The organism is Bradyrhizobium iriomotense (genome assembly GCF_018130765.1).
GTDB lineage: Bacteria > Pseudomonadota > Alphaproteobacteria > Rhizobiales > Xanthobacteraceae > Bradyrhizobium > Bradyrhizobium iriomotense_A.
On sequence record NZ_JAFCJZ010000018.1, the window covers coordinates 1 to 56,408 of the forward strand.

Genomic DNA, 56,408 nt, shown 5'->3' on the forward strand with positions numbered 1-56,408 from the left:
GCGCTGGCGTTCTGCTGGCCGACCTTGTCGAGCTGCTGGATCGCCTGGTTGATCTGCGCCGAACCGACGTCCTGCTCGCGGCAGGCCGCCGTGATTTCCTCGACCAGCTCCGCGGTCTTCTTGATGTCAGGAACGAGCTTGGCGAGCATGGCGCCGGCCTCCTGCGCCACCTTGACGGTGTCGGCTGAGAGCGTGCCGATCTCGGCCGCAGCCGCCTGGCTGCGCTCGGCCAGCTTGCGCACTTCGGACGCGACGACCGCAAAGCCCTTGCCGTGCTCGCCGGCGCGCGCGGCCTCGACTGCCGCGTTGAGCGCGAGCAAATCGGTCTGGCGCGCGATCTCCTGCACGATCGTGATCTTCTCGGCGATGGTCTGCATCGCATTCACGGCGCGTCCGACGGCTGCGCCGCTGGCCTCGGCGTCCTTCGCGGACTGTGCGGCGATCTTCTCGGTCTGGTTGGCGTTGTCGGCGTTCTGCTTCACGTTGGAGGCCATCTCCTCCATCGAGGACGAGGCCTCCTCGGCGGACGAGGCCTGCTCGGTCGCGCCTTGCGAGAGCTGCTCGGCGCTGGCGGAGAGCTCTTGGCTGCCGGCCGAGACGTTCTGCGCTGCGGTCAGCGCTTCCGACACGATCTGGCGGAGCTTCTCAACCATGCGCTCGAGCGCGAGGCCCAGCGTGTCCTTGTCCGACAGCGGCTTGGCTTCGACCGTCAGATTGCCCTGCGCGATCTCGTTGGCGACCGCTGCGGTGGCATTCAGGTTCACCGTCATCGCATTCAGCGACTTGATGAGGTCGCCGAGCTCGTCGTTGCTCACGACGTCGATCTTCCGACTGAGGTCGCCAATAGCGACGGCATCGGCGAGGTCAACGGCGCGCGACAGCGCGCGACTGATGTTCAGCGCAATCCAGGTGGCGGCAGCGACGGCAATCAGCAGGGATGCGAGCACCAGGCTCATCAGCACGATCACCGCGCGGTTTCCCTCGATCCTGGCGGCCTCGCTCTCTTCGGCCATCTGCTTCTTGACATAGTTGATGTATTCGCTCGCCGCTTCGAGTGCCGGTGTCGAGGCCTTCACGCCATCGATCATCGAGCGCTCGGCGGCCTTGGCCTTGTCCTGCTTCGCCAGCTTGAGCGTTTGATCCTGCACCACGCTCCAACTGGAGTAGGCGGCCGCGAACACATCGATCATCTTCTTGCCGTTCTCGCTCGCGCCCTTGTAGGCCTCGTCCTTGGTCCTCATCGCGCGTTCCCGCAATTGAGCGATCTGGCCGATGAACTTGTCCTGGTCGGCATCAGGCGCCAGAATGGCGTTCTTTTCGGCGCGGACCTGAAGCAGGACACTTTCCTGAAGCTCTGCCACCTTCGCCAACCGACCAGCCCGTGCGGACAGGTGTTCGGTCGTACCTACCATCTCATTCAATTTGAGATAGGCGACACCACCGGCGATCATGGAAAGCAGGATGACGACGCCGAAGGCGCTCGCAAGCTTGGCTTTGACAGTGAATCTCATGTCAGTCTCATTTGGTTCGAATTGGGGTTGGTGTGCGCACGCTCAACCACGCATACTTTTGCAAACTCAGGCGGCACGGGATGCATCCGCGGCCGCATCGCGTCCTTCCGGAATCCTGTCATTCGCCATCAGCTTGGCGAGGTCGAAGATGACGACGAACTTTTCGCCCTTGCGACCGATGCCGGCGGCGTAGTCGGACTGCCACGTCCCACCGACCTCGGGGATCGGCTCGATCGCCTGCTCGTCAATGTCGGTAACCTCGAACACGCAGTCGGCGACGAAGCCGACACCGACCAGGCGGTCCTTCATCGGCACGTCGAGGATGATGATGCGGGTCGCCTCGGTCGCCGCGACGCTGGGCAGACCGAGCTTGGTCCGGAGGTCGACGATCGGATAGCCGCTGCCGCGCACGTCGATCATACCGAGCAGGAAATTCGGCGCGTGCGGCAGCCGCGAGATCGGCCGCATGTCCAGGATTTCGCGGACGTTGCGGATGCTGATGCCGAACGTCTCGCCGGCGAGCCCGAGCGTCAGATATTGCGAGGTTGCGGCCATGATGCAGTCCAGGGGTCCGAAGGTTCTAAAAACGGGCACGGTCCGGCGTGAGCCGGACCGGTTGATCAGCGTTGGAATTCGGCGTCGCGGTCGTCTTCGCCGTCATGCATGTCGAACGCGAAGCCGCCGCCCCCGGCGACCTTCATCGCACGTGCCGGCTTGCGGACGGGCACGGGTTTCTTTGCGCCGCGATCTGCTGCCGCCATGTGCGCCGCCTTGGCGCGAAGCTGGGTGACGGCGCGATCGATCGGCGCGGATGCGGCGCTCTCGCTGCGTCCGGCATGCTCGATCCGGAAGAACGAGATGGTCGACTGAAGCTGCTCGGCCTGCGAAGCGAGCTCCTCCGAGGTCGAGGACACCTGCTCGGACGCGCTGGCGTTCTGCTGGCCGACCTTGTCGAGCTGCTGGATCGCCTGGTTGATCTGCGCCGAACCGACGTCCTGCTCGCGGCAGGCCGCGGTAATTTCCTGGACCAGTGCGGCGGTCTTCTTGATGTCGGGCACGAGCTTAGACAGCATGTGGCCTGCTTCCTGCGCGACCTTCACGCTTTCCGTCGACAGCGTGCCGATGTCGGCAGCGGCGGCCTGGCTGCGCTCGGCGAGCTTGCGCACTTCGGAAGCAACCACCGCAAATCCCTTGCCGTGCTCGCCGGCGCGCGCGGCCTCGACCGCCGCGTTGAGCGCGAGCAGGTCGGTCTGGCGGGCGATTTCCTGCACGATGGTGATCTTCTCGGCGATGGTCTGCATCGCCTCGACGGCGCGGCCGACGGCGACGCCGCTGGCCTCGGCGTCCCTGGCCGACTGTGCCGCGATCTTCTCGGTCTGGTTGGCGTTGTCCGCGTTCTGCTTCACGTTCGAAGCCATCTCCTCCATCGAGGAGGAGGCTTCCTCGGCCGACGAGGCCTGCTCGGTCGCGCCCTGCGAGAGCTGCTCGGCGCTGGCGGACAGCTCCTGGCTGCCGGCGGAGACATTTTGCGCCGCGGTCAGGGCTTCCTCGACGACCTGGCGAAGCCTTTCGACCATCGTGTTCAGCGATTTGGTGAGATCGCCGATCTCATCGTTGCTGGCGGAAGGAATGGTTCGATTGAGGTCACCGGCAGCTACCGCACCGGCGAGGCCGACCGCGCGGCCGAGCGAGCGGCTGATCGAAATCGAGATCCACAAGGCCGCGGCGATCGCAACCATCAGGGAGACGCCGAGCAGCGTCATCAGCATGAACTGTGCCTGATGCCCCTCCTCCTTCGACTGGATGGCCTGCTCGGTCATCTGCTTCTTGGTGTTCTCGACGTAGGCGCTCATCGACTCCAGGGCGTCGGCAACGACCTTGCGACCGTCGTTCATCGAGCGTTCGGTTGCTTTTGCCTTGTCGGTCTTTGCCAACCGGATCGTCTCTTCCTGGTAGGCATTCATCTTGGCGTAGGTGCCGGCGAAGGCGTCGAGCAGCTTCCTGCCGGCTTCGCTCGCCAGCGCGTAGACTTCATCCCGGGTCTTCATCGCCTGCTCCCGACGCTTGGCAGCGTCGGCGGCGAACTGTTCAGCATCGGCTTCGCTCGCCAGAATGGCATTCTTCTCTGCCCGGAGCTGAAGCAGGATATCCTTCTCGATCTGGGTGGCCTTTTCCATGCGCTTGGCGCGCAGGACCATGCTGTCGGCCGTCGCCATCATGTCGCCGAGCTTCATGTAAGCGACGCCGCCTGCGACCATGGACAGGACGATGACCAGGCCGAATGCGCTGGCCAGCTTCGCTTTGACCGTAAATCTCATCTTCAGCCCCTACCCCAGTCTCGCCCGAGACCTCGTTTCAATTCAGGATGCGTTCCATGTTGGGAACGATGACGAACTCTTCGCGCCATTTAGCGATGAAGCGAATGAACTCCGGCTTCCAGTGCATGCCGACGCGCGGCGTCTGCTGAACGTCGGTCCGCGATATCTCCGTGACCTCGTAGACCTTGTCCGCGGTCACTCCGACCAGCACCGGCTCGCCGTCGAGATTGAGCTCGATGACGACGACGCGCGTATCGGCCGAGTTGTCGAGCTGCGGCATACCGAAGCGGATGCGCAAATCCGCGAGCGGAATGACGTTGCCGCGCACGTTGATCACGCTGGGAACGAAAGCCCGCGCGCCGGCGACCTTGGTCACCGGCACGGGATCGATGATCTCGCGCACGAGGCCGGCGTCGAGCGCGAACTTCTCCTCGCCGAGGCCGATCATCACGACCTGCATCGCGCCTGTCTGATGCTCTGCGACCAAGCTATCGTTCATCACGCCGCCTCGCTGATATGCTGCTTCTCGACCTTCGACTGCGCCAGCGTGACGAGCTGGGCGACGTCGAGGATCAGCGCCGCCGTGCCGTCACCGAGAATCGTCGCGCCGGAGAAGATCGTGACGTCGGAATGCAGTTTGGAGAGCGACTTGATCACGGTCTGGTGGTTGCCGATGATCTGGTCGGCGACGAGGCCGACGCGGGTCTCGCCGGTCGAGATGATGATCGTCTTCTGGTGCTTGTCGGGCGAACCGGAGGCCGTCAGAAGCTCGCGCAGGCGCAGGAACGGCACGAGGTTGCCGCGTACGTTGAGGAAGTTGCGGCCGCGCGAGCGCTCGTCCTCGGCCGTCAGCTCGACGCATTCCTCCACCGCTGACAGCGGGATGATGTACCGGCCTTCGCCGACGCGGATCAGGAGGCCTTCGATGATCGCAAGCGTCAGCGGCAGACGCAGCGTCACCGTGGTGCCCTGGCCCGGCCTAGTCGACAGGTCGATCGAGCCACGCATGTTCTCGATGGTGCGCTTGACCACGTCCATGCCGACGCCCCGGCCCGACAGCGCCGAGATGGTCTGCGCGGTCGAGAAGCCCGGGTGGAACAGGAACTGGTGGATTTCGTGGTCGGTGAGCACGGCGCCGGCCGCGATCAGCCCCTGCTCTTCCGCCTTGGCACGAATGCGCGCGGTGTTGAGGCCACCGCCATTGTCCTTCACGGTGACGAGCACCTGCGCCCCGGAGTGAACGGCGGCCAGCTCGATCCGGCCCTGCTCGGTCTTGCCGTTGGCAGCGCGCGTTGCGGTGTCCTCGATGCCGTGGTCGATGGCGTTGCGGATCAGATGGACCAAGGGATCCGCCAGGCACTCGATCATGGTCTTGTCGAGCTCGGTATCCTCACCCGAGGTGACGAATTCGACCGGCTTCGACAGATCGCGCGACAGATCGTGCACCAGGCGGCGGAAGCGACCGAACAGCGAGCCGATCGGCACCATGCGGGCACCCATCGTGGTGTCGCGCAAAGAGGACGCGAGGCGCTCGATCTCCTCGGCGATCATCTTGATCGAGAGATCGGAGCCGGAGGCGGCGAGTTGGCTGAGCCGCGCCTGGGCAATGACAAGCTCGCCGACCCGGTCCATCAGTTCGTCGAGGCGCTCGGCCTGGACGCGAACGGTGGCGATGCCGCGCTCTTCGCGCTTGGTCTCGGCCTTCGGCTCCGGCTTGGCTTCGGATTTCAGCTCCGCCTTCGCGACAGGCTGCTCGGCGACCGGCGCGACAACAGCCTCCACCACCGGCTCGGCCGCAGGCACCGGCTCCTCGTCGAGCAGCTGGAACAGCGGCGCCGGGGCAGGCGCTTCGACCCGCGCGAGCGGCGCGAGCGTCAGCTTCATCTCGTCCGAGACGAACATGAAGACGTCGTCGATCGCGTCCTTGTCGCAGGCCGCGTGCAGCTTGACGTCCCACTTCAGGTAGCAGTCTTCCGGTTCCATCTCGTCGAGGAACGGAATGCCGTCAGTGACCGGCACGACGAAGCAGGGGCCGAGCTTGCAGAGATCTTCCAGCAGATCGAGCGGATTGGAGCCGTTGCGCAGGATGTGCGATTCGAATTCCAGATAAAGGTGCCAGCCGGCCTGCTTGCTCTCGGCTGGCGCCAGCGGCGGCGCTTCCACGATCGCGGCGACTGGAGCTGCGGGCTGGTCCGCCGACACGAAACGCCTGAGGTCGTCGAGGATGGCTTCGCCGATGATGTCGTCGGTCGACTGGGGATCCTCGATTAGCGCGCGGATGTAATCCTTGGCGGCGAGCGCGACCGAGATCAGCTCCTGCGTCGGCTTGATCTCGCCCTTGCGGACGCGATCGAAGGCGGTCTCGAATTCGTGGGTGAAGGAGGCGACCTTGTCGAAGCCGAACATGGCGCCCGAACCCTTGATCGTATGCAGGGCGCGGAAGGCGGAATCGACCAGCTCGCGGTCGTCGGGACGCTGGCCGAGATCGAGCAGGGCCCCTTCCAGGACCTCGAACAGCTCGCTGGCTTCCTGGCGGAAGACCTCGGTCGGGTCCATCGCGCTCATGCGCGCACCAGCTTGCCGACGACGGCGAGCAACTGCTCCGGCTTGAATGGCTTCGTGATCCAGCCGGTAGCGCCGGCGCTCTTGGCTTCCTGCTTCACCGCATCGTTGGATTCGGTGGTCAGGAACACGATGGGCATACCGACCGCGCTTGGCAGCTTGCGCAGCGCCCGGATCAGCTCCAGCCCGTTCATAACGGGCATGTTGAGGTCGGTGATGACGAGGTCGAGCTTGCCGGCCTGGGCCTTGGCGAGCCCTTGCGCGCCGTCACCGGCCTCGATCACGTTGTGACCGGCCGGCTCGAGCACGACCTTGATCATCTGCCGGATACTGGGAGAATCGTCGACCGTGAGAATCGTGGCCATTAGGTGCCATCTTTCTTTTGCGGGAAATGCTGATCGATCATCGCATCACTGGCGAAGCCGGCGCGGCGAAGGGTGTTGCGCAGAGACTGGGAGAATGAGGTGAGCACCACCGGGCGGCCCTGGGCCTCGCCCGTCTTGGCGGTCGAGAGCAGAAGCTGGATCGAGGTCACGTCAGCCTTGTCGACGCTGGAACAATCGATCTCAATCCGGTCCTGCCGGCCGAAAGCCTCGCGGATCAGGTCATAGACACTGCGGATCGCAGCGATACTGCAGTCTGCAGGCAGCCGTAGGGACCACTTCGGCTCAGTGACATCAGACGACATTCGTCCCCCAAAATTTCCGGGGACTCACTGCACGCATGGCGCGAATCCCGCGCGCCGACTATTCGGTATGGAGAGTGTGCAAACCCCTAATGGATACCTCCGTACAACTACGGGTCACAATTCGAAGAACTTCGCGCGTGCACGCAGGCGTGCATGGCTCGCTCAAATCTCATGCGCCGCGCGCAGTCAGGAGGCAGCTTGCCGCCGGTGAAACGTTTGCTTCGCGTTAAATCGCAAAGGCTAGTTGTTGAGGTCACGCCTCGCCATCCGAACAAGTCCGGCCGCCGATGCTGACCCAAGCGCTTCTGGTTGACGACAGCCGCTCCGTCCTCAACTTCCTGAAACGGCACATCGAGGCCGAAGGTCTGGTCGAGGCCACCACTTTCCTCGATCCCTTGGAAGCGCTGGCGTGCGCGCGCGAGCGCGCCTTCGACCTCGTGCTGGTCGATTACGAGATGCCGCACATGGACGGCATCAGCTTCATCCGCACGCTCCGCGCTCTTCCCGGGTGCGCCGACATCCCGATCGCGATGATCACGTCCCGGCAGACCGACGACGTGAAGATGGAAGCGCTGCAGGCGGGTGCAACCGATTTCCTGCCTAAGGCGCCGCAGAGCGTCGAGATGACAGTGCGCCTGCGGAATTTGATTCAACCTGGTGCAGCCGTGCGCAAGCTCAACGATCGCGCCGCGCATCTGGCCAGCGAAGTCGCGGCCGCGACACGAAAGCTCGGCGAACGCGAGGAGGAGATCATCCTGCGGCTCGCGCTCGCGGTCGAATACCGCGACAACGACACCGGCGAGCATACGCTGCGGGTCGCCCGCTACAGCCGCATCATCGCCGAGCAGCTCGGCCTCTCGGCCCGGCTCTGCCGCGACATCTATCTCGCCGCGCCTCTGCACGACGTCGGCAAGGTCGCCATTCCCGACAACATCCTGCTCAAGCCCGGCAAGCTGACCGACGAGGAGATGGCGGTGATCCGCACCCATGCCAGAATCGGCGAACGGATCCTGGCGGACTCCAGCTGCGAACTGATCCAGCTCGGCGCGCAAATTGCCGCTGGCCATCACGAACGCTGGGACGGCGCGGGCTATCCCAACGGCCTCAAGGCGGACGAGATCCCGGTTGCCGCGCGCGTGGTCGCGGTCGCCGACGTGTTCGACGCGCTGACGACGCGGCGACCGTACAAAGAGCCGATGCCGCTCGAGATGGCGCGCAATTACCTGATCGAGAACGCGGAACGGCAATTCGATCCCACCTGCGTCGAGGCGTTTCTGTCGCGCTGGGAGGAGGTCGTGGCCATCGCTGCCGGGCAGCAGGCGACGCCGTTTCAGAAGACCGAGGCCACGCTCGCTCCCTATATAGAGAGTGCGGTGGAATGCCGTTCGGCCGGGGACCGATCACCCGGGGCCGCGTCGGCCACCTGACATTATCCATTCGGCCAACAGCTTGTCGCGGCTCTGTTTTCTCCGGTCGCCGGGTTGAACCTGTTCCTGCTAAAGTGGCACCAAGAATAAAGAGTGATTCTGGTCACACTTGCCTGGGCGCGCCGCTGCTAAGCATCGGGCCAGGACGGAGACCGGCAATACATCGGTCGAATTGGATGAGAATTCCCATGAGAAGCCTGATCGGCGCCGCTATCGGCGCGTTCTGTGTTGCGGCCCCCGCCTTGGCGGAGACCCCGGCTGCGATCGTCGAGGATGTCCAGGGCAAGGTCGACGGCATCGCGTTCATGGACTATGTGGCGCCGGGCAAGATCATCAAGCTCGGGCCCAAGGCGAGCATCACCCTCAGCTACCTCAAGTCCTGCCAGCGCGAGACCATCAGCGAAGGCGTCGTGCTGGTCGGCGCCGAGCAGAGCACCGTGCAGCTCGGCGAGGTCAAGCGGGAAAAGGTGCCCTGCGACACCAATGCGGCAAAGCTGTCCGAGCGCGAGGCCAACCAGAGCGCCGCGACCACCTTCCGCACGATGCGCTCGGATGGCAAGGCCGCCCCGGCCAAGCTGCCGACGCTCTACGGCACAGCCCCGCTGGTGCAGGCCAAGATCGGAAGCACGCTCGTAATCGAGCGCACCGACGGCAAGGAACCCACGATCACCGTGCCGCTGAAGAACGAGGTCATGATCGGCGGCAAGTTCTATGACTTCGCCAAGGCCGGGAAGTCGCTGACCCCGGGCGGCAGCTATCTCGCCATTCTCGGCGCCAAGCGCTACGCCTTCCAGGTCGACGCCAGCGCCACGTCGTCGCCGACGCCCATCGTCGGCCGCCTGCTGCGGCTCGAATAGGCGGCTCCGCGACGACGCGATGCGGCGGATCGGCAGGCGGGACATCGTTGCGGCACTACTGATCGCGCTCCTTGCGGGCGCGGTCTTCACGTCACCACCGCTTCAGACCCTGCAAGGTCTCTCCCTCGACATCCTCACGGCGCTGCGCGGCAAGATCATTGGCGATCGCCGTGATCCCGCGACGTCGCCGGTCGTCGTGGTGGCGATCGACGGGGAGACCTACGACACCCCGCCCTTCAAGGGATCGCCGACGCAGACCTGGACGCGCGAGATCGGCCGCGTGCTCAGGAGCATCAGTGACGGCGGCGCCAAGGTGATCGGGTTCGACGTCATCTTCAAGAGCTCGATCGAGCAGTCGGAGATTCCCTTTGGCGATGCGTCGTTCGGCAGCCGTGTAAGGGGATTTGACCGGGACTATCTGATTGCGCTCAGGCAGCTCTCCGACAGCGGCAAGCTCGTGCTCGGCGAAATTCTGAGCAACGACCATCCGGACAGGCCCGATCGCGCGCAGCAAGTGGCAGTGAAATCCAATATCCGAGCCCTCAACGTCCACACCGACAGTGACGACGTGATTCGGCGGATGCCGTTGAGCTTTTCCGTCGAGGGCCAACCGGTACCTGCAATGGCCGTCGAACTCGCCGCGCGCGCACTCGGCGCCAAGCCCGAGACCGGACCGGCTGGCGTGACGAACTTATTCGGCTACGCGATCCCGAGCGCGGCCCCCAACACGCTCACGCTCAATTTCCGCGGCATGGGCCGCGACGTCCCTACCTATTCCTTCGCGGATTTGCGTGCCTGTGTCGAGAAGGGAGACACCGACTTCTTCCGCCGCGCCTTCGACGGCAAGATCGTGCTGCTCGGCAGCATCCTAACCTTCGACGATCGCAAGCTCACCTCAATGCGCCTGGCTGCCGGGCATGATGGAACACCCGGGCCACGATGCGCCCTCTCCGCGCCTGCGAGCACCGCGCAACAAGCCCGCAGCGCGGTCGCCGGCGTCTTCGTCCACGCCACAGTCGTGCGGAATCTGCTCGAGCATGATGCCGTCACCGAGCTCGCCTCTCCGTGGCGACCGATCCTCACAATTCTGTTCGCCGCTATCGTTGCTGGTGCCGCCTGTCTGCTTGCTCCGACGGGTGCAGCGATCACCTGGCTTTCGCTCACCATCGCCTACGCCATTGTCGCCGTCAGCACATTTGCGCATGCCATCGCGCTTCCCCTGACCGAACCCGTGCTCGCCGGTCTCGCAGCGCTCGCCATGATGATCGGCTATCGCTTCGTGCTGGCCGATCGCGACGAGCGTTTCCTGCGCAAGAGTTTTGCCCTCTATCTCGCGCCCGAGGTGATCGAGACCATGGTGGCCTCCGGCAAGATGCCGGCGCTCGGCGGCGAGATGCGCAACGTCACCATGTTCTTCTCCGACCTCAGCGGTTTCTCCTCGATCGCGGAGACCATGACGCCGGGCGAGCTGGTCACGCTGATGAACGAATATCTCTCCGCCATGACCGACATCATCGAGGGCCATGGCGGCTACGTCGACAAATATATCGGCGATTCCATCGTCGCCATGTTCGGCGCACCCGCCAACGATCCCGCCCATGCGCGCAACGCCGTCCGCGCGGCGCTGAAATGTCATGAGAAGCTGGCGGAGCTCAATGCCGGCAATCCCGCCTTCGCCGGTCACGGCCTGTCGCACCGCATCGGGCTCAACAGCGGCGAAGCCGTAGTCGGCAATATCGGCTCCCGCCGCCGTTTCAATTACACGGTGATGAGCGACACCGTGAACGTCGCCTCGCGGCTCGAAGGCGCCAACAAATATTACGGCACCGCGATCATGGCATCGGAAGCAACGGTCGCGCAGACCGGCGACACCTTCGCCTGGCGCGAGCTGGACGCAATCAGGGTGATGGGGCGCGGCGAGGCGATCAGGGTGTTCGAGCCGCTGGCGGAGAGGGGCGCGGAGAGCGCGGAGCAGGCGAAGGTCGCGGCGGCGTATGCTGAGGGACTGGCCTGCTGGCGGGCAAGGGATTTTGCGAAGGCGACTGATGCGTTTGGGCACACGGCGGAGAACGATCCGGCGTCGGCGCTGTTCGCAAAACGCGCAAAAGTGCTAACGGAGAATCCGCCGCCGCCGGACTGGACGCCGGTCAATACGCTGGAAGGAAAGTAGTGTAGCCAGCCAAGGGCTCCGACTTCCCCTCTCCCCTTGTGGGAGAGGGTGGCTCGCCGCGTAGCGGCGAGACGGGTGAGGGGTCTCTCTCCGCGCGCGACTGTCTTGCAGTGATGCTCGTGGAGAGAGACCCCTCATCCGGCGCTTCGCGCCACCTTCTCCCACAAGGGGAGAAGGGAAGGCAGCATCGCGCGCGGCGAGATCATGCCCTAAAACGGCAGGCCCACATAATTCTCCGCAAGCAACCGCTGCGCCGTCTCCGACGAGAGCAGATAGTCCAGCTCCGTCTGTTGCAGCCGATCCTCATATTCGATCCGGTCGGGGAAACGATGCAGCATCATCGTCATCCACCAGGAGAAGCGCTGCGCCTTCCAGATCCGCGCCAGTGCCTTGGCGGAGTAGCCCTTGAGCCCGGAATCGTCACCGCGCTGATAGTGCGCGAGCATGGCGTGGTAGAGGTAATAGATGTCCGAGGCGGCGCTGTTCAGTCCACGTGCGCCGGTCGGCGGCACGATGTGGGCGGCATCTCCGGCGAGGAACAGGCGGCCATAGCTCATCGGTTCGGCGACGAAGCTGCGCAATGGCGCGATGCTCTTCTCGATCGACGGCCCCGTGATCAGGCGACCTGCGACGTCGTCCGGCAGGCGGCGCTTCAGCTCGGCCCAGAACGCATCGTCGCTCCAGTCCTCCACCTTGTCGGTCAGCGGCACCTGGATGTAGTACCGGCTCAATACCTGCGAGCGCAGGGAGCAGAGCGCAAAGCCGCGCTCGTGCTTCACATAGATCAGCTCGGGCGACACGGGCTTCGTGCGCGACAGCACCCCGAGCCAGCCGAACGGATAAACCTTCTCGTATTCGCGCAGGACATCCTTCGGGATCGACTTGCGGCTGACACCGTGAAAGCCGTCGGCACCGACGACGTAGTCGCAATCGACGCGGACGGTCTCGCCGTTCGATCGGTAGGTCACGTAGGGCCGGTCCGAGGTCAGCTCGTGCGGCGTCACGTCCTCGGCATTGTGCACGACCTTGCCGCCAAAGCGGTCGCGCGCCTCGTAGAGATCGCGCGTGAGCTCGGTCTGGCCGTAGACCAGCACCGAATTGCCGCCGGAATGCTTGTGCAGGTCGATATGGGACAGCATGCCGTCATGGGCGATCTCGAACCCGTTGTGGATCTCGCCCTCGCGGTCCATCCGCTCGCCGCATTGCGCCTCGCGCATCAGCTTTGCAAAACCGTGCTCGAGCACGCCGGCGCGGATGCGGGCGAGCACATGATCGCGGCTGTATTTCTCCAGCACGATCGTGTCGATGCCCTTGAGATGCAGGAGCTGGGACAGCAGCAGCCCGGACGGCCCACCGCCAATGATACAGACCTGAACTTTCATTTTTGCGTCCTCCCGTCGGCACTTTTTTGCAGATTTGACGCCTCAACCCGATGGAGGGTTTCGCCATTATCTTGTACTATTCGAACATGAGAAGCGCGGCCCCCGCCCCGGCGATCCGGGTCTACAATCTGTTCGGCGAATCCGGCGATCTGCCCGACGTCGTGCATTGCGAAACGATCGCGTCCCGCTCGGTGCTGCATGATTGGACCCTGGCGGTGCATCGCCATGCCCGGCTGCACCAGGTGCTGCTGATCGAGCGCGGCGGCGGCGAGGCGACGCTCGACGGGCGCGTGGTGCCCTTGAAGCCGATGCAGATCGTCAACGTGCCGGTCGGACACGTCCACGGCTTCCGCTTCGAGCCGGATACCCAGGGCTGGGTCTTGACCATCGCCGCCGAGATCCTGGACGAGGCGCTGCTCGCGGCCGAAGGCCTGCGCGGCGCGCTATCGCAGTCGGCCGTGGTGCGCGGCACGCCGCAGATCCGGGCCACCATGAAGCAGATCTTCGCCGAGCACGCCGCGCGCGACTTCGGCCGCGCCCACGTGCTGCGCGCGTTGTCCGCAGCCATGATCGGTCTCGTCGCGCGCGCGCTCACCAGCGGGAGCGGCGGCAACGGCACGGCGGAAAGCGGCCTGTTCCGCCGCTTTGAGGCGCTGCTCGAACAGCACCATCTGGAGCGCTGGAGCGTGGCCGACTACGCGGGCGCGCTGTCGATCACGCCGACCCATCTCAATCGCGTGACGCGGGCGGCAACGGGCGACACCGCCTCGCACCTGATCCTCAACCGGCTGATCCGCGAGGCGCGACGCAACCTCGTCTACACCAACCTGCCGGTCTCGACGATCGCCTACGCGCTCGGCTTCGAGGACCCCGCCTATTTCAGCCGGGTCTATGCGGCCGCCACAGGACTGTCGCCGCGCGCCTTTCGCGCGCAGCTGCATGACAGCGAAGGGTGACCATCGGACGTTGCCGGCGCGACCCACTTACCTTCGTATATGGGGTCCTATCCTTTGGATAGAGACCCTTTACCTCCGTACAATTGAGCAGAAAATGCGCACGCCTTAGCGTGGCTGCATTCGGCGCGCTGGCGCAGGTGGCATGGAACTCCCCCGACCTCGGCGCAAGGCGACCCCCTTCCTCCAGTCGCCTGCGTCGCTTTTTCAGCAAGCCATCGGCGCCGCCGGTATTTTCCCGCCGACACACCGCGCCCTGGCGGCTGAACAGGCTGGTTTCGCGCGGAACTGGAGATTTGTGCAGAATGTCTTCAATTGGGAAGATCGCACTCTTTATCGATGGCTCCAATCTCTACGCCACCTCCAAGGCGCTCGGCTTCGACATCGATTACAGGCGTCTGCTCAGCGAATTTCAAAGCCGGGGTACGCTGTTGCGCGCCTTCTACTACACGACCGTCATCGAGGATCAGGAGTTCTCGTCAATTCGTCCGTTGATCGATTGGCTCGACTACAACGGATACACGGTCGTCACCAAGCTCACCAAGGAGTTCGTCGACACCACCACCGGCCGCCGCAAGGTGAAGGGCAGCATGGATGTCGATCTCGCCGTGAATGCGATGGAGCTTGCCGAACATGTCGATCAGATCGTGCTGTTCTCGGGCGATGGGGATTTCCGTCCGCTGGTGGAAACCCTGCAACGCCACGGTGTCCGCGTGACGGTCGTCTCCACACTCTCCACACAGCCTCCCATGATCGCCGACGACCTGCGCCGGCAGGCGGACGTCTTCATCGATTTGATCGAACTGAAACCAAAAGTGGGACGTGATCCGGTCGACCGGCCGGCATCGCGCGAGGTGCGGCAGCCACCGCAGTTCCTCGCGCGCGGAACGATCAAGCGCGACGACCGGGTCGAGTGACCCTGCGGGGCGACCGCCGGATACTCACACGTCGAAGAACACCGTCTCCTCCGGCCCCTGCAGATTGATCGTGAAGGAATACACGACCTTGCCGGCGCGCTCGCTGCGTGTTGCGATCAGCGTCTTGCGGCGGACCGGCTGCTCGATCAGGTTGAGCACGGGATCGGCGGCATTGGCGGCCTCTTCGTCCGAGAAATAGAGCCGCGTGTTGAGGCCGATATTGATGCCGCGCGCGACGATCCAGACATTGACGTGCGGCGCGCATTTGCGCCCCGTCTTGTCCGTGATCGCGCCCGGCTTGATGGTCTCGAAGGTGACGAGGCCGCTCTCGAAGTCGGAGCCGGCGCGGCCCCAACCACGAAACTCCTCCTCCACCGCGCCGGCCGATCGGTCGGCGGGATGGTTGTAGCGGCCGGCCGCATTGGCCTGCCAGATCTCCAGCAACACGTCGCGCAGCGGCGTACCGCTGCCGTCGAGCACCCTGCCTTCCAGCGTGATGCGCTCGCCCTTGGTGTTCGGCGTCACCAGCACGTTGGAGAAGTTCTTCTCGAAGATGTCGAAGCCGGCCATGGCCGGGATCAGGCCGATATGGACGTAGGGTCCGGCCGTCTGCGAGGCGGTTTCCTTGAGGTAGTTGAGCGGCTGCGGCATGGACTTAGTTCCCCGCGGTGCGATTTTCGAAATAGGTGGAGCGCTGGCCGCGCAGGACGATGTCGAAGCGGTAGGCGAGCGAGTCGAACGGCGTCGAGGCGTTGAGGTCGAGCGGCGCGACCAGGCGGTCGAGCGCGTCCTTGTCCGGAATCGTCGTCAGGATCGGGCAGACCGGGATCAGGGGATCGCCCTCGAAATACATCTGAGTGATCAGGCGCTGCGCAAAGCCCGAGCCGAACACCGAGAAGTGGATGTGGGCGGGACGCCAGCTGTTGACGTAGTTGCGCCAGGGATAAGGGCCCGGCTTCACGGTGCGGAAATAGTAGTAGCCGGTGTCGTCGGTCAGCGCGCGGCCGCAGCCGCCGAAATTGGGATCGATCGGCGCGAGGTACGTGTCCTTCTTGTGCCGGTAGCGGCCGCCGGCATTGGCCTGCCAGAACTCGACCAGCGTGTTCGGAACACCGCGGCCGGTCTCGTCCATCACGCGGCCGTGGACGATGATGCGTTCGCCGACGGGGTCGCCGTCCTTGGCGTAGTTGCGGATCAGGTCGTTGTCGAGCGGGCCGAGATCGTTGTGGCCGAACACCGGCCCGGTGATCTCCGAGACCGAGTTCTCCAGCGACAGCAGCGACTGGCGCGGCGAGCGCAGCACCGAGGATTTGTAGCCGGGGGCATGGGCCGGCGGATGGATGGAGCGGTCGCGCTGGAAGAAGCCGCCGTCGCCGAGCGGCGGCGTGAACGGCTCGGGGCGGTTGAGGCGGGGATCCTGCAAGGCTGTCGCCTGGGCATTCATCGGCGTTGTCTCTCCCTTGGGCGTCCCGGGGTCCGGGTGCGCGGCTTATTGAACGATAATGCCGCCACCTATTCTCAAGATAAATAGATCGATTATAATGAATTACATGAAAGAAATCGATCATTTGGCCCTCGACGGCCACGCCCTCGAACTGTTCCTGGCAGTGCTGGAGGAAGGTTCGGTGACAGCGGCGGCAACGCGGCTCGGCCTGACGCAGTCCGCGGTCAGCCACGGATTGAACAAGCTGCGGCGGATCGCCGGCGATCCGCTGTTCGCCAAGTCCGGCCGCGGCATCGTCGCCACCGCGCACGCTCAGGCCCTCGCGGCGAAAGCGCGCGCGCTGATCGACGAGATGCGGAGCTTTGCCGGCGGCATCAGCTTCGATCCAGCGCGGGCGCAGCTTTCGCTGACGATCGCCGCCAACGACTTCCAGCGCGATCTGCTGCTGCCGCGCTTCTTCGATCATGTCGCGGGCCAGGTGAAGAGCCTGAACCTGCGCGTCATCCCCTCGCAATCCCCCTCGCCCGCGATGCTGCGCGAAAACCGCTGCGATCTCCTGATCACGCCGCTGCCGCCGTCCGGCGTCGACATCGTGCAGAAGCGACTGCTCAGCGATCACTACGTCTGTTACTACGATCCCAAGGCGCGCGCGGCGCCCGCCGGCCGCAGCGCCTATCTCGCGGCGCGCCATATCACCGTCGTCTACACCGATAACGAGCGGCTCGACTTCGACCGCCGCCTCGCCGGCAATGGTTTCCACCGCGACATCGCAATCTCCGTGCCGAGCTTTTCCGGTGTGCCGTCCTTCCTGCGCGGCTCGCAGATGCTGGCGAGCATGCCGAGCCTGCTGGCGGACGGCGTGATGGGTGGCTTTGCGCATGTGCAAATTCCGCTGGCCTCGCGGACACGGACACTCGCCGAGCTGCCGATGTTCATGGTCTGGCACCAGCGCTACCAGAAGGACCCGGCGCATCGCTGGATTCGAAGCCAGCTCGAGACCGTCGCGACGACGGCAGCCGGCGACTGAGCCCCGCTCCAATGTCGCGGAGGCCAGCCCCCTCGCCAAACCCACTGGTTGGGCGGGGGACACCACGCTAGAATTGCCCTATGACAGTGACCGATATTGCGAGCCGGACCTACAATCACAGCTGGCGGCTGGATCCCATCATCCGCAGCCTGCTTGATACCGACTTCTACAAGCTATTGATGTTGCAGATGATTCGGGAGGACTACCCGGATCAGCAGGTGACCTTCTCGGTCATCAACCGCTCGCGCCATGCGCGGCTCGCCGAGATCATCGACGAGGGCGAGCTGCGCGCCCAGCTCGATCACGCCCGCACCATCCGCTTCACCAAGAAGGAGCTGATCTGGCTGGCCGGTAACACGTTCTACGGCAAGACCCACATGTTCTCCGCGGATTTCATCCGCTGGCTCGCCGAATTCCGCCTTCCCGAATACGAGTTGCGCAAGGTCGAAGGCCAGTACGAATTGCACTTCCACGGACCGTGGACCCACACCTCGATGTGGGAGATCCCGGCGCTCGCGATCCTGAACGAGCTGCGCTCGCGCGCGGCGGCGAAGGGCCGCGGCCGCTTCGAGCTCGACGTTCTCTACGCCCGCGCCAAGGCCAAGCTGTGGACCAAGGTCGAGCGGCTGCGCAAGCTGGAGAACTTGCGGCTCTCCGACTTCGGCACCCGCCGCCGCCACGGCTTCCTGTGGCAGCGCTGGTGCGTCGAGGCGGTGAAGGAAGGCCTCGGCTCCTCCTTCATCGGCACGTCCAATGTGCTGCTCGCGATGGATAACGATCTCGAAGCCATCGGCACCAACGCCCATGAGCTGCCGATGGTCGCGGCTGCGCTCGCCGAGGACGACGAGGAGTTGCGCTGGGCGCCCTATCGCATCCTCGACCAGTGGCGGCAGACCTATGGCGGCAACCTCCTGATCGCACTGCCCGATGCCTTCGGCACCAAGGCTTTCCTGCGCGATGCGCCGGAATGGGTCGCCGACTGGACCGGCTTCCGTCCCGACAGCGCGCCGCCAATCCAGGCCGGCGAGGAGATCATCGCCTGGTGGGAGAAGAAGGGCCGCAATCCCAGGGACAAGCTGCTCGTGTTCTCCGACGCGATGGATGTCGGGTCGATCGAGGAGACCTATCACCATTTCACCGGACGGGTGCGGCTGTCGTTCGGCTGGGGCACCAACCTCACAAATGATTTCGTCGGCTGCCCGCCGGACGGCTCGTTCAATCTCGATCCGATCTCGCTGGTCTGCAAGGTGTCGTCGGTCGACGGCCATCCGGCCGTCAAGCTCTCCGACAATCCGGAAAAGGCAACCGGCCTGCCCTCGGAGATAGAGCGGTACTTGCGCGTCTTCGGCGACGTCGGCCGCGTGCGCAAGCCGGTGCTGGTCTAGCAATTCTCTCGATCGGGTAAACCGCACACCACGAATGCGCGGCATTGGTTCGCCGATACCGCGCCAGTTCCGCTTTCTCGGTATTTGAAGCGATCTGCGGCCATCCGTTTCATGACGCCTTCACCCTGCGACGCGGTCCTGCGCTGTTTTCAGCCCGGGTTAAGCAACCATCTCCTCTACTTGGCGTTGCAGGCGCAACGCTCCGCTGGGGTCGTTGAGCGATTTGGGGAACGCAGGGTGTTTCGCAGAACAGCGTCGTCGACGAAGGGACGCAGCTTCCTTCACGTCATCAAGCTCGTCTCGCCTTTCGTGACGGTCGTCGTGCTCCAGGCGACGATTGCGGGATTCAGCCTCGAGGTGATGTCGTCGGTCCGCGCCTATGTCGCGGGCGAAGCGCTATGGTCGCGCTCGCAGAAGAACGCGGTCTATTTCCTCAACCTCTATCTGCATTCGGGCGAGCCGAGCCAGTTCGCGCACTATCAGGCCTCGCTCGCCGTTCCCATCGGCGACGAGTTCGCACGCTGGGCGCTCGAGCGCGATCCGGTCGACGTCGAGGCCGCCCGCATCGGCTTCCTGCAAGGTGGCAACCATCCCGATGACATTCCGGGATTGATCTGGCTGTTTCGCTACTTCAATGGCGTCAGCTTCCTTCAGGAAGCGATCCGCGAGTGGGCCGCCACCGATCCCATGCTGCTGGAGCTGAGCGTCTTCGGCGAGGTCATCCGGTCCGAGCTGGCGAAGGGCCCCGTTCAGGACAACGGCCGCCTGCAATTCCTGTCGGCGCGGCTCTCGGAGCTCAACACCCAGTTCACGGTGCATGCCAAGCGCTTCTCCACCGTCCTCGGCGAAGGCTCCCGCGCCATCAAGCTGACGCTCACCTGCATCAACATCGTCACCGCCGTGACGTTGATCCTGCTCCTGATCTGGCACACGCGGCGACTGGTGCTGCAACGACAGGCATTTGAAGACGCGCTTTATGCCGAGAAGGAGCGCCTCGCCTGGCAGGCATCGCACGACTGGCTGACGGGCCTTGCCAATCGCCGCGCCTTCGAGGCGCGCCTGCAAGGCGAGCTGGACAATGTCGCGGCGGGTCCGCTGGGACTGATCCTGCTCGACCTCGACCAGTTCAAGAACGTCAACGACAGCTGCGGCCATCTCGCGGGCGACCGCCTGCTCTGCCAGGTCTCGAGCCTCCTGCAACAGGACCGGCGGCCGCATGATCTGGTGGCCCGGCTCGGCGGCGACGAGTTCGGCCTGATCCTGCCGCAGTGCTCGCCGTCGAACACCGTCGATATCGCCGAACGGCTGCGACGATCGCTCGAGCTGTTCAGCTTCGCCTGGGACGATCGCTGCTTCGCGGTGACCGCCAGCGTCGGCGTCACCTGCATCGCCGACCGCGATACCACGCTCGAGGAGGCGATGCGTCGCGCGGATGCCGCCTGCTATCGCGCCAAGGAAAAGGGACGCAACCGGGTTCAGGTCGACAACGTGCGGCCCGATGTCGTTCTCGTTGCGACACGGCCGCGCGAAGCCGCGCGCGCGTGACGCTGCAAGCCCGTTATCTGAGGGGCTGAATTCCGAGACCGGCAAGATGCGTGTCGATGAACTGTTCGAGCTGCTGGCGCAGCATCTGCGGCGGCACGGCCACCATGCGCTCCTCGAGGCCGAGCGAGATGATACCGTGCACCGCGGAGAACAGGGTGCGCGACAGCAGCGCGATCTTCACGTCATCCGCATCCGGTAGCACCCGCACCAAAGGCGGGTTCATCAGCGCGAAGGCGTCCATCACCATCTGAAGGATGTCGTCCGGATAGGGACGGTCGTCCTCCATCCGGTGCTCGAACAGCGAGCGCAGCAGATTGGCGTGCTCCGCAAAGAATTCGAGATAGGTCTCGGCGAGCCCGTAGAGTTGGCGAACGGGATCTTCGCCCGGAACCCCGCGCAAGCGCACCGTGAGCGCCTGAACGGTCTCCCGGTTAACGGTCAGGATGACCCCGTCGAAGTCGCCAAACTCGTTATAGACGCTGCCGACCGAGCAGCCGGCGGCCTCCGCGACATCCCGAACCTTAAGTGATCTCAAGCCCTTAGTGGCAATGATGCCGCGGGCTATGTCCAGAATCTGGACCCGGCGCCGATTTTTTTTCTGGTCTCGCAGCGATTCTTCTTGAACATTGTTCATTTTCAAGCTACTCATGTGAACATTGTTCAATTTAACCCGGAGACCTGCAAAATGCAAACCCTCGCTGTTGATATCGCCACGACCTTCATCGATGACGCCGCAGCCCTCGTGACCGGCCTCGGCCGGGCCCTGCTCAAGTTCGCGATGGCCCCGATCGATCGCATCGCCAATGCCTGCGACATTGCGGGCGTGCTCGCCGAGCGCCGCGCGACCTTCCAGATGTGGCGGGCCAACCGTGGCAGCGTCCGTCGCGATGGCCGCCGGTTCAGCCTGCTTGGTCGCCTCTCGCCCTTTCGCCACCTCGCCCATCTCACCTGAGACGCGCGCCGCGAAACGCTCGAATGCAAGGAAAGGCCGCAATGAAGGACTTACCATTTGCCGACATTCGCAGCCGATCTCGTGGGCCTTACGAGATGCGGTTCAGTTTTTGCTCACGGCCCGTCGCGTATCCGGGTCAGCACGGCCCTTCCGCCCAAAGCCGACGCGGCCGCGCCGGGAAATTTGCGAACCTAACGAGACCATTTGGAGACCAACAGGATCAGAGGGACCAGGGGGACAGAGCAGGCCGACGACAACGTCACTCTGCAATCGTTCGTCCCTTGCCCTTCCGGTCGTGACACTTTCACCGCCAAAGCAACAACCTCAGGCTGCCTTTCCAAAACAGGACTAGTCATGATCAGGGAATTGATGTCGTCACGCCGCTTCGCGCCGCTGTTCTGGGCGCAATTCTTTTCGGCGCTCAATGACAACGTGCTCAAGAACGCACTCGTCATCATCCTGCTTTACAGCGCCGCGACCGGTCACGGCGATGCCTTGGTGACGGTCGCAGGCGCCGTCTTCATCTTCCCCTATTTCATCCTGTCCGGGCTCGGCGGCCAGCTCGCCGACAAATACGTCAAATCCGTCGTCGCACGGCGATTGAAGTTCGCCGAGATCTTCGCCGCGGGCTTTGCTGCCGCCGGCTTCTTCCTGCATTCGGTGCCGCTGCTGTTCGCAGCGCTCGCGCTGTTCGGCACCATCGCCGCACTGTTCGGCCCCGTGAAATACGCGATGCTGCCGGATCAGCTCGAGCTCGGCGAGCTCGCGACCGGCAACGCGCTGGTCGAAGGCGCGACCTTCATGGCCATCCTGCTCGGCACCGTCGTCGGCGGCCAGTTCGTGGCCGGCTCCGCGCATATGGGCTGGGTCGCCTCGGCCGTGGTCGTGCTGGCCCTGCTGTCCTGGGCTTTCGCCTCCCGCATTCCGCAGACAACGCCCTCCGCGCCTGACCTCCCCGTCGATGCCAATCCCTGGACCTCGACCCTCGGCCTGCTGAAGACGCTCTACGCCGACCACCGGCTGTGGGACGGCACCGTGATCGTGTCCTGGTTCTGGCTGGTCGGCGCCATCGTGCTGTCGCTGCTGCCGGCGCTGGTCAAGGAGGTGGTCGGCGGCACCGAGGGCGTGGTGACGCTGTGTCTTGCGATCTTCGCGATCGGCATTGCGATCGGCTCGCTGTTCGCTGCAAGCCTGAGCCACGTTCGCCCCAACCTCGCGCTGGTACCGATCGGCGCCATCATCATGGGCTTTGCCGGCCTTGATCTCGCCTGGGCCATCGGTGTGACCACCAAGGGGCAGGACATCACCGCGGTCGATTTTGCGACCTCGTTCGCGGGGCTGCGCATGCTGGCCGACTTCGTCGCCTTCGCATTCGGCGGCGGCTTGTTCGTGGTCCCGTCCTTCGCCGCGGTCCAGGCCTGGTCGGTCCCCTCCGAGCGCGCCCGCATCATCGCCGCCGGCAACGTGCTGCAGGCTGCCTTCATGGTTGTCGGCTCGCTGTTCGTCGCGTTGCTGCAGGCCGCAGGCCTCCATGTCGGCTGGATCTTCTTCGGCCTCGGCGTCGCCAGCTTCGGCGCGGTGTGGTTCGTGCTGACGAAATGGGGCAAGGAAGGCGTGCGCGATGCCGGCGGCCTGTTGTTCCGCGCCCTCTTCCGCACCGAGGTTCGTGGCCTCGAAAACCTGCCGCCTCCCGGCACGCGCATGCTGATTGCGCCGAACCATGTCAGCCTGATCGACGGTCCGCTGCTGCACGCGGTGCTGCCGATCGATGCGAGCTTCGCGGTCGATACCGGCATCGCCAAGGCCTGGTGGGCCAAGCCGTTCCTGCGCGTGGTCAAGCACTACACCATGGACCCGACCAAGCCGCTGGCCGCCCGCGACCTGATCAAGCTCGTCGCCGCGGGCGAGCCCGTTGTCATCTTCCCGGAGGGGCGCATCACCGTCTCCGGCTCGCTGATGAAGGTCTATGACGGCACCGCGATGATCGCGGACAAGGCCGACGCGGTGGTCGTGCCGGTCCGCATCGAAGGCGCGCAGCGCTCGCATCTAAGCTACCTCAACTCCAGCCAGATCAAGCGTTCCTGGTTTCCGCGAGTGACGGTCACGATCCTGCCGCCGATCAAGCTTCCGGTCGATGCATCGCTGAAGGGCAAGGCGCGCCGCAATGCTGCCGGCGCCGCGCTCCAGGACGTGATGATCGACGCCCTGGTGAAGAACGCCATGCTCGATCACTCGTTGTTCGAGGCGCTCGGCCACGCCTATCGCGACCGCGACACCGGCAAGGTCATCATCGAGGACGCGCTCGGCACCAAGCTGACCTATCGCAAGCTGATCCTCGGCGCGCAGGTGTTGAGCCGGAAGCTGGAAGACGGCACCGCCGTCGGCGAGAATGTCGGCGTGCTGCTGCCGAACTCCGCGGGCGTCGCCGTCGTCTTCATGGCCTTGCAAAACATCGGCCGCGTGCCGGCGATGCTCAACTTCTCGGCCGGCCCGGTCAATGTCCTCGCCGCCATGAAGGCCGCGCAGGTCAAGACCGTGCTGACCTCGAAGGCCTTCATCGAGAAGGGCAAGCTCGACAAGCTGATGGCCGCGATCTCCGCGGAGGCGCGCGTCGTTTACCTTGAGGACGTCCGTGCCTCGATTGGCCTCGCCGACAAGATCAAGGGCCTGCTGGCCGGCACCACACCGCGCGTCGTCCGCCAGGCGAACGATCCGGCCGTCGTGCTGTTCACCTCGGGCTCAGAAGGCACGCCCAAGGGCGTGGTGCTGTCCCACCGCAACATCCTCGCCAACGCGGCACAGGCGCTGGCGCGGGTTGACGCCAACGCCAATGACAAGGTGTTCAACGTGCTGCCGGTGTTCCACTCCTTCGGGCTAACCGGCGGAATGATGATGCCGATGCTCGCGGGCATTCCGATCTACATGTACCCCTCCCCGCTGCACTATAGGATCGTGCCCGAGTTGATCTACCAGACCGGCGCCACCATCCTGTTCGGCACCGACACGTTCCTCACCGGCTACGCCCGCTCGGCGCACGCCTATGACTTCCGCACGCTGCGTCTGGTGATCGCCGGCGCCGAGGCAGTCAAGGACCGCACCCGGCAGGTGTTCATGGAGCGCTACGGCATCCGCATTCTCGAAGGCTACGGCGTCACCGAGACGGCGCCGGTGCTGGCGATGAACACGCCGATGGCCAACCGTCCCGGCACTGTCGGCCGTCTCTCGCCGCTGATGGAAAGCCGCCTCGATCCGGTTCCCGGCATCGAGGAAGGCGGACGCCTCTCGGTGCGCGGCCCGAACGTGATGCTCGGCTACCTCAGGGCCGAAAATCCCGGCGTGCTCGAAAAGCTCCCCGAGGGCTGGCACGACACCGGCGACATCGTGGCGATCGACTCCGCCGGTTTCATCACCATCAAGGGCCGCGCCAAGCGCTTTGCCAAGATTGCGGGCGAAATGGTTTCGCTGTCGGCAGTCGAAGCCATCGCGACGGCGCTGTGGCCGCAGGCCGGCTCGGTCGCGGTGTCGATCCCGGACCAGCGCAAGGGCGAGCGCATCGTGCTGCTGACGACGGAAAAGAGTGCCGAGCGCAGCGCGATGCAGGCCCAGGCGAAGACGATCGGCGCCTCCGAGCTGACCGTTCCCGCAACGATCATGGTGGTCGACAAGGTGCCGCTGCTCGGCACCGGCAAGACCGACTATGTCACGGCAACGACGATGGCCCGCGAGCAGGCGTCCTCGCCGGAGCGCGAGGTCGCGTAAGCGAGATGCGCGAGGCGCCTCAATCAGGCGACGCGCGATGCCCTGGAGTGGTTCTGCTTCACGGCATCGCGCGAACCTCCGCATCCCTGAGGAAGCTGGAACGGGCGCTCCAGGCGAGCGGGTTCAGGACGCTCAATGTCGACTATCCCAGCCGCAGCAAGCCGATCGCGGCGATCGCAGACGACATCCATCCGGCGATTGCCCGTTTCGCCGAACGTGACGCGCCGCTGCATTTCGTCGCGCATTCCATGGGCGGCCTCGTCGCGCGCGCTTACATCGCAAGACACCGCCCGGCCCGGCTCGGCCGTGTCGTGATGCTGGGCACGCCGAACAGCGGCAGCGAGGTCGCCGATCTCCTGCAGGGGTTTCGGCCCTACCGCGCATTCTACGGGCCAGCCGGCCTCGAGCTCACCACCACGCCTGCGACCGCGCCGAATGCGCTCCCCGCCATCGACTATCCGGTCGGCGTGATCGCCGGAAACCGCTTCATCGATCCCGTCGCCGGACTCTTGGTTCTGCCGAAGCCGAATGACGGACGGGTGTCGGTACAAAGTACGATGCTGGCCGGCATGACCGACCATGTCGTCGTGAAGGCATCCCATACCGGGCTTCCGCGTTACGCCGCCACGATCGAACAGACGATCGCCTTCCTGCGCGACGGCCGTTTCCGTGCCGTCTCTGTCACCTGAGCAGGAGATAGCGCACCGGGTTGTCGTCGCACTGCCCCGCCCCGCACTCCAGCACGGTGGACAGGAGATTTGCCGCGACCAGCAATGCGAAGATTGCGAAGACCGAGTTCGATGCGAACCCGGTCATGGGCGCATCCCCCTCTCGCTTGCCGGTCGCATCTTTCCAGACAAAGATCAGCGCGACATAACACACCACACCTACGGCCGCGATGAGCGCCCAGGTGTAGAAGTGCAAGCCCCACAACGCCGAGCCGTATCCGGGATCGCCGGGCGCAAGATGCAGCGACACCTGCCGCATCGAGATGAACCCGGTGACGAGGCTGGCCATGAGGATCATCGCATAGTGCGACGGACGCTCTCCGAGGCGCAGGTTGAACAGGAAACCCATGCCGATCGCGATGAACCCGGCGCGTTGCAGCAGGCAGAGCGGGCAAGGCAACTCGCCGAGCGCAAGCTGATAGAAGAAGGCGACCGTCAGGACCAGCGAGATCCCGAGCAGTCCAAGCAAGTTCAGGATCGCTCCGATCGATCGTTGCTCGCTCATCCCTGTCGTGCCCATCTCGACGCCGTCAGAACGACAATTTCAGCGGATCGGTCGCGTGGTGAAAGAACCATGCGATCGTGACGACGACCGTCGCACTCCAGAGCGCATAGCTCAGTCCCCGGCGCGACCACCAGACGCAGCCCGCGAGCGCCAGCAGGAAGGGCAGGAACATATACATGAGCGCGGACTCCCAAGGCGATTCGCGCGTTGCGCGAACGGAGCCAAGAGATACGTCAGCCCCGCAGGCCCCTCAAGAGCCGGCTTCGCTGCGCCGCTCCTGCGCATAACGCACCAGCGCCACGAAGCGGTAGATGCCGTGCACGAACTTGCCGTAGGGCATGGTGACGAACAGTGCGAACACCGCACCGAGATGCAGCGCCAGCAGCGGGCCCATCGCGGCGGTCTCGCGCAGGATCAGAAGCAACATGCCGGTGAGCCCGGTCAGGAACAGCATGGCGATGAAGCCGACATCCATGCCGTAGCGATTCTCGTCGAGCAGTTCAGGCGCCCGCCGCGATTTCGCGACGAACAACCCAACTGGACCGACGATGAGGCCTATGCCACCCAGCGTGCCGAGCACGACCGGCAGGTCCCACAGAGGATACGGCGCCTCGCGCCCCAGCAGATAGTGATAGAGCGTCGCGACCGAGGTCGCGGCAAAGCAGAGCAGGAAGCCGTAGAAGGTCAGGTGGTGATAGAGCTTGCGCCGGTCTGTCGGCCGGTCGTCCTCGTTGTAGCAGCCGACACCGCCGCCGTGGAGATAGCGCAGCTCGCCGGCATCGCGGATCGCCTGGAACATCGAACCGCCGTCAGCGCGGCCGCCGATGGCTGGACCGATGTCGCGCCAGAAGGCGCGTACGCTCATGACGAGGGCCAGGATGGCGTAGAGGAATGCGGCGCTGAACAGCGCAGCCATCGCATTGTGCGGCATCAATTTGTAGAACGCACCCGGACCAGTGTGGATACCGAACAGCACGCTGCGGTCGTTGAGCGCGGCAAAGCCGAGGATGAAGGCTGCCATGCTGAGCGCGGCAATGATGCTGATGATCAGACCGTTGCGCGCGAAGGCGCCGGACAGCGCCTGCGGCCAAGCATAGGCCGCATAGGACTCGGCGCGCGCAACCGCAAGCGTCTTGGGAACGTTGACGTTGAACTCGTGCGGCGGCGAGAATTGGCAATCGACATAGCAGGCGCCGCAGGAATGGCAGAGATTGGCGAGATAGTTGAGGTCGCCGTCGGAGAAGGCACGCCGCATCTCCATCGCCGGAAATACCGCACACAACCCCTCGCAGTAGCGGCAGGAATTGCAGACCGTCATCAGACGGTCGGCCTCATCCAAGATTCTGGTTCCGTGCATGGCTCTACTTCGTCAGGCCCTTTGCCTTGAGCCATTTCTGGATCAGGCCCGCGACCTCGAGGTTGTTCTTGTCCATCATCACCAGGTGCGAATTGCCGTTGATGCCGGCCTTGGGGAGGTCGACGACGTCGACGCTGCCGCCGGCCGCCTTGATGGCGTCCGCAAAGGCGACACCGTTGGCGCGGATCTTGGGCCAGCGCGCATCGCGCTCGATATAGTCGCCGTAGATGATAAGGGTCGGAATGTTCTTCAGCACATCCGCCTTGGCGGGGTCGCCGATGCCGGCCGGCTCGATCGCGATCAGCGCCTTGACCTTGTCGGGCCGGGCTTGCGCAACCTTGAAGCCGAAGCTGCCGGCCTGGCTGTGGAACAGGATCACCGAGGGGCCGATGCGGTCGATCTCGGCGATATAGGCAGCGACGGTCGCATCATCCGTCGTGGTCCAACGCGGGACGTTCTGCTTGACGAAGTTCTCGTAGCCCTCGACCGGAAACTGGTTGCCCGGCAGCACCTTCCGCTTAGCCGGATCGGGATCATAGGAACTTGGCCCATCGCCGATGCGAAAACGCTCGAACGGATTGGACGTGGTGAGAAAAACCGGCTCGCTCTTGAAGATGTCGGGATATTGCGCCCAGCCTGCGCGTCCGCGCTCCACCGCGTCGGAATTATAGACCGCCCACCCCTTGCGCAGAAAGTAGTTCAGCCAGCCTTCGCGTCCGTCGGGCGTGGTCTCGTAGGTGACGCCGGTCAGTCCGCCCCCATGCCACATCAGCAGCGGATAGGCCCCCTTCTCGTTGGCCGGGAGGAAATACTGCACGTACATCTGCTCGACCTGATAGGTGCCGTTGGGATCGACCTTGGCAGGCACGCCGCCGGGCGTGAACGTGACCTCCTTCACCGGCTTGCCGGAGATCTCGACGAGACGCCCACCGACATGGAACGACCCCATGTCGCGCAGGTTGATCGGCTCAGCGGCATGAGCGTGGCCGGCGATTAGCAGCGCCGCAATCGAGGCAATGGCAATGCGCGACATGGTTTCTCCCTATGTCTTTTCTTGATCCTAGTTCTTCGCGTGGCGGGCCGCTTCCCGCCCCGCGATCCGTCCGAACACGCTGCCGATGGTCATGCCCATGCCGGCCGCATAGCCCTTGCCGAGCACATTGCCCGCCATGATCTCGCCCGCCGCGAACATGTTGGCGGACGGCTTGCCGTCAGCCATCAGGATGCGCGCCTCCTTGTTCACGCGCGTGCCGAGATAGGTGAAGGTGATGCCGGGCCGGACCGGATAGGCGAGATAAGGCGGCGTCTCGATTTTCCGCGCCCAGTGCGTCTTGGGTGGCGTGATGCCTTCGGTCACGCAGTCATCCAGAATGGTGTGGTCGAAGGTGCCGGGGCGCACCGCCGCGTTGAATTCGGTGATGGTCTTTTCCAGCGCTGCCGGATCGAGCTCGAGCTTGCCGGCAAGCTCGGCAATCGTCTGCCCGGCAATCGGCGGAAACAGCGTCGGCATGAAGCTCGTCACGACGGTGGAGTCGAAGATGATGTAGGCGATCTGATCGGGCTGCGCCGCGACCAGGCGGCCCCAGATCGCGTAGCGCTTCGGCCAGATGTCCTCGCCCTCGTCGTAGAAGCGCTGCGCGTGCTTGTTGACGACGATGCCGAACACGACGGAGTCGTGGCGCGTGATGATGCCGCCGTCGAACTTCGGCGCGCGGGCGTCGATCGCGACCGCATGACACTGCGTGGGATCGCCGACCTCCTGCACACCCTTGTCCAGCAGCATCTTCAGGATCGAGCCGCGATTATAGGGCGTGCCGCGGATCAGGAAATTGTCGGCGGCCTCGCCCCAATATTGCTTCAGCCATTCGATGTTGGCCTCGAACCCGCCGGCTGCCGCGACCAGCGAGGTCGCGCGGATCTCGGTCTCGCCCCTGATCGGCCGCTTGAGGCGCGCGGCGAGGAACATGCCGTCCTCGATCACGAGGTCGGTGACCTCGGCGTCGTATTCGACATCGACGCCGAGCCGCTCCGCGGTCAGATACAACGCATTCAGCATCGCGCGTCCGCCGCCGAGAAAGAAGGAGTTGGTGCGGCCGAGGCTCAGCGTGCCACCGAGCGAGGGCTGCCAGCGCACGCCCTGCTCCACAATCCAGTTCAGGATGTCCTTGGACTCCCGGATCATGTGGCGCGCGAGTTCCTCGTCGGTCTGCCCGCCGGTGACCAGCAGAAGATCCTTCCAGAACTCCTCCTCGGTGTAGGGGCCGGTGAGGATTTCGGTCGCGGCGTCGTGGGCGCAGCGCATGTTGCGGGTGTGGCGGGTGTTGCCGCCCCGATAGAACTTCGGCGCCCCCTCGAGCACCAGCACGGACGCACCGCCGCGCCGGGCGCTGATCGCCGCGCACAGCGCCGCGTTGCCCCCGCCGATCACCAGCACGTCGTATTTGCTGCTCATGCCGTCTGCCCGATGCGACGAAGTTAGAGACATTCTGCCGCCGGCCGTCGCGGATCAACCGCGCCCGCCATTGCGTACTTTTGTATACAAAGATATACAGAAAGCGCGCAAGCGGTATCTCTGCATGGGCAGGATGCGCCTCGCGCGCCGAGAGGAACATGGCCAGACGCCCGACAAAGACAGGCGGATCAATCGGACGCGGCGGCGGCGTGGCGCTCGGGGAAGCCGTATTCCGCTCGCTGTGCGAGGCGCTGCAGGCCGGCAACTACCGCGCGGGCGACCGGCTGCGCGAGGAGGAGGTCGCGCAGCGGCTCAAGGTCAGCCGCACGCCGGTGCGGGAAGCGCTGGGCCGGCTCGCGGCGCGCGGCTTCGTCGAGCCCGCCGGCGGCCGCGGCCTGATCGTGCGCAACCTCGACATCTCGGAGGTGCTCGAGCTCTACGCCATGCGCGAGATCATGGAGGGTGCCGCCGCGCGCCTTGCCGCGGAGCATGCCTCGGCGACGGAGATCGACGCGCTCAGGGATATCGAGCAGGCCTTTGTCGAGGCGTCCGCGACCGACGCCGCCGAGATGGCGAAGCTCAACCGCGCCTTCCACGAGGCGATCTGCCGTGCCGCGCGCAACCGCTATCTCGACAACGCTTCGCGGGAGTTGCAGGACTGGATCGCCCTGCTCGGCCCGACCACCTTCACCGTGACCGGTCGTCCCTCGACCAGCCACGGCGAGCATCAGGCGATCATCGACGCGATCGCCGCGCGCGACGGCGACAAGGCCGAACAGCTGGCGCGCGCGCATATCCGGGAAGCGCTGCGCTGCCGACTTAAATTGTTGCAGAAGCAGTAGGCGAGGCGCTCACGCCAGCACGTCCGCGACGACCGCTTTCAAGACATCCCTGACGTCGCCGGGCTTCAGCCGCACCTGCAAGCCGCGCTGACCGCCATTGAGATAGACGAGGTCATGCACGAGTGCGCTCTCCTCGATCACGGTGCGCACGGGCTTGCGCTGCCCGAACGGGCTGATGCCGCCGACCTTGAAGCCGGTGACACGCTCGGCTTCCGGCGGCTTCATCATCTGCGCCGACTTACCGCTCGCCGCCGCCGCGAGCTTCTTCATCGAGACCTCCTGGTCTGACGGAACGACCACGCAGACCGGCTTGCCGTCCACCAGCGCCATCAGCGTCTTCAGGACACGCCCCGGGTTCTCACCAAGCGCGGCCGCGGCCTGAAGGCCGATGCTCTCGGCGTCGGGATCGTAGTCGTAGGTGTGTACGGTGAAGGCAACGCGGGCGGCCGTGAGCGCGCGTGTGGCTGGGGTGACTTTGGACATGGGTGATGTCTAGCACTGTCGCTGCGGGGCGCGAAGGGACGAACACACTCAGTCGTCGTCCCGGCCTAGTGCGCAATTGCGCACTAGGCCGGGACGACACTGAGTATTTGGAAACCTCGTGCCGCCAAACGACGGTCGCCCCTACTCCGCCGCGTCCCGCATCTCCGCGCGCTCGGCCCGTGCCGCGCAGAACTTGAACTCCGGGATCTTGCCGAACGGATCGAGCGCCGGGTTGGTGAGCAGGTTCGCCGCCGCCTCCGCGTAGCAGAACGGCATGAACACCATGTTCTCGGGAACGTCGCGGTCGGAGCGGACCTTGACCTCGACGGCGCCGCGGCGGGTCTCCAGGCGAATGAAATCGCCCGGCGCGAGCTTCTTCCTGCGCATGTCCTTCGGGCTCATGAAGGCAACCGCCTCCGGCTCGATCTGGTCGAGCACCTGCGCGCGGCGCGTCATCGAGCCGGTGTGCCAATGCTCCAGCACGCGGCCGGTCGACAGCACCATCGGGTATTCGGCGTCGGGCAACTCGTCCGGCGGGATGACCTTGGCCGGCACGATCTTGCCGCGGCCGCTCGCGGTCGGGAAGCCCGTGGTGAAGATGATCTCGTTGCCGGGTTTGTTCGGATCGTCGGCGGGATAGGTCACCGCGCCTTCGCGCACCAGCCGCTCCCAGCTGATGTTCTTCAGCGACGGCATCAGCTCCGCCATCTCGGTGTAGACGTCGCCGGGGCCGGCATAATTCCAGGGCAGGCCCATGCGCTTGCCGATCTCCTGGATGATCCAGAGGTCCTGCCGCGCATCGCCCGGCGGCTTGATCACCTGGCGCGCGAGCTGCACACGGCGGTCGGTGTTGGTGAAGGAGCCGTCCTTCTCCGCAAAGGCCGAGGCCGGCAGGATGACGTCGGCGTGGAAAGCGGTCTCGGTGACGAAGAGATCCTGCACCACGAGATGATCGAGCATGGCCAGCGCATGGCGCGCATGCTGGAGGTCGGGATCGGACATCGCGGGATTCTCGCCCTCGATATACATGCCCTTGATCTCGCCGGCATGGATCGCGTTCATGATCTCGACCACGGTCAGGCCGCGCACGGGATCCAGATCCTGCTGCCACAGCTTCTCGAAGGCGCCGCGCAAGTCGTCGCGGCCGACCGGCTGGTAGTCCGGCAGGAACATCGGGATCAGGCCGGCGTCGGAGGCACCCTGCACGTTGTTCTGGCCGCGCAACGGATGCAGGCCGGTGCCGGGACGGCCGACCTGGCCGGTGATCAGCGCCAGCGCGATCAGGCAGCGCGCATTGTCGGTGCCGTGGACGTGCTGGCTGATGCCCATGCCCCAGAAGATGATCGACGATTTCGCCCGCGCATAGGTGCGCGCGACCTCGCGCAAGGTCTGCGCCGGGATGCCGCAGATCGCCTCCATCTTCTCCGGCGTGAATTCCTTGATCTTCTCCTTGAGGTCCTCAAAACCCTCGGTGTAGCCGGCGATGTACTGGTCGTCGGTCAGGCCTTCGGTGATGATCGTGTTGATCATCGCGTTCAGCATCGCGACGTCGGAGCCGGGCTTGAACTGCAGATGCCTGGTCGCATGGCGCGACAGCGACTGCCGGCGCGGATCCATCACGAACAGTTTTGCGCCATTCTGCTTGACCGCGTTCTTGATGAAGGTCGCGGCGACCGGATGGTTCACGGTCGGATTGGCGCCGATCACGATGATGACTTCGGCATCCATCGCGGCGGAGAACGGCGCCGACACCGCACCGGAGCTCAGGCCTTCGAACAGCGCCGCCACCGACGAGGCGTGGCACAGGCGGGTGCAGTGATCGACATTGTTGGAGCCGAAGCCGGTGCGCACCAGCTTCTGGAACAGATAGGCTTCTTCGTTCGAGCCCTTGGCCGAGCCGAAGCCGGCCAGCGCCTTCACGCCCTTCTCGTCGCGGATCTTGACGAGACCCTTGGCGGCGATGTCGAGCGCTTCTTCCCAGCTCGCTTCACGGAAATGCGTGAACGGATTGGCCGGATCGACCTGGTCGTTGGCATCCTTCTTCGCATTCGGCAGCCGCACCAGCGGTTTGGTCAGGCGATGCGGATGATGGATGTAGTCGAAGCCGAAACGGCCCTTCACACAAAGGCGATTATGGTTGGCGGGGCCGTCACGGCCCTCGGCATAAATCACCTTCTCGTCCTTGACCTCGTAGGTCACCTGACAGCCGACGCCGCAGAACGGGCACAGCGAATCGACCTTCTTGTCCGCGTAAGTCACGCGGGTCTGCTTGTCGTCGAGCATCACGGCCGGCATCAAGGCGCCGGTCGGACAGGCCTGCACGCATTCGCCGCAGGCGACGCAGGTGGACTCGCCCATGGGATCGTCGAAGTCGAACACGATCTTCGAGCCATGGTTACGATAGGCCATGCCGATGACGTCGTTGACCTGGACTTCGCGGCAGGCGCGCACGCACAAGCCGCACTGGATGCAGGCATCGAGATTGACGCGCATCGCCGGATGGCTGGCGTCGGTCTTCCAGCGCTCGGCGGCGGGGAAACGGCTCTCGGTGACGCCCGTGGCCTCGGCCCAGTGCCAGAACTTCGAATCCGGATCGTGCGAGGTCTCGCGCGCCGGCTGGTCGGCGACGAGCAGCTCCATCACCATTTTTTGCGCCGACACCGCACGCGCGGATTCCGTCTTGACCTTCATGCCGACCGACGGCGTGCGCTTGCACGATGCCGCCAGCACGCGCTCGCCCTCGATCTCGACCATGCAGGCGCGGCAATTGCCGTCGGGACGATAGTCGGGCGCCGGCGAGTAACAGAGATGCGGGATGTCGCGGCCCTGGCGTTTGGCGACCTGCCAGATCGTCTCGCCGGGTTTGGCTTCGACCTGCTTGCCGTCGAGCTCGAACGTAATCTTCGTCATTCGGCCGCTTCCTTGAACTCGTCAGGGAAATATTTGATCACGGAGGACAACGGATTCGATGCCGCCTGTCCGAGCCCGCAGATCGAGGCATCGCGCATCGCCTGGCTCAATTCTTCCAGAAGTGCGCGGTTCCAGACCGGCTTCTGCATCAGCAGCGCCGCCTTCTGGGTTCCGACGCGGCACGGCGTGCACTGGCCGCAGCTCTCGTCCTCGAAGAACTTCATCAGGTTCACTGCAGCCGCGCGCACGCTGTCCTTCTGCGACAGGATCACGATCGCGGCCGAGCCAATGAAGCAGCCGTATTTCTCCAGCGTGCCGAAATCGAGCGGGATGTCGTCCATCGACGCCGGCAGGATGCCGCCGGAGGCACCGCCAGGCAGGTAGGCGTAGAACTGATGGCTGTCGGCCATGCCGCCGCAATATTCATCGATCAGCTCGCGCACGGTGATGCCCGCAGGCGCCAGCTTCATGCCGGGATTCTTGACGCGGCCCGAGACCGAGAAGCTGCGCAGGCCATGACGCTCGTGGCGGCCGTGGCTCTTCCACCAATCCGCGCCCTTCTCGACGATGTCACGCACCCACCACAGCGTCTCGACGTTGTTGATGAGCGTCGGCAGACCGAACAGGCCGACCTGGAACGGATAAGGCGGCTTGTGCCGGGGAAGGCCGCGCTTGCCCTCGATGCTTTCAAGCAGCGATGATTCCTCGCCGCAGATATAGGCACCGGCGCCGCGGCGCATATGCAGCGTCGGACCGCCGGCGGGCAATTTCGCGATCTCGCGCTCCAAAATCTCGCGCGAGGCCGGATATTCGTCGCGCAGATAGATGTAGACGTCGGAGGCCTGCACCACATGCGCGCCGATCAGCATGCCCTCGATGAAGCGGTGCGGATCGCTTTCGAGATAGACGCGGTCCTTGAACGTGCCGGGCTCGCCCTCGTCACCGTTGATCGCCATCAGCCGCGGGCCGGGCTCGCCCAACACCGCACGCCATTTGCGTCCCGTCGGGAAGCCCGCGCCGCCGAGGCCGCGCAGCGAAGCATCGTCGAGCGACTTCAGAAGATCGTCCTTCGACAGCTCGCCCGAGCGCAGGCGATTGAGCAGCTTGTAGCCGCCGCCGGCGACATAGGCGTCGTAGTCGATATAATCAGGCAGATGCGCGTGGGTGTCGCGGGCCTTAGCGGCTGCCATCACGTTGGAGACGGTCGCATGGTCGACGAAGTTGTGGCCGACTTCGGCGGCAGGCGCGGTATCGCAGCGGCCGACGCAGGGCGCGCGGACGACGCGGATGCCGGGACCGGACGCACTCTGCAGATCCTCGAGCAGCTTCTCAGCCCCGAGCATGGCGCAGGTCAGCGAATCGCAGACGCGGATCGTCAGCGGGGCGATATCCGGCTCGCCTTCCTTCACCACGTCGAAATGCGCGTAGAAGGTCGCAGTCTCGAACACCTCGGCAAAGGCGAGCTTCATCTCGTCGGCAAGCGCGGCGAGGTGCGCGGCCGAGATCTGATGATAGTTGTCCTGGATCAGGTGCAGATATTCGATCAGGAGGTCGCGCCGCCGCGGGCGGTCGCCGAGCAGCTGCTCGATCTCGTGCGCGGCGGTGGGATCGACCTGCCGCCCCTTGGGCGTGGCCTTGGCTCGCTTCCGTCCCTCGCCCGGATGTTCGAACGAGCGGACCTCATGCACGTCGTGGCTCATCGATTCGTCTCGATCTCGTCTTTTAGAACGGCTCCAGTTTTAGCTTCTGGCATGCCAGATGCCAAGCAAATTATCATGCTCACGGAAGCAGTTAAGCGCGGCCCAAGGGCAACCCTGGATCGCTGCCCGGACACGACCTTGCGTTCGCCCAACGCGCCAACTGATAGAACGAAGCCTGAATTGGTCTGGAGATCAATAAAGGCTTCCTATGCTGCGATAGCGAAATCGTATCGAGCTCCCACTCCGAGGCTATAGCTGACCCTCCATGCCCCGATGCTGATGGGTCAGCTCTTGCCCATGCACTCCTCGATATAGAACCAGCGATCGTCGCCCGCGAGGCCCTTGGCCTTCACGTCCTTGCGGCACTCCTTGAGCTTCGGCTTGTTGGCGCTCCACTTGGCCTTCATGTCCTTGAGCTTCTGCACGGTCAGCTTGATCTTGCCGGGCTTGGCCTCGGTCGCGGCGGGCGGCGTTGCGGCCGGCGCCGCGGCGGTCTGTGCGGATGCGGATTGCAGGGCGCCGGCGACGAGCAGCACGGCGGCGGCACAAACGAGTTTACGAACCATCGAATTCCCCCAGGGGTAATTTTGAAACAAGCGAAACGAGCGGCGGGAGCGCACGCATGGTGCGCTCCCGTTCGCGATGAATAGGCGATCAGAATATCTTGACCGCGCTCTCCAGCGTCTTCCAGACACCCCAGAGCAGGGGAACGCCAACGAAGGCCCAGAACAGCGCCGCCTTGGCGTCGAGCCCGCCGAACCCGATGCCGTAGGAGCCGTGCGGCCCCGCAGCGGCGGCGCTGGCGCTCGCCGCCTGCAACTTGGCGACGTCGGCCTCCTTCATGTGCCACTTCGAATCGACCGGCTTGATCAGGTAGTTGCAGATCAGGCCTGCGATCAGCATCGCACAGAGGATGTACATGGTGGTGTTGTAGAGCTGGTCTCGCGGCACGCCGGCTGCAAGCTGGAACTCGCGGATGTAGTTCACAACGACCGGACCGATGATGCCGGCCGTCGACCACGCCGTCAGCAGCCGGCCATGGATGGCGCCGACGAACTGGGTTCCGAACATGTCGGCGAGATAGGCCGGCACGGTGGCGAAGCCGCCGCCATACATCGACAGGATGATGCCGAAGCCGACCACGAACAGAAGCTTCGATCCCATCGCCGCGAAGGTCGGCGCCAGTGCGTAGAGCACGATGCCGAGGATGAAGAAGGTGTAGTAGGTGTTCTTGCGCCCGATCTTGTCAGACAGCGACGCCCAGAAGAAACGGCCGCCGATGTTGAACAGCGACAGCAATCCGGCAAAGCCCGCGGCGATCGCCGCGATCTGCGCCTTCTGCCCGGCATCGAGCGCGTTGAAACCGACGTCCGGCAGGCCGATCAGCTTGCCGGCGAAGATCTCCTGCAGCATCGGCGAGGCCATGCCGATCACGCCGATACCCGCCGACACGTTCAGGCAGAGCACCCACCAGATCAGCCAGAACTGCGGGGTCTTGTGCGCGTCGTTGAGATGGACGTTGTTCTTCGAGATCATCGCGTTGGCCTTGACCGGCGGGGTCCAGCCCTCGGGCTGCCAGCCGGGCGGCGGCAAGCGATAGCGGAATGCGCCGATCATCATGAACACGAAGTAGATGACGCCCATCGCGACGAAGGTCTCCCAGACGCCGACCGAGGTCGGGGTCTTGAAGTAGTTCATCAGCAGGTTCGCCAGCGGCGCGCCGATCATGGCGCCGCCGCCGAAGCCCATGATGGCCATGCCGGTCGCCATGCCGCGGCGATCCGGGAACCATTTCACCAGCGTCGACACCGGCGAGATGTAGCCGAGGCCGAGACCGACGCCGCCGATCACGCCCGAGCCCAGCCACATCAACCAGAGTTGGTGGGTGTAGATGCCGATCGCGCCGAGAAACAAGCCGCCGCACCAGCACAACGCGGCAACGAAGCCGGCCTTGCGCGGACCGACCCGCTCGAGCCAGCCGCCCCAGATCGCGGCGGAAACGCCGAGCAGCACGAAGAACAGCGTGTACATCCAGCCCAGACTCGCGACTTTCCAGTCGCAGGTGGTGGAGAACAACTCCTGGAACAGCGAGATGTCGGGGCACGCCTTCGGCGCGTTCAACCCGATCGCGCGCGACAGCGGCAACCAGAACACCGAGAAGCCATAGGCCATGCCGATGCAGAGATGGATGCACAGCGCCGCCGGCGGCACCAGCCAGCGATTGAAGCCGGCGGTCGCGATCGTGCGCTCGCGATCGAGAAAGCCGGAGGCACCAACAGGTGCAAGAACGGTATCGGCAGTTGTCATAAGCATTACCTCCAAAGCGTGGCCTTGCCGGCGCATCGGTTTGAGACCGGTCGCACGCGTGCTTGGCAGCCGCGCATGACCGGTCGAACTTCATGCCGAAGTGGAATCGTCTGGTGCGCATCTCGTCGTGTGCGCCGAGCAAGCAGCTGATCGCGGGTGATGTCCCTTCGCCTCGCAAGCAGCGTTGCAGTGACGGCTATCGCGCCCTCATCCCCCTCAACACCCTGTCTTGGGATGAGCAACGCGCGTGCCAGATATCGCGCCATGACGAATCAATGACTTCCCGCAGCGCAATGTGCCGCGTTGGACAAAATGTCCTGAAATCCCCGGACAAAATGTCCAATCAAGCCGCCTCGGGCAGCCACACCGTGAATGTACTTCCGGACCCGACGCGGCTCTCCGCCGTGATCTGTCCGCCCTGCCGCTTGATCAGCGTCTGGCTGATGGAGAGGCCGAGCCCAGTGCCTTGCCGCCGTTTCGTCGTGTAGAAGGGATCGAAGATCTTTTCGATCACCTCAGTGCTCATGCCGATGCCGGTGTCGGCGACCTCGATGGCGACGCCTTGATGGCCGTCGCGCTCGGCATCGAAGGCGCGGAGCGTCAGGGTTCCGCCATCCGGCATGGCGTGGATCGCGTTGACGATCAGATTGACCAGTACCTGCTGCAGCTCGTTGCGGTTCATCAGCACCAACCGGCTGGCGCGGTCGTCCCTGATGACGGCGATCTCGGTCTTGTTCAGGAGATGCTGCACCAGCGGCAGACAGTCCGAAATGATGCTTGCCGGCGCATGGCGCTCGACATAGCCGGCATATTCCTCCGGCCTTGCAAACTGCAACAGCTTGGTCACGATCTGGCTGATGCGGTGAATCTGCTCGTCGAGCAGGCGGAACTCGACCTTCGCCTTGTCGGCATCGGCCCCGAACACACTGCGGATGACGTCGAGATTGCCCTGCATCACCGCGATCGGGTTGTTGATCTCGTGTGCGACGCCCGCGGTGATCTCGCCGATCGCAGCCAGCTTCTCCGACATGATGAGCTGCTTGGTGGTTGTCTCGAGCTTGAGATTGGCGTGCTCGAGATCCCGGGTCCGCTCCCGCACGCGGACGTTCAGTTCCTCGTTCCATTCCCGGAGCTGCCGGTCGCGTTCCTGGATCTGGTCGAGCAAGCTGTCGAGATTAACCGCGACGCGGCCGATCTCGTCACCCGAGGCAGGCATCCTAGTGCGGGCGGAGAGGTTCCCCCGCTCCACCTCGGTAATCGTCGCGGTAACGCGCTCCAGCGGCATGAAGATCGAGCTCGCCCAGCGCAGAAAGATCGGTACGGTCGCGGCGGTGATCGCGATGAACGCCACGATGATGATCACCAGCGTCTGGTATTTGGCTTCGCTGAAAGGCTTTTCCAGAAAGCCGACATAGAGCATGCCGACGCGCTTGCCATAACTGTCGACCAGCGGCTCGTAGGCGGAGATGTACCAGTCATTGACCACAAAGGCGCTGTCGAGCCAGGTGCGTCCTTCGCCCAGCACGGCCGAGCGTACCGCCGCCGAGACGCGCGTGCCGAGCGCGCGCCGTCCTTCGAACAGACGGACGTTGGTCGAGATCCGCACGTCCTCCAGGAACAGCGTCGCGGTGCCCTGGCTGCCCTCCGGCAGGCTCGCCGCGCGATAGACGAGGTCGTTGATCGTGTCGATGAATTCGAGATTCTGGTTGAGCAGCGTGCCGCCGACCAGCGCCGCGGCGCCGCCGTCAGGCAGCATCGCGCGGCTCGCCGCATGCACGACCATGCCGCGCGTCTCGGTGCTGCGGTCGGTCGGCACCGCGTTCGGCGTCGGCACGAGGTCGAGGCGCGCGCGCTCAGCCAGGGTCGGCGAGATCGCGGCGAGCTCGTCATTGCCGAAAATGTCGATGCCGGTCGCCGGAACCTGACCCGACAGCGCCGACATGATGATCGGCCAGTCATTTCTCGGTCGATGCTGCAACGGCGGCGATGAGGCCAGGATGTCGCCGCGGCCGTTGGTCAGATACAGGAAGTCGAGACCGATTTCCTTGCGGCTCTCGTCGAGCAGATCGCGCAGGGAGCCGCGCGCATCCGGCGCCAGCACCTCATGGAAGCGGGCCGACAAGCTCAGCGCTCGGAGCTGGACGCCGGTCTTTTCGAGGATGCGGGCGAGATATTGGTGGGCGATGGTGAGATCGCCGTTCACCTTGGAGATCAAGGTCGCGTCGAATTTTGCGTTCCAGCGATAGATCGCGACGCCGAGCAAGAGCGGCAGGATGACCAGCATCGGCAACAGCGCGATCGCGAGCAGCCGGAAGCGCACGGAGCGTCCCCGCACGGGTTCCTCGCTGCGGCCGGCCGCATCAGACATCCCACAACGCGCATTTGCGGTCGATGGTCTTGCGCGAGATACCGAGCCGCCGCGCCGCCTCCTCGCGATTGCCATTGACCTCTTTCAGCACACCGAGGATGTGACGGCGCTCGAGCTCCGCGAGACTGTCGGCGGGCGCGGACTGGCCGTCGTTGCGGGGACCGGCGAAGTCGCCAGGGAAAGCGCCGAGAATCAGCGTGCGCTCGATCAAATTGCGCAGCTCGCGCACATTGCCCGGCCAGTCATAACTTGCGAGCGCCGCGCGCACCGAAGCGTCGATCGGGACCGGCGGCATGCCGAGCTGAGTCGACAGCTTGCTCATGAAGATGGCGGCGAGCTCCTGCACGTCGTCGCCGCGGTCCCTCAGGAGCGGCAGGTGGATCTGCATCACATTGAGGCGGTAGAACAGATCGGCTCGAAAGCGGCCCTTCTCGACCTCTTTCTGAAGCTCGGCATTGGTTGCGAAGATGAAACGCAGGTCGACCGGAACCTCGCGCTCGGAGCCGACGGGACGGACGCGGCGGTCCTCGAGAACACGGAGCAGCTTGCTCTGCATCGGCAGCGGCAGATCGCCAATCTCGTCGAGGAACAGCGTGCCGCCATGCGCATACAGGAACAGGCCTTCGCGCCCGGAATCGGCGCCGGTAAAGGCGCCCTTGATGTGTCCGAACAGCTCGGCCTCGATCATCTCGGGCGGGATCGCCGCGCAATTCACGGGCACGAAGGGCTTGTCGGCGCGGTCGGACAGCGAGTGGATCGAGCGCGCTGCCACTTCCTTGCCGGTGCCGGATTCGCCGGTAAGGAGAACCGAGGTCGGCAGGCGCGCGACGCGTGCGATGGTCTCACGTACGCGCAGCGTCGGCGCCGACTGTCCGATCAGGTTGTCGCGCAGGAAGGTGCGGTCGGACGAGGCGCGCAAAGCGTAGCGCAGCACATAGTTTTCGCGCTGGAGGCGGACGCGGTCGAGGCATCGCGCCACCGCGTTGAGGATCTGGTTGGAGCGGAACGGCTTGAGCACGAAATCGGCCGCGCCAGCGCGCAGAGCCTGGATCGCGGTGTCGAGGTCGGCATAGGCGGTGATCAGGATCGCGTCGGCGAAAAAGCCGACAGCGCGCTGCTCTGCGAGCCAATCGACGCCATTCTTGCCCGGCATGATGTTATCGAGAATGACGACGTCGTAGCGGTTGGAATCGAGCTTGCGCGAGGCCTGATCGGTGTCGGCCGCCTCGTCCACCAGCTTGCAGCGCGGCGCAAGCGTACGCATCAGGAAATTGCGCATGCCCGGCTCGTCGTCGACGATCAGGATGGAGGCCTGCGCCAGTGCGCTGAACTCGGGACCCGTGGCCGTCTTGCCGAGCTTGACGGCAGGCTCGCGGACCGCCGCGGAACCTGCGGCTGCGATTGCCTTCGATGTTGAGAGATCCATGCCGACGTCTTAGGTTTGAGATCATCCACCGCAACAACCGGCGCCTTTTCGCACTGCAGCGAAGCTCCGGCCGTTCCCCGTGGGAGCACCATAGTCAAGCGTTGCGGCGGTGAACATTCGCCTTTCTACGGGCCGTCGCTCTTTTCGACCAGGAACACGATGCGCGCCTCGTTGCGCTCGGTGATCTCGACCTTGTCGCCGGTCTCGCGGATCAGGTTGGGGATGTCGATCACCGAGAGGGGATCGGTGCAGTGGACCTCGAGCTGGTCCCCTGCCTTGAGCGGCTTGAGCGCCTTGCGGGTCTTGAGGGCCGGTAGCGGGCATTTCAGCCCGGTGAGATCGAGTGTCGTCCTGGTCATCGCGGCAACATGGCGGGGCGGGCCGGCGGCGTCAACGCGTGGGGCATCAGATCAGGCCGGCATAGGGCAGGAAGCCGACGCTCTGCCCAGGCTCGACGCCCGTGACGGCTTCACCGAGCTCGACCAGGCCGTCGGTCTCGACCAGCGATGACAGGAGCCCCGCACCCTCGCGCGGAAACTTGGTTACCTCGAGCGCACCGTCCTGCCCCTTGCGCAGGAACGCGCGGACATATTCGCGCCGGCCTTCCTTCTTCCTGTAGGTGAAGGCGGCACGGACGGGGATCGGAACGATCGGCTCCGGGAGGGCACCCGCCAGCGCCAGCACCGTCGGCCGCACCACATGGACGAAGGTGACGAAGCTCGCGACCGGGTTGCCGGGCAGGCCGATCAGCGGCGTGCCGCCGATGATGCCCATCGCCACGGGACGGCCCGGCTTGATCGCCATCCGCCACAGCACGAGCGAGCCGGCACTCTCGACCGCCGCCTTGACGTGATCCTCCTCGCCGGTCGAGACACCACCGGTGGTGAGAATCAGATCATGCGCGCCTGCCACCTGCTTCAGGCCGCTCGCAAGCGATGTTCGCTCGTCGCGCAAGATGCCGAGATCGCTGACCTCGCAGCCGAGCCGGCGCAGCATTGCCATCAGCATGAAGCGATTGGAATCGAACAGCTGCGAGGCCTCGCGCGGCGCGCCGGGCGAAGCCAGCTCGTCGCCGGTCGAGAACACCGCGACGCGGAGGCGCCTGACGACGTCAAGCCTGACAAGGCCGAACGCCGCGGCAAGCGCGACATGCTGTGGTCGCAAGCGCTGGCCGGCGCGCAGCGCAACGTGTCCCTTGGGAATGTCCTCGCCGGCAGGACGGACATTCGCGCCCGGCTTCAGCCCCGGCGGCAGCACGATCCGGCCTGACGCATCGATGCGGACATCCTCCTGCATGAAGACGGTTTCGGCGTCCGGTGGCATCGGCGCACCCGTGAAGATGCGTGCGGTGTGGCCAGGCTTGATCGCTGCCTGCGCAAGACCGCCGGCCTGGATGCGGCCGTCGAGCGGGAATGCCTGCTCCGCAGCTTGCGGAAGGTCCGCGTTGCGCACGGCGTAACCGTCGACCGCGGAGTTGGTGAACGGCGGCAGCGGCAGGGGCGCCGCGATATCGCGCGCCAGCACGCGCCCGTCGGCATCGACGAGCGCCACGGTTTCCAGATCGGCGATCGCGTTGACGCGCGTGGTGATCAGGCCAACGGCCTCGTCGACCGACATCATCGGTCCGCCGAAGGCAAAGCAATCGTCCGACAGTTGCGCCATGGTGCCTCGTCAGCGTATCGCGGCGCTTCTTGCCACCGCTTCCTCGACCGGCATTGCCGCACGGAGCAGCAGCGCGGCCACAGCGGGGATATCATCGAGATGGACGGTCGGCAGCCGGGTTTCAACCGCCGCGTCGGTCGCGATCCCGGCAATTCCGGGGTCGTCCGGAAACAGCAGCGGCTTGCCATTGGCTGCGCGATGCACCTCGATCTTGCGATGCGGCTCACGCTTGAACCCCTCGACAACGACGAGATCGACGGCGGAGAGCTTGCTCAATAATTCCGGCAGCCGCGGCTCCGCCGCGCCGCGCAATTCATGCATCAAGGCCCATCGATTTGACGAAGCCACCAGCACCTCGGCCGCGCCGGCCTCGCGGTGGCGCCAGGAATCCTTGCCGGGCACGTCGACGTCGAACTGATGATGCGCATGCTTGATGACGGAGACGCGCAGGCCCTGCGCGTTGAAATGCGGGATCAGCCGCGTCAACAGCGTGGTCTTTCCCGCACCACTCCAGCCTGCAAGGCCGATGACTTTCATAACCGTTCGATCTCCACCAACGGCTCGCCAGCCGATGGAACCACCAGCCTCTCCCCGTCATTGCGAGGAGCGTAGCGACGAAGCAATCCAGACTGCCACCGAGGATATAGTTCTGGATTGCTTCGCTGCGCTCGCAATGACGAACGGAGGCATTTCACCCATTCCCCGCCATGCTTATATCGGCTTGAGCGGAATGTCATGCTAACCTCGCAGCCATGATGAAGATCGACAAAGCCCCGGTGCCCCTGATCGTCCCCAACCCGGACGACCCGCGCCTGACCCAGAGCGTGACCGGCACCGACCAGACCGGCGCCAGGGTCGAGATCAAGGTCCCGATGGAGCGGCCGCTGACGCTCTACCTGAACTCGCAGGAGATCGTCACCATGATGACGATCGGCGACTATCCGGAATATCTGGCGCTCGGCTACCTGCTGAACCAGAACATGCTGAAATATAATGACGTGGTCACCGAGGTCGAATACGACGACGACCTTCAGGTGGTCGTCGTGCGCACCGAGCACCACACCAATTTCGAGGCCAAGCTGAAGAAGCGCACGCAGACCTCGGGCTGCGCGCAGGGCACAGCCTTCGGGGACCTGCTGGAGGCGGTCGAAAGCGTCGCACTGCCGAAAGCGGAGCTGCGCACCTCCTGGCTCTACCAGATGACGCAGACCATCAACACCATGCCCTCGCTGTACCTCGAGGCCGGCGCGATCCATGGCTGCGTGCTGTGCAAGGAGGGCACGCCGCTCTGCTACACCGAAGACGTCGGCCGGCACAATGCCGTCGACAAGATCGCCGGCTGGATGTACCGCCACGGCGTCGACCCTAGCGACAAGATCCTCTACACCACGGGACGCCTCACCTCGGAGATGGTGATCAAGACCGTGCGGATGGGCATTCCGATCCTGGTGTCGCGCTCCGGCTTCACCGCCTGGGGCGTCGATCTTGCACGACAGGTCGGGCTGACGCTGGTCGGCCGCACGCGCGGAAAGCGCTTCATTGTGCTCGCGGGCGAGGAGCGCATCGTCTACGACCAGAACCTCGCTTACGTCGAGGAGGAGTCGGCGAAGCACAAACGCAAGGGTGAAGGTGGTGACGACTGACATTCCGCTGACGCAAGGCGTGCTGCTCGCCGGTGGCCTCGCGCGGCGCATGGGCGGTGGCGACAAGCCGATGCGCACCATCGGCGGCCGCACCATTCTGGAGCGCGTGATCGCGCGCCTTTCGCCCCAATGCAGCGGGCTGATCCTCAACGCGAACGGCGATCCCGCGCGTTTCGCAGCCTTCGGCCTGGAGGTCGTCGCCGACGACGTGCCCGGCTTTCCCGGCCCGCTCGCCGGCATCCTCGCCGCGCTCGACTGGACCGCCGCGAACCGGCCTGACATCGCATGGGTGCTCAGCGCCGCCGGCGACTGCCCGTTCCTGCCGCGCGATCTGGTCGCACGCCTGCACGAAGCGCGGAGCCGAGAGAATGCGCAGCTCGCGGTCGCGGCATCCGGCGATCAGTCGCATCCGGTGATCGGGCTATGGCGTGTTGCCCTGCGCGACGAGCTGCGTCACGCGCTGGTCGTCGAGGATCTCCGCAAGATCGACCGCTGGACTGCGCGCTATCCGCTCGCAACGGTGACCTGGCCGGCCGAGCCACTCGATCCGTTCTTCAACGCCAACACGGTCGAGGACATCGCCGAAGCGGAGCGGCTGGCCGCGCTGGATGACGCATCCTAGCGAACTTACGATTTGGGAAACTCGTTGAGGAGCTGCGCCCAGATGATAGCGAAGGCGATCAGGCCGCAGAGACCGACGGCTGTGGTCAATCGCGGCAGGCGCCCGATGGCGACCAGCAGCCAGGCCGGCAGGAAGAACAATCCGAAGATCATGCCGAGCGGGAATACCGCGAGCCATTGAAAGCCGGTGCCGTCGCCCGGCGGAACATGGGCGATGAAATAGAAGGTATAGAGCCAGAACAGCGTCCCGGCAGCCGCGACGAGGGCCGCGATCTTGCGGAAATTGAGGGGTCTTGATGCGGTCATGGCATGCCTTGGTCGCGGCGGCAGCCCTCCGAGTTCACAGGGATATTGAACCGGACCGGGAAGGACTGCGACCACTGAGCGGGACGCATGCCCCCGGATCAACCATGGCCGACTCGCTCCTCAGTGCCTTTTTCGCAGTCGTCGATTTCGCGTTCGATCTCTCCGCCACGATCGACAACACGAAGCGGCTGAGCAAGCCTGATATCGTCGAGGTCCCGCCGGACCCGAAGCCGCTGCCACCCGCCGCGCAGCGTGCGCTGGCCGAAGCCGAGGAACGTGAGCGCAAACGCAATCAGGCCGCCAGCGGCACCGACCAGGCGTCGTAGCCGTAGACCCAGCTCGTATCGGTCCGCTCCTTCAGCCAGACGTTGGCGCGCGATGTCTCCTGAACCCGTGTGGTCCGTCCTTTCCGCGTCGCCTCGAAGCGGCTGAATGCGTCGGCAACGCCGTCACGGTCGACGCCATCGAGACAGCGCGACAGCACGGCGGCATCCTCGATCGCCATGGCCGCGCCCTGCGCCATGTAGGGCGTCATGGGATGGCAGGCATCCCCGAGCAGCGTCACCTTGCCGTCGGCCCAGCGATCGAGCGCCTCGCGATCCATGATCGCCCATTTGTGCACGTCGGGGCACGCCGCGAGCACCCGACCGACCTGGGGATGAAAGCCTTCAAACGAAGCGCGCAGATCGCGCACATCGCCCTTCGCCGACCATGACTCGATGCGGAAATCCGGCTCGGGCTGGCTGGTGACGAGATAAACCTCGCTGCGATCCGGCTTGACGTAATAGATGACGATGTGGCGGTCCTCGCCCCACCACTTCGTGCAGTCGTCGATCCTCTCGCCGCCGAGCAGAGCGGCCGGATAGGTGGTGCGATAGGCGATGCGACCGGTGAACCTCGCCGGTGCGGTGTCGAACAGGATGTCGCGCGCCGTCGAATGCACGCCGTCTGCGCCGACCACGGCGTCGGCAACGGCGCTGGTGCCATCGGCAAAGGTCAGCCGGATGCCATCGCCGGTGTCATCCAGACCGACCAGCTTGTGGCTGAGCCGCACGACTTCACGCGGCACCACGCTCGCCAGCGCCGCATGCAGATCGCCGCGATGGGCGAGCAGGTAGGGCGCGCCGAACTTCTCTTCCGCGCTCTCGCCGAAGATCATGTCGAACTTGACGTCGCCGCTGCGCCAATCGCGATTGTTCCAGGAACGTGGATAGAAGGACTGGCTGCGCATGCGCTCTTCCAGGCCAAGCGCGCGCAACACCTTCATGGCGTTGCAGCCGATCTGGATGCCGGCACCGATGCGGGCAAATTGCGAAGCCTGCTCGTAGACCATCACGTCGATGCCGACACGTCTCAGCGCCGCAGCAGTCGCAAGCCCGCCCATGCCGGCACCGACGATCGCAACCAAAAGCGGCCTTGCCATCGCGTCCCCCACCCTGTCCGTCGCGCAGCTTGAACGCCGCGTCGTCGTGCCTCTAGGCCGGCCGGAAGCCCGCCCGCTCCAGTGCCGCACGCGCCTCGTCCGAGCCCAGTGCATCCAGAAAGGCCTGCACCGCCGGTCGGTCTTTGCGCGCCGTCACCAAGGCAAAATCATAATGCTCTTCCGCGAGCGGAATGAAACCGAGGCCGGCCGCATGGGCGACCGGCGCAATGGTCATGCCCCAATCGGCGCGATGCTGCGCGACGGCCGCGGCCACGGCGTTGTGCGAGCGCGGCTGGTTCCAGTAGCCCTCGGGCCGCGCACCGCCGAGCAGCCGGTCGATCAGGATGCGCGTGCCCGCACCCTGGTTGCGGTTGACCATGATGCAGGCGGAGTCGGCGAGCGCGGCGGCCACGGCCTCCTTCGCGCCCAGGCCCTCGAAGCGCGTGTCGCCCTTGCGGAAGACGATGCCCTGCATCCGCCGCCAGCCGGGCACGAGCTCGAGCCCCTCGACGAGATAGGGTGTGTTGTAGGTCTCGCTCTTGTCGTCGAACAGATGGATCGGCGCGAGATCGCATTCGCCGCGCTTGGCCGCCGCAAGGCCGCCGATGCTGCCGACCGCGATCGAGCGCACGGCGAGGCCGGCATGCGCGAGCTGCGCGGTGACGAGATCGAGGCCGGTACAATGGCTGCCGACGATGACGAGATCGGGCACCCGCACATGCGGCGTGAACAGCGTCACCTCGGTTTCGGTCCCGGCCGGCATCTGGTCGGCGAGCGCATCGATGCGCAGGAATCCGTCCGCCTGTGCGAAGGACGTGATCGCGCCGGAGCCCTTGCCGGAGGGATAGGCGATCAGGTGGCCATCCTTGCCTTCGACCAGCGAGACCATAACGAATTCGGTACGGCCAAGCTCGGAGGCGATGCGGACCGGCACGGTCGCGCCGACCTTGGCATCGGAGCGCGGCGGCAGACCGGCCATCCTGCGCAGCACCGGCACGATCATGTCGTGGAAGGTGAACATCGCCGAGGTCGGAAAGCCCGGCAAGATCACCACCGGCTTGCCGTCACACACCGCAAGACACAGCGGCTTGCCGGGCTTGAGCGCAACGCCATGCGCGATGATACCGGGCTGACCGAGCCGGCCGATGATGCGATGGGACAGATCGCCCGCGCCTTTCGAGGTGCCGCCCGACAGCACCAGCATGTCGGCGTCTTCAAGTGCACGCCGCATCGCAGCTTCGAGCTGGGCTTCATCGTCGGGGACGGCGCCGAGGAAGATCGCCTCGCCGCCGTTCTCGTCGATCGCGGCCGCGACGATCGCGCCGTTGGTGTCGTAGATTTCGGCTGGGGCGAGCGCCTCGCCGGGCTGGACCAGTTCGTCGCCGGTGGAGATGACTGCGACGCGCAGCTTGCGCGCGACGGTCACCTTGGCAATGCCGCAGGCCGCCAGCATGCCGATCTCGCGCGATCCGATGATGGTGCCGGCGCGCAGCAGCGCCTCGCCGCGCGCGATGTCGGAGCCGGCGTACGACACGAACTGCCCGGGCGAGACGGCACGGCGGACGTCGATCGCATCTAGGCCGGCCGGCTGGGTGTGCTCGACCATGACGACGGCGTCGGCGCCGCGCGGCAGCGGGCCGCCGGTGGCGATCGGTGTGGCGGTGCCCGCGGCGACCTGCATCCTCGGCGCGGTGCCGCAGTGGATGATCTCGGCGTTCAACGTGAGCCGAACGGGCGCGCCTTCACCCGCGGCAGCGAGATCCGCCGAACGGACGGCAAAACCGTCGACGTTCGAACGGTCGAACGGAGGAACGTCGATCGGCGCAGTGATGTCCTCGGCGAGTGCCGCACCGAGCGCAGCCACGAGCTGGCGCATCTCGATCGGAAGCGCACGCGGGAACAAGGCCGCCTCGAAGCGCGCCAAAGCTTCCTCGCGCGAGAGGATCTTGAGGAACTGCTCCTGCTCGAGCGCGCTGCGGTCTGACGGTTTTGGGATCATGGTCATGCCGAACCCATATCACTCCCGCATCAGATAGGCATCGACGGGCGAGCCCGCTGCAAATCCCTCGTGGCTGGCGGGAATGAGCAGCCATGCATCCGCACGCGCGATGGCCTGGAACGGCCACTCCCCCACCGCAAGCGGCATCCAGGCACGATGTTCCTCGGCCAGCAGCGCGATTTCAGCGATGCCGACACTGGATGCGATTTTCCGCACGAGCGGCAGAGTGATTTGCCGGCGCGGCTGCCGCGCCGTCAGACGATCGATGAGCGGAAGCACCAGCGCCAGCCAGGCCGCAAGCGCATGATCCGGCGAGCCCGGCAGGGCAACGACGGGAACCTTGCCAAGCCGTCCGACCGCCGCGGTGCGGCCGGGCTGAAGCGCAATGCCATGGGCGAGCACCTCGCCCCGTAGCGCCAATGCCGTCACCGCAGCATCCTGGCGACCGAGGCCGCTGCCGCCGACCGTCAGCAGCAGGTCGCAAGCGGACGCATCGAGCGCATCGGCGATCGATGCGTCATCGCGCGCGGCAGCCTCAACCGTCTGCACATCCAGCCCAGCTGCTCGGGCAAGACCGGCGATCATATGCACCGTCGTCGTCGCACCCGGCACGTTGACGATGCACAGCCGCGCTCGCCGCACGCTCAGCCGGTCCACCACCGTGACGCCCACGAGCAACAGGTCGGCCGGACCGATCGGGTATCCCTCCGCGCCGGCCGTCGTGCCGGCGGCAATGTCACCTCCGGCGCGCCGGATACCCTGTCCCGGCACACCCTCGGCCAGCACTTGCACAAGCGGCCCCGATATCTCGACTGCGTCGGCATCGAGCACGCAGTCGCATCCCTCCGGCATCGCATCGCCGGCATCGACCCAGACAGGGGCCGTCGCCAAAGGCAGCGGCGCATAGGCGGACGCGCCGACGAGATCGTTGGCGCGCAGCGCCCAGCCGTCCGCGGCAGCAATGTCATGAGGCGGATAGGCGGCCATCGGCGGCGTGCCCGCCGCGACGCAGCCAATGGCCTCGGACAGCGGCAATGCGACCGGCGCGACTGGATCAACGCCGCGCAGCAACGCGGCGAGTGCGGTGTCGAGCGGCGTCAACGATGGCGGCAAGCGCTGGGTCATGCGCCATGATGGACCATGCATCGCGCGGTTTGGCAACCGCAGGAGATGACGATCTCAGCCGCCCGTCTTGTCCGCATTTGGAAAGAACAGCTGCTGGCCGTCGACCTTGTAGGCTGCGATCGCAGCCTGCCCCTCCGGCGAGATCAGCCAGTCGACGAAGGTCTGCCCCAGCTCCTTCTTCACGTTCAGGAACTTCTCGGGGCTCATCAGCATCACGCCGTATTGGTTGAGCAGCCGCTTGTCGCCTTCGACGACGACGTCGAGATCACCGCGATCCCTGAAGCCGATCCAGCTGCCGCGGTCCGACAGCACATAGGCATTCGCGGCGCGCGCGGCCTCGAGTGCCGCGCCCATGCCCTGCTTGGCCTCGCGATACCAGGCGCCCTTGGCGGCAGCGATGTCGATGCCGGCGACGATCCAGAGCGCGAGCTCCGCAGCGTGGGTGCCCGAGCGATCGCCGCGCGTCACAAACGGCGCGCCCTTGGCCTCGATCGCCTTGAGCGCGGTCGCGATGTCCTTGCCCTTGACGCCGGCGGGATCGCTCTTCGGCCCGATCAGCACGTAGTCGTTGTACATCACGTCGAAGCGCTTCGCGGCAAAACCGTCGGCGACGAATTTTTCCTCCTGCGGCCGTGCGTGCGTCAGCACGACATCCGCCTCGCCCTTTCGCGCGCCGTCGAGCACCTCGTCGGCACGCCGCGCGATCACCCTCACATCGATGCCGGTCTTGTCGCGGAAGATCGGCAGCAGATGATCGAGCAGGCCGGACTCCTGCGTCGATGTCGTCGTGGCCAGAACGATCGCACGATCTTGCGCGAAGGAAGCAGCAAGGCCGCAGAGAAGCGCGAATGCAACGGACAGGCGGCGAGCGGCCATGAGCTGGTTCCTTTCGATATGACGCGATCATGATGATGGATTGCGCCGCACTCGTGACGCCAATCGCGCTGCCGTTCGGGATATTTCGGCAACGCACGACGCGGCACGGCGATTGCAAAACCGCCGATCGCATGCACGTTCGCGACAGCCGCAAGGCCCGCACCATCGAGCGCTTGAGGATCGTTCACCAAAGCAGAAATCGCGCGCGCGGATGTGTTGCAAAGCAACGAGATGATCGGGCATGGTTCCCGCGGACAGAAAATGAAATGCAGAATTCCACCTGCGACGAACGTCCAAAAAGAAGCAAGAATTTGCATAGGAATGCAGGATGGAATTCCTGACGACCAGTGAAGCCGCTGACTATCTCCGACTTGGCGAACGCAAGCTCTACGAACTCGTCACCACCGGTGCGATTCCCTGCAGCAAGGTGACCGGTAAGTGGCTCTTCCCCAGGCACGAGCTCGACCTCTGGGTGCTTTCCGGCCTCGCGCGTCCGGCGGGCATGCTGACCACCGAGCCGCCGCCGGTCATGGGCGGCAGCCAGGACGAGCTGCTGGATTGGAGCCTGCGCGAATCCGGCTCGGGCCTCGGGTCGATGAGCGAGGGCAGCGCGCGCGGGCTCGAGCGCCTGCAGCGCGACGAGGTGATGGCCGTGGCCGTGCACTTCCACAGCCTGGACGCCGCCGGCAATCTTGCCGCCGACGCCAGTGTGACGGCGCTGCAAAACGCTCCAGACCTTCATGACGCGCTGCTGGTCGCATTCGTGCGCCGCGAGCAGGGCCTCGTGCTGCCGCCGGGCAATCCGAAACGGCTGCACGGCCTCGCCGACGTACTCGCGGTCGGCGCCAGGATGGCGATGCGACAACAGGGCACAGGCGCGCAGATGCTGCTCGAGGCGTTGCTGAAGCGCGCGGACGCCACGACGCGCGATTTGCGCCGGGTGGAGGCGCCGGCCCTGACCGGGCCGGATCTCGCCGAAATGGTCCGCGCCGGCCAAGCCGATTGCGGGATCGCGACGCGCGCGGCGGCGCGCTCGGCCGGCCTCGATTTCGTGCCGCTGGTCTGGGAGAATTTTGACCTCGCGATGCGGCAGCGCAGCTATTTCCGCCCCGCCATGCAGGCCCTGATCCGGTTTCTCAGCGAAAGACGGCTGCGCCAGCGCGCCGAGGAGCTGACCGGCTATGACCCCTCGCCGGCGGGGCAGGTCCGCTTCGCGGCCTGAGATTGACGCCCACCCCTGAATAGTTGCAAAAGAAACCAATTCAGCCGGGCCATACCCGGCGAAGGCAACACCGGCCAACGCGCCGGATCAGGGGAGGACAAACGTGAAGCGAGCGAGATTTGGACTGCCGGTCGCGGCCGCGCTGGCAGCGACCCTGCTGCCGGGCACCGCCATGGCGCAGGTGTCCGACAACGTCGTCAAGATCGGCGTGCTCACCGACATGAACGGCCCCGCCTCCGCGCCGACCGGCCAGGGCTCGGTGACCGCGGCGCAGATGGCGATCGACGATTTCGGCGGCACCGTGCTCGGCAAGCCGATCAGCATCGTGGTCGGCGACCATCAACTCAAGGCCGACATCGGCGCCTCGCTCGCGCGGCGCTGGTTCGACGTCGACCAGGTCGACCTGATCGTCGACGTGCCGGTCTCCGCGGTCGGGCTCGCGGTGCAGAACATCGCCAACGAGAAGAAGCGGCTGTTCATCACCCACTCCACCGGCACCGCGGATTTCCACGGCAAGTTCTGCTCGCCTTACGCGATCCAGTGGGTGTTCGACACCCGCGCGCTCGCGGTCGGCACCGCGGACGCCGTGGTCAAGCGCGGCGGCGACAGCTGGTTCTTCATCACCGACGACTACGCCTTCGGCCACTCGCTGGAGCGCGATGCCTCCAGCGTCGTCACCGCGAATGGCGGCAAGGTGCTGGGTTCGGTGCGGCCGCCGCTGGCAACGCCTGACCTCTCCTCCTTCGTGCTGCAGGCGCAGGCCTCCAAGGCCAAGATCATCGGCATTGCCGCCGGTCCCCCCAACAACATGAACGAGATCAAGACCGGCTCGGAGTTCGGCGTGTTCAAGGGCGGCCAGCAGATGGCGGCGCTGCTGGCGCTGATCACCGACATCCACGGCCTCGGCCTGCAGGCCGCGCAGGGCCTGCTGCTGACCACCTCGTTCTACTGGGACATGGACGACAAGACGCGTGAATGGTCGAAGCGCTATTTCGCCAAGATGAACAAGATGCCGTCGATGTGGCAGGCCGGCGTCTATTCCAGCGTGATGCACTATCTCAACGCCATCAAGGAGACCGGCACCGACGACCCGCTCAAGGTCGCGGCAAAGATGCGCGAGAAGCCGATCGAGGATTTCTTCGCCCGCAACGGCCGCTTACGCGAGGACAATCTGATGGTGCACGACCTCTGGCTGGTGCAGGTGAAGACGCCGGAGGAGAGCAAATATCCGTGGGACTATTACAAGATCCTCACGACGATTTCCGGTGACAAGGCGTTCGGCCCACCGGACCCGGCATGTGCGATGGTGAAGAAGTGACGATCGGCGAGTAAGAGGCCGCGATGACGGTGCACCCTCTCCCCTTGTGGGAGAGGGTGGATTCGCGAAGCGAAGCCGGGTGAGGGGTTGTCTCCGCGAACTTCTCTCTCGCAGCTGAATTCCCGGAGAGATACCCCTCATCCGGCGCCATAGCCGAAGCTTCGCTTCGGCGTCCTTAAGAACGACGGCCAAAGGCCGCCTATGCCACCTTCTCCCACAAGGGGAGAAGGGAAGTAAGAGAGCTATTTCACCACGCCGATCTCGCGAAAATACTTCATCACACCCGGATGAATCAGCTCCGGCTTCGGCACGGCCGCGACCGTGTTCGCGGCCGTGGTCTCGCAGGCCTGTGCGAGCTTCTTGCAGAAATTCGCCTCGGCACCGTGCAGCGTCTTCGCCAGCCGATAGGCGACATCGTCGGGCAGATCCTCGCGTGTCAGCACAAAGCTCCACGAGCCGAGCGAGGCAATCGGCTCGGACTGCTTCGGGTAGCTGCCGGCCGGCACAGTGAGTGGCTTCAGGAACGCATGCTTGGCGCGGATGCGGGTGATCTCCTCCGCGCTTGGAGCGATGAAGCGCGCGCCTGACGCGCTCGAGGCCACTGCGGCAAAGCCGGGCCAGCCGATGCCGGCGCCCCAGAGCGCTGCGACGCGGCCGTCTTCGACCATCGCGGGGCCATCGCCGGCGCGGTCGAGATAGACGGCCTTGAAGTCCTCGTCCTGCTTCAGACCAAGCCCATCGAGCACATAGCGCGCCAGGATCGGCAGGCCCGAGCCCTTTGCGCCGAACGCGACGGGCTGGCCGACGAGATCGGCAATCGTCCTGTAGGGACTGTCCGCCCGCACCACGAACATGCCGGGGTTGGAATAGATCGCCGTGAGAATCTTCAGCCGCACCGGCGCGCGGCCGATGCCGGCGAAGGCCTCGTAGGCCGGCTCGCCCGCCACCAGCGCGAGATCGAGCTCGCCCTTCTCCAGCAGCGGGATGTTCTCGTTGCTGCCCTTGGTATTGCGCGGGACGATGGTGATGACCGGATCGGCCGCATTCATCACCTCGGCGAAGGCGTTGCCATAGAGCGGGAAGCCGCCGCCGGGTGTCGCGGTGCCCAAGCTGAGTGTCGTGGTGGGAATGGCGTTGCCTCCGGTTTGAGCGGCGGCAGGGCTGCCGAGCAGCGCCGCGGCGAAAAGGATAAGACGAGCGAATCTCATGGTCGGTCTCGGCGGGTCTGCGTCAACACCGACTTGCGGCGATGTAGGCAGCGGCGCGTTTTTGTGAAAGCATGCCCCCAACGACAATAGAACAATGGGAGGCGTCATGTTGCGAATTTTGCGTAAAACTGTTTTCGGGCTTGCAGTTCTCTTCGGTCTTTTCAGCACCACCCCTCCCGCCGCTGCCGGCTATCCCGACCGCCCCGTGCACTGGCTGATCGGCTTCGCCGCGGGCGGCCCGGTCGACATCGTGGCGCGGATCATGGCGCAGGCGCTCTCGGATCGGCTCGGCCAGCAATTCATCGTCGAGAACCGCACCGGCTCCGGCGGCAACATCGCGGCCGCTGCCGCGGTCAACTCGCCGGCCGACGGCTACACGCTGCTGTTCGTCGCGCCCAACAACGCGATCTCGACCTCGCTCTACAAGAAGCTGCCGTTCGACTTCCTGCGCGACACCGTGCCGGTGGCGAGCATCATGCAGCTCACCAACATGCTGGTCGTCTCCAACGCGTTTCCGCCGAAGACGGTCCAGGAGTTCATCGACTATTGCAAGGCCAATCCGGGCAAGATCTCCTATGCCTCGTCCGGCAACGGCACCTCGGTGCACATGTCGGCCGAGCTGTTCAAGGCGATGACCAAGTGCGACATGATCCACGTGCCCTATCGGGGCTCGGCGATCGCCTTCCCCGACATCATCTCCAACAAGGTGCAGCTGATCTTCGACAATTTGCCGTCCGCGCTGGAGCAGGTGAAGGGCGGCACTGTCCGCGCGCTCGGGGTGACCTCGCCGCAGCGCTGGCCGACCGTTCCCGACGTGCCCGCGATCGCCGAGACCGTGCCGGGCTTCGAATCGGTCGGCTTCTACGGCATCTCCGTGCCGAAGGGCACGCCGAGCGAGGTGATCGAGATCCTCAACAAGGCCGTCGGCGAAGCGCTCAAGGACCCGAAGGTGATCGCGCGGCTGACCGAGAATGGCGGCATCCCGAGGCCAATGACGCCCGCCGAGTTCGGCAAGCTGGTCAGTGACGAG

General features: G+C 65.1%; 51 protein-coding genes (1 of these 51 running past the window's edge). 19 read left to right on the forward strand and 32 right to left on the reverse strand.

The features are described 5' to 3' along the window. From JQ635_RS26930 to JQ635_RS26960, 7 genes are all read right to left on the reverse strand, one after another. On the reverse strand, window positions 1-1,511 hold a 1,511-nt coding region (locus tag JQ635_RS26930), incomplete at its 3' end, for a methyl-accepting chemotaxis protein (protein ID WP_211412807.1). Window positions 1,512-1,577: 66 nt separating this feature from the next. Further along, complete coding sequence (locus JQ635_RS26935) at window positions 1,578-2,066, reverse strand: chemotaxis protein CheW (protein ID WP_211412808.1); 489 nt, start codon at window positions 2,064-2,066, stop codon at window positions 1,578-1,580. A 65-nt stretch (window positions 2,067-2,131) separates the two neighbouring features. After that, a complete protein-coding gene (locus tag JQ635_RS26940; protein ID WP_211412809.1) occupies window positions 2,132-3,829 on the reverse strand; it encodes a methyl-accepting chemotaxis protein in 1,698 nt (565 codons plus the stop codon). Window positions 3,830-3,866: 37 nt separating this feature from the next. Then, a complete protein-coding gene (locus tag JQ635_RS26945; protein ID WP_211412810.1) occupies window positions 3,867-4,328 on the reverse strand; it encodes a chemotaxis protein CheW in 462 nt (153 codons plus the stop codon). After that, complete coding sequence (locus JQ635_RS26950) at window positions 4,328-6,394, reverse strand: chemotaxis protein CheA (RefSeq protein WP_211412811.1); 2,067 nt, start codon at window positions 6,392-6,394, stop codon at window positions 4,328-4,330. Before JQ635_RS26950 ends, JQ635_RS26945 begins: the two co-directional genes overlap by 1 nt. Next, window positions 6,391-6,756: a response regulator gene (locus tag JQ635_RS26955; RefSeq protein ID WP_027562191.1), complete on the reverse strand. Its 366-nt coding sequence runs from the start codon at window positions 6,754-6,756 to the stop codon at window positions 6,391-6,393. Before JQ635_RS26955 ends, JQ635_RS26950 begins: the two co-directional genes overlap by 4 nt. After that, entirely contained in the window at window positions 6,756-7,079 is a 324-nt protein-coding gene (locus JQ635_RS26960) for an STAS domain-containing protein (protein WP_211412812.1), read from the reverse strand. The genes JQ635_RS26955 and JQ635_RS26960 overlap by 1 nt, the downstream gene beginning before the upstream one ends. Before the next feature lie 287 nt (window positions 7,080-7,366). Between JQ635_RS26960 and JQ635_RS26965 the strand changes: the two genes are divergently transcribed. The 3 genes from JQ635_RS26965 (at window position 7,367) to JQ635_RS26975 (ending at window position 11,533) form a co-directional block, all read left to right on the forward strand. Further along, window positions 7,367-8,506, forward strand: coding sequence for an HD-GYP domain-containing protein (locus JQ635_RS26965; protein ID WP_211412813.1), 1,140 nt, complete (start codon window positions 7,367-7,369; stop codon window positions 8,504-8,506). A 188-nt stretch (window positions 8,507-8,694) separates the two neighbouring features. Next, complete coding sequence (locus JQ635_RS26970) at window positions 8,695-9,363, forward strand: hypothetical protein (RefSeq protein ID WP_211412814.1); 669 nt, start codon at window positions 8,695-8,697, stop codon at window positions 9,361-9,363. A gap of 19 nt (window positions 9,364-9,382) precedes the next feature. Then, window positions 9,383-11,533 (forward strand): adenylate/guanylate cyclase domain-containing protein, encoded by a 2,151-nt coding sequence (locus JQ635_RS26975; protein WP_211412815.1) that lies wholly within the window; start codon window positions 9,383-9,385, stop codon window positions 11,531-11,533. Between the two features lie 209 nt (window positions 11,534-11,742). Here the strand turns inward: JQ635_RS26975 and pobA are convergent, their stop codons facing one another. Beyond that, the gene (pobA, locus tag JQ635_RS26980; RefSeq protein ID WP_211412816.1) at window positions 11,743-12,915 is read right to left on the reverse strand and encodes a 4-hydroxybenzoate 3-monooxygenase; all 1,173 of its coding nucleotides are present in this window, start codon (window positions 12,913-12,915) and stop codon (window positions 11,743-11,745) included. A 50-nt stretch (window positions 12,916-12,965) separates the two neighbouring features. Between pobA and JQ635_RS26985 the strand changes: the two genes are divergently transcribed. Both JQ635_RS26985 and JQ635_RS26990 read left to right on the forward strand, forming a co-directional pair. Beyond that, on the forward strand, window positions 12,966-13,871 hold the full coding sequence (locus JQ635_RS26985) for a helix-turn-helix domain-containing protein (protein WP_211412817.1): 906 nt from the start codon (window positions 12,966-12,968) through the stop codon (window positions 13,869-13,871). 302 nt (window positions 13,872-14,173) lie between these two features. Next, window positions 14,174-14,785: an NYN domain-containing protein gene (locus JQ635_RS26990; RefSeq protein WP_211412944.1), complete on the forward strand. Its 612-nt coding sequence runs from the start codon at window positions 14,174-14,176 to the stop codon at window positions 14,783-14,785. A 24-nt stretch (window positions 14,786-14,809) separates the two neighbouring features. On the opposite strand, the gene pcaG is transcribed toward JQ635_RS26990, so the two are convergent. Then, on the reverse strand, window positions 14,810-15,436 hold the full coding sequence (gene pcaG, locus JQ635_RS26995) for a protocatechuate 3,4-dioxygenase subunit alpha (protein ID WP_211412818.1): 627 nt from the start codon (window positions 15,434-15,436) through the stop codon (window positions 14,810-14,812). 4 nt (window positions 15,437-15,440) lie between these two features. Further along, on the reverse strand, window positions 15,441-16,229 hold the full coding sequence (gene pcaH, locus JQ635_RS27000) for a protocatechuate 3,4-dioxygenase subunit beta (RefSeq protein ID WP_211412819.1): 789 nt from the start codon (window positions 16,227-16,229) through the stop codon (window positions 15,441-15,443). A gap of 97 nt (window positions 16,230-16,326) precedes the next feature. Between pcaH and JQ635_RS27005 the strand changes: the two genes are divergently transcribed. From JQ635_RS27005 to JQ635_RS27015, 3 genes are all read left to right on the forward strand, one after another. Further along, the gene (locus tag JQ635_RS27005; protein WP_211412820.1) at window positions 16,327-17,256 is read left to right on the forward strand and encodes a LysR family transcriptional regulator; all 930 of its coding nucleotides are present in this window, start codon (window positions 16,327-16,329) and stop codon (window positions 17,254-17,256) included. A gap of 80 nt (window positions 17,257-17,336) precedes the next feature. Then, window positions 17,337-18,641, forward strand: a complete 1,305-nt coding sequence (pncB, locus tag JQ635_RS27010; protein ID WP_211412821.1) for a nicotinate phosphoribosyltransferase — start codon at window positions 17,337-17,339, stop codon at window positions 18,639-18,641. A gap of 237 nt (window positions 18,642-18,878) precedes the next feature. Continuing rightward, window positions 18,879-20,186: a GGDEF domain-containing protein gene (locus JQ635_RS27015; protein ID WP_211412822.1), complete on the forward strand. Its 1,308-nt coding sequence runs from the start codon at window positions 18,879-18,881 to the stop codon at window positions 20,184-20,186. 13 nt (window positions 20,187-20,199) lie between these two features. Here JQ635_RS27015 and JQ635_RS27020 read toward each other — a convergent pair whose 3' ends face one another. After that, entirely contained in the window at window positions 20,200-20,820 is a 621-nt protein-coding gene (locus tag JQ635_RS27020; RefSeq protein ID WP_211412823.1) for a TetR/AcrR family transcriptional regulator, read from the reverse strand. 51 nt (window positions 20,821-20,871) lie between these two features. Between JQ635_RS27020 and JQ635_RS27025 the strand changes: the two genes are divergently transcribed. The 3 genes from JQ635_RS27025 (at window position 20,872) to JQ635_RS27035 (ending at window position 25,586) form a co-directional block, all read left to right on the forward strand. Further along, the gene (locus JQ635_RS27025) at window positions 20,872-21,138 is read left to right on the forward strand and encodes a hypothetical protein (protein WP_211412824.1); all 267 of its coding nucleotides are present in this window, start codon (window positions 20,872-20,874) and stop codon (window positions 21,136-21,138) included. Window positions 21,139-21,492: 354 nt separating this feature from the next. Beyond that, the gene (locus JQ635_RS27030) at window positions 21,493-24,897 is read left to right on the forward strand and encodes an acyl-[ACP]--phospholipid O-acyltransferase (RefSeq protein ID WP_211412825.1); all 3,405 of its coding nucleotides are present in this window, start codon (window positions 21,493-21,495) and stop codon (window positions 24,895-24,897) included. A gap of 5 nt (window positions 24,898-24,902) precedes the next feature. After that, a complete protein-coding gene (locus JQ635_RS27035) occupies window positions 24,903-25,586 on the forward strand; it encodes an esterase/lipase family protein (RefSeq protein WP_211412826.1) in 684 nt (227 codons plus the stop codon). On the opposite strand, the gene JQ635_RS27040 is transcribed toward JQ635_RS27035, so the two are convergent. From JQ635_RS27040 to tcuA, 5 genes are all read right to left on the reverse strand, one after another. Beyond that, a complete protein-coding gene (locus JQ635_RS27040; RefSeq protein WP_246583801.1) occupies window positions 25,579-26,130 on the reverse strand; it encodes a disulfide bond formation protein B in 552 nt (183 codons plus the stop codon). The two genes, JQ635_RS27035 and JQ635_RS27040, sit on opposite strands and share 8 nt — an antisense overlap. A 25-nt stretch (window positions 26,131-26,155) precedes the next feature. Further along, window positions 26,156-26,308 (reverse strand): DUF5993 family protein, encoded by a 153-nt coding sequence (locus JQ635_RS27045; protein ID WP_211412828.1) that lies wholly within the window; start codon window positions 26,306-26,308, stop codon window positions 26,156-26,158. A 72-nt stretch (window positions 26,309-26,380) separates the two neighbouring features. After that, the gene (gene tcuB, locus JQ635_RS27050; protein ID WP_211412829.1) at window positions 26,381-27,487 is read right to left on the reverse strand and encodes a tricarballylate utilization 4Fe-4S protein TcuB; all 1,107 of its coding nucleotides are present in this window, start codon (window positions 27,485-27,487) and stop codon (window positions 26,381-26,383) included. 4 nt (window positions 27,488-27,491) lie between these two features. Next, entirely contained in the window at window positions 27,492-28,520 is a 1,029-nt protein-coding gene (locus tag JQ635_RS27055) for an esterase (protein ID WP_211412830.1), read from the reverse strand. Between the two features lie 27 nt (window positions 28,521-28,547). Next, window positions 28,548-29,939: an FAD-dependent tricarballylate dehydrogenase TcuA gene (gene tcuA / locus JQ635_RS27060; protein ID WP_211412831.1), complete on the reverse strand. Its 1,392-nt coding sequence runs from the start codon at window positions 29,937-29,939 to the stop codon at window positions 28,548-28,550. Window positions 29,940-30,097: 158 nt separating this feature from the next. Here tcuA and JQ635_RS27065 point away from each other — a divergent pair, with 158 nt between their 5' ends. Then, window positions 30,098-30,781, forward strand: coding sequence for a GntR family transcriptional regulator (locus tag JQ635_RS27065; protein WP_211412832.1), 684 nt, complete (start codon window positions 30,098-30,100; stop codon window positions 30,779-30,781). Between the two features lie 9 nt (window positions 30,782-30,790). Here JQ635_RS27065 and ybaK read toward each other — a convergent pair whose 3' ends face one another. The 10 genes from ybaK to mobB all read right to left on the reverse strand — a co-directional run bounded on the left by ybaK (window position 30,791) and on the right by mobB (window position 44,174). Next, window positions 30,791-31,264 carry a Cys-tRNA(Pro) deacylase gene (ybaK, locus tag JQ635_RS27070; RefSeq protein ID WP_211412833.1) on the reverse strand — a complete coding sequence of 158 codons (474 nt, stop codon included), beginning with the start codon at window positions 31,262-31,264 and terminating at the stop codon, window positions 30,791-30,793. Window positions 31,265-31,405: 141 nt separating this feature from the next. After that, window positions 31,406-34,174, reverse strand: a complete 2,769-nt coding sequence (gene fdhF / locus JQ635_RS27075) for a formate dehydrogenase subunit alpha (RefSeq protein ID WP_211412834.1) — start codon at window positions 34,172-34,174, stop codon at window positions 31,406-31,408. Next, on the reverse strand, window positions 34,171-35,874 hold the full coding sequence (locus tag JQ635_RS27080) for an NADH-ubiquinone oxidoreductase-F iron-sulfur binding region domain-containing protein (protein ID WP_211412835.1): 1,704 nt from the start codon (window positions 35,872-35,874) through the stop codon (window positions 34,171-34,173). Before JQ635_RS27080 ends, fdhF begins: the two co-directional genes overlap by 4 nt. A 284-nt stretch (window positions 35,875-36,158) precedes the next feature. Then, window positions 36,159-36,440 (reverse strand): hypothetical protein, encoded by a 282-nt coding sequence (locus tag JQ635_RS27085; RefSeq protein WP_211412836.1) that lies wholly within the window; start codon window positions 36,438-36,440, stop codon window positions 36,159-36,161. 88 nt (window positions 36,441-36,528) lie between these two features. Next, entirely contained in the window at window positions 36,529-38,181 is a 1,653-nt protein-coding gene (locus JQ635_RS27090; protein WP_211412837.1) for an OFA family MFS transporter, read from the reverse strand. Window positions 38,182-38,524: 343 nt separating this feature from the next. Beyond that, window positions 38,525-40,549, reverse strand: coding sequence for a sensor histidine kinase (locus tag JQ635_RS27095; RefSeq protein WP_211412838.1), 2,025 nt, complete (start codon window positions 40,547-40,549; stop codon window positions 38,525-38,527). Then, a complete protein-coding gene (locus tag JQ635_RS27100) occupies window positions 40,542-41,975 on the reverse strand; it encodes a sigma-54-dependent transcriptional regulator (protein ID WP_211412839.1) in 1,434 nt (477 codons plus the stop codon). The genes JQ635_RS27095 and JQ635_RS27100 overlap by 8 nt, the downstream gene beginning before the upstream one ends. A gap of 125 nt (window positions 41,976-42,100) precedes the next feature. Further along, window positions 42,101-42,334: a sulfurtransferase TusA family protein gene (locus JQ635_RS27105; RefSeq protein ID WP_018643991.1), complete on the reverse strand. Its 234-nt coding sequence runs from the start codon at window positions 42,332-42,334 to the stop codon at window positions 42,101-42,103. Between the two features lie 46 nt (window positions 42,335-42,380). Then, entirely contained in the window at window positions 42,381-43,637 is a 1,257-nt protein-coding gene (locus JQ635_RS27110) for a molybdopterin molybdotransferase MoeA (protein WP_211412840.1), read from the reverse strand. Window positions 43,638-43,646: 9 nt separating this feature from the next. Continuing rightward, window positions 43,647-44,174 carry a molybdopterin-guanine dinucleotide biosynthesis protein B gene (gene mobB / locus JQ635_RS27115; RefSeq protein WP_211412841.1) on the reverse strand — a complete coding sequence of 176 codons (528 nt, stop codon included), beginning with the start codon at window positions 44,172-44,174 and terminating at the stop codon, window positions 43,647-43,649. A gap of 215 nt (window positions 44,175-44,389) precedes the next feature. Between mobB and fdhD the strand changes: the two genes are divergently transcribed. Together fdhD and mobA are read left to right on the forward strand one after the other, a co-directional pair. Next, on the forward strand, window positions 44,390-45,280 hold the full coding sequence (gene fdhD / locus JQ635_RS27120) for a formate dehydrogenase accessory sulfurtransferase FdhD (RefSeq protein WP_211412842.1): 891 nt from the start codon (window positions 44,390-44,392) through the stop codon (window positions 45,278-45,280). Further along, window positions 45,261-45,902, forward strand: a complete 642-nt coding sequence (gene mobA / locus JQ635_RS27125) for a molybdenum cofactor guanylyltransferase MobA (protein WP_211412843.1) — start codon at window positions 45,261-45,263, stop codon at window positions 45,900-45,902. Before fdhD ends, mobA begins: the two co-directional genes overlap by 20 nt. A 5-nt stretch (window positions 45,903-45,907) precedes the next feature. Here mobA and JQ635_RS27130 read toward each other — a convergent pair whose 3' ends face one another. Then, complete coding sequence (locus JQ635_RS27130) at window positions 45,908-46,207, reverse strand: hypothetical protein (protein ID WP_211412844.1); 300 nt, start codon at window positions 46,205-46,207, stop codon at window positions 45,908-45,910. Window positions 46,208-46,311: 104 nt separating this feature from the next. On the opposite strand from JQ635_RS27130, the gene JQ635_RS27135 reads away from it, so the two are divergent. Beyond that, complete coding sequence (locus JQ635_RS27135) at window positions 46,312-46,533, forward strand: hypothetical protein (RefSeq protein WP_211412845.1); 222 nt, start codon at window positions 46,312-46,314, stop codon at window positions 46,531-46,533. Here JQ635_RS27135 and JQ635_RS27140 read toward each other — a convergent pair. The 4 genes from JQ635_RS27140 to JQ635_RS27155 are packed head-to-tail and all read right to left on the reverse strand — an operon-like array spanning window position 46,500 to window position 51,630. Continuing rightward, window positions 46,500-47,630: an FAD-dependent monooxygenase gene (locus JQ635_RS27140; protein WP_211412846.1), complete on the reverse strand. Its 1,131-nt coding sequence runs from the start codon at window positions 47,628-47,630 to the stop codon at window positions 46,500-46,502. The two genes, JQ635_RS27135 and JQ635_RS27140, sit on opposite strands and share 34 nt — an antisense overlap. Before the next feature lie 52 nt (window positions 47,631-47,682). Beyond that, on the reverse strand, window positions 47,683-49,635 hold the full coding sequence (locus JQ635_RS27145; RefSeq protein WP_211412847.1) for a molybdopterin biosynthesis protein: 1,953 nt from the start codon (window positions 49,633-49,635) through the stop codon (window positions 47,683-47,685). 12 nt (window positions 49,636-49,647) lie between these two features. Continuing rightward, window positions 49,648-50,754 (reverse strand): molybdopterin-binding protein, encoded by a 1,107-nt coding sequence (locus JQ635_RS27150; protein WP_211412848.1) that lies wholly within the window; start codon window positions 50,752-50,754, stop codon window positions 49,648-49,650. Window positions 50,755-50,808: 54 nt separating this feature from the next. Further along, complete coding sequence (locus JQ635_RS27155; RefSeq protein ID WP_211412849.1) at window positions 50,809-51,630, reverse strand: substrate-binding domain-containing protein; 822 nt, start codon at window positions 51,628-51,630, stop codon at window positions 50,809-50,811. A 29-nt stretch (window positions 51,631-51,659) separates the two neighbouring features. Between JQ635_RS27155 and JQ635_RS27160 the strand changes: the two genes are divergently transcribed. The 3 genes from JQ635_RS27160 to JQ635_RS27170 all read left to right on the forward strand — a co-directional run bounded on the left by JQ635_RS27160 (window position 51,660) and on the right by JQ635_RS27170 (window position 54,170). Next, a complete protein-coding gene (locus tag JQ635_RS27160) occupies window positions 51,660-51,971 on the forward strand; it encodes a hypothetical protein (protein WP_211412850.1) in 312 nt (103 codons plus the stop codon). After that, entirely contained in the window at window positions 51,959-52,852 is an 894-nt protein-coding gene (locus tag JQ635_RS27165) for a helix-turn-helix transcriptional regulator (RefSeq protein ID WP_211412851.1), read from the forward strand. Before JQ635_RS27160 ends, JQ635_RS27165 begins: the two co-directional genes overlap by 13 nt. Before the next feature lie 103 nt (window positions 52,853-52,955). After that, entirely contained in the window at window positions 52,956-54,170 is a 1,215-nt protein-coding gene (locus JQ635_RS27170) for an ABC transporter substrate-binding protein (RefSeq protein ID WP_211412852.1), read from the forward strand. A gap of 242 nt (window positions 54,171-54,412) precedes the next feature. On the opposite strand, the gene JQ635_RS27175 is transcribed toward JQ635_RS27170, so the two are convergent. Beyond that, window positions 54,413-55,378 (reverse strand): TAXI family TRAP transporter solute-binding subunit, encoded by a 966-nt coding sequence (locus JQ635_RS27175; RefSeq protein WP_211412853.1) that lies wholly within the window; start codon window positions 55,376-55,378, stop codon window positions 54,413-54,415. Between the two features lie 106 nt (window positions 55,379-55,484). Here JQ635_RS27175 and JQ635_RS27180 point away from each other — a divergent pair, with 106 nt between their 5' ends. After that, window positions 55,485-56,408 carry the 5' portion of a Bug family tripartite tricarboxylate transporter substrate binding protein gene (locus tag JQ635_RS27180; RefSeq protein WP_211412854.1) on the forward strand. Its footprint extends 51 nt past the window's final position, so 924 of the gene's 975 nt are visible here — the first part of the coding sequence; its start codon is at window positions 55,485-55,487; its stop codon lies off the right edge, out of view.

Excerpts from the sequence above, each read along its gene's own strand:
- JQ635_RS26965 (WP_211412813.1), top strand. The coding sequence starts at position 7,367 with ATGCTGACCCAAGCGCTTCTGGTTGACGACAGCCGCTCCGTCCTCAAC.
- JQ635_RS27035 (WP_211412826.1), top strand. The coding sequence starts at position 24,903 with ATGCGCGAGGCGCCTCAATCAGGCGACGCGCGATGCCCTGGAGTGGTT.
- JQ635_RS27080 (WP_211412835.1), bottom strand. The coding sequence starts at position 35,874 with ATGAGCCACGACGTGCATGAGGTCCGCTCGTTCGAACATCCGGGCGAG.
- JQ635_RS27155 (WP_211412849.1), bottom strand. The coding sequence starts at position 51,630 with ATGGCCGCTCGCCGCCTGTCCGTTGCATTCGCGCTTCTCTGCGGCCTT.
- JQ635_RS27040 (WP_246583801.1), bottom strand. The coding sequence starts at position 26,130 with ATGAGCGAGCAACGATCGATCGGAGCGATCCTGAACTTGCTTGGACTG.
- mobB (WP_211412841.1), bottom strand. The coding sequence starts at position 44,174 with ATGAAAGTCATCGGCCTTGCAGGCTGGAGTGGTGCGGGAAAGACCACG.
- JQ635_RS26940 (WP_211412809.1), bottom strand. The coding sequence starts at position 3,829 with ATGAGATTTACGGTCAAAGCGAAGCTGGCCAGCGCATTCGGCCTGGTC.
- JQ635_RS27020 (WP_211412823.1), bottom strand. The coding sequence starts at position 20,820 with ATGAACAATGTTCAAGAAGAATCGCTGCGAGACCAGAAAAAAAATCGG.
- tcuA (WP_211412831.1), bottom strand. The coding sequence starts at position 29,939 with ATGAGCAGCAAATACGACGTGCTGGTGATCGGCGGGGGCAACGCGGCG.
- pcaG (WP_211412818.1), bottom strand. The coding sequence starts at position 15,436 with ATGCCGCAGCCGCTCAACTACCTCAAGGAAACCGCCTCGCAGACGGCC.
- JQ635_RS27045 (WP_211412828.1), bottom strand. The coding sequence starts at position 26,308 with ATGTATATGTTCCTGCCCTTCCTGCTGGCGCTCGCGGGCTGCGTCTGG.
- JQ635_RS27055 (WP_211412830.1), bottom strand. The coding sequence starts at position 28,520 with ATGTCGCGCATTGCCATTGCCTCGATTGCGGCGCTGCTAATCGCCGGC.
- JQ635_RS27165 (WP_211412851.1), top strand. The coding sequence starts at position 51,959 with ATGGAATTCCTGACGACCAGTGAAGCCGCTGACTATCTCCGACTTGGC.
- ybaK (WP_211412833.1), bottom strand. The coding sequence starts at position 31,264 with ATGTCCAAAGTCACCCCAGCCACACGCGCGCTCACGGCCGCCCGCGTT.
- JQ635_RS27005 (WP_211412820.1), top strand. The coding sequence starts at position 16,327 with ATGAATTACATGAAAGAAATCGATCATTTGGCCCTCGACGGCCACGCC.
- JQ635_RS27145 (WP_211412847.1), bottom strand. The coding sequence starts at position 49,635 with ATGACCATGATCCCAAAACCGTCAGACCGCAGCGCGCTCGAGCAGGAG.
- pobA (WP_211412816.1), bottom strand. The coding sequence starts at position 12,915 with ATGAAAGTTCAGGTCTGTATCATTGGCGGTGGGCCGTCCGGGCTGCTG.
- JQ635_RS27025 (WP_211412824.1), top strand. The coding sequence starts at position 20,872 with ATGCAAACCCTCGCTGTTGATATCGCCACGACCTTCATCGATGACGCC.
- JQ635_RS27140 (WP_211412846.1), bottom strand. The coding sequence starts at position 47,630 with ATGGCAAGGCCGCTTTTGGTTGCGATCGTCGGTGCCGGCATGGGCGGG.
- JQ635_RS27150 (WP_211412848.1), bottom strand. The coding sequence starts at position 50,754 with ATGACCCAGCGCTTGCCGCCATCGTTGACGCCGCTCGACACCGCACTC.
- JQ635_RS26935 (WP_211412808.1), bottom strand. The coding sequence starts at position 2,066 with ATGGCCGCAACCTCGCAATATCTGACGCTCGGGCTCGCCGGCGAGACG.
- JQ635_RS26990 (WP_211412944.1), top strand. The coding sequence starts at position 14,174 with ATGTCTTCAATTGGGAAGATCGCACTCTTTATCGATGGCTCCAATCTC.
- JQ635_RS26960 (WP_211412812.1), bottom strand. The coding sequence starts at position 7,079 with ATGTCGTCTGATGTCACTGAGCCGAAGTGGTCCCTACGGCTGCCTGCA.
- tcuB (WP_211412829.1), bottom strand. The coding sequence starts at position 27,487 with ATGCACGGAACCAGAATCTTGGATGAGGCCGACCGTCTGATGACGGTC.
- JQ635_RS27095 (WP_211412838.1), bottom strand. The coding sequence starts at position 40,549 with ATGTCTGATGCGGCCGGCCGCAGCGAGGAACCCGTGCGGGGACGCTCC.
- fdhD (WP_211412842.1), top strand. The coding sequence starts at position 44,390 with ATGATGAAGATCGACAAAGCCCCGGTGCCCCTGATCGTCCCCAACCCG.
- JQ635_RS26975 (WP_211412815.1), top strand. The coding sequence starts at position 9,383 with ATGCGGCGGATCGGCAGGCGGGACATCGTTGCGGCACTACTGATCGCG.
- JQ635_RS27175 (WP_211412853.1), bottom strand. The coding sequence starts at position 55,378 with ATGAGATTCGCTCGTCTTATCCTTTTCGCCGCGGCGCTGCTCGGCAGC.
- JQ635_RS27065 (WP_211412832.1), top strand. The coding sequence starts at position 30,098 with ATGGCCAGACGCCCGACAAAGACAGGCGGATCAATCGGACGCGGCGGC.
- JQ635_RS27105 (WP_018643991.1), bottom strand. The coding sequence starts at position 42,334 with ATGACCAGGACGACACTCGATCTCACCGGGCTGAAATGCCCGCTACCG.
- JQ635_RS27100 (WP_211412839.1), bottom strand. The coding sequence starts at position 41,975 with ATGGATCTCTCAACATCGAAGGCAATCGCAGCCGCAGGTTCCGCGGCG.
- JQ635_RS26955 (WP_027562191.1), bottom strand. The coding sequence starts at position 6,756 with ATGGCCACGATTCTCACGGTCGACGATTCTCCCAGTATCCGGCAGATG.
- pcaH (WP_211412819.1), bottom strand. The coding sequence starts at position 16,229 with ATGAATGCCCAGGCGACAGCCTTGCAGGATCCCCGCCTCAACCGCCCC.
- JQ635_RS27090 (WP_211412837.1), bottom strand. The coding sequence starts at position 38,181 with ATGACAACTGCCGATACCGTTCTTGCACCTGTTGGTGCCTCCGGCTTT.
- JQ635_RS27110 (WP_211412840.1), bottom strand. The coding sequence starts at position 43,637 with ATGGCGCAACTGTCGGACGATTGCTTTGCCTTCGGCGGACCGATGATG.
- pncB (WP_211412821.1), top strand. The coding sequence starts at position 17,337 with ATGACAGTGACCGATATTGCGAGCCGGACCTACAATCACAGCTGGCGG.
- JQ635_RS27135 (WP_211412845.1), top strand. The coding sequence starts at position 46,312 with ATGGCCGACTCGCTCCTCAGTGCCTTTTTCGCAGTCGTCGATTTCGCG.
- JQ635_RS26970 (WP_211412814.1), top strand. The coding sequence starts at position 8,695 with ATGAGAAGCCTGATCGGCGCCGCTATCGGCGCGTTCTGTGTTGCGGCC.
- JQ635_RS27130 (WP_211412844.1), bottom strand. The coding sequence starts at position 46,207 with ATGACCGCATCAAGACCCCTCAATTTCCGCAAGATCGCGGCCCTCGTC.
- JQ635_RS26945 (WP_211412810.1), bottom strand. The coding sequence starts at position 4,328 with ATGAACGATAGCTTGGTCGCAGAGCATCAGACAGGCGCGATGCAGGTC.
- JQ635_RS26985 (WP_211412817.1), top strand. The coding sequence starts at position 12,966 with ATGGAGGGTTTCGCCATTATCTTGTACTATTCGAACATGAGAAGCGCG.
- fdhF (WP_211412834.1), bottom strand. The coding sequence starts at position 34,174 with ATGACGAAGATTACGTTCGAGCTCGACGGCAAGCAGGTCGAAGCCAAA.
- JQ635_RS27160 (WP_211412850.1), top strand. The coding sequence starts at position 51,660 with ATGATGATGGATTGCGCCGCACTCGTGACGCCAATCGCGCTGCCGTTC.
- JQ635_RS26950 (WP_211412811.1), bottom strand. The coding sequence starts at position 6,394 with ATGAGCGCGATGGACCCGACCGAGGTCTTCCGCCAGGAAGCCAGCGAG.
- JQ635_RS27030 (WP_211412825.1), top strand. The coding sequence starts at position 21,493 with ATGATCAGGGAATTGATGTCGTCACGCCGCTTCGCGCCGCTGTTCTGG.
- JQ635_RS27085 (WP_211412836.1), bottom strand. The coding sequence starts at position 36,440 with ATGGTTCGTAAACTCGTTTGTGCCGCCGCCGTGCTGCTCGTCGCCGGC.